Source organism: Enterococcus moraviensis ATCC BAA-383 (assembly GCF_000407445.1).
Classification (GTDB): Bacteria; Bacillota; Bacilli; order Lactobacillales; family Enterococcaceae; genus Enterococcus_L; species Enterococcus_L moraviensis.
This window is the reverse complement of the sequence record NZ_ASWB01000002.1, coordinates 57672-115342: the sequence shown is the minus strand read 5'-3', so window position 1 is coordinate 115342 and position 57671 is coordinate 57672. Positions and strand designations below refer to the sequence as shown.

58 protein-coding genes and 1 other annotated feature (2 of these 59 cut by a window edge) are annotated in these 57671 nt (G+C 35.1%); of the genes, 14 read left to right on the top strand and 44 right to left on the bottom strand.

The features are described from left to right. From I586_RS06520 to I586_RS06435, 18 genes are all read right to left on the bottom strand, one after another. A protein-coding gene (locus I586_RS06520) for an MgtC/SapB family protein (RefSeq protein WP_010765936.1) crosses the window boundary here: on the bottom strand, positions 1-392 show its 5' portion. The gene continues 313 nt to the left of window position 1, outside the view; the window shows 392 of its 705 coding nt (coding positions 1-392); its start codon is at positions 390-392; its stop codon lies off the left edge, out of view. 123 nt (positions 393-515) lie between these two features. After that, on the bottom strand, positions 516-1217 hold the full coding sequence (gene nagB, locus I586_RS06515; protein WP_010765937.1) for a glucosamine-6-phosphate deaminase: 702 nt from the start codon (positions 1215-1217) through the stop codon (positions 516-518). A 129-nt stretch (positions 1218-1346) separates the two neighbouring features. Next, positions 1347-2441 (bottom strand): LCP family glycopolymer transferase, encoded by a 1095-nt coding sequence (locus tag I586_RS06510; RefSeq protein WP_010765938.1) that lies wholly within the window; start codon positions 2439-2441, stop codon positions 1347-1349. 139 nt (positions 2442-2580) lie between these two features. After that, a complete protein-coding gene (locus I586_RS06505; protein ID WP_010765939.1) occupies positions 2581-3750 on the bottom strand; it encodes a nucleotide sugar dehydrogenase in 1170 nt (389 codons plus the stop codon). Between the two features lie 10 nt (positions 3751-3760). Further along, positions 3761-5173: an oligosaccharide flippase family protein gene (locus I586_RS06500; RefSeq protein WP_010765940.1), complete on the bottom strand. Its 1413-nt coding sequence runs from the start codon at positions 5171-5173 to the stop codon at positions 3761-3763. Between the two features lie 20 nt (positions 5174-5193). Continuing rightward, on the bottom strand, positions 5194-5748 hold the full coding sequence (locus I586_RS06495) for a serine acetyltransferase (protein ID WP_010765941.1): 555 nt from the start codon (positions 5746-5748) through the stop codon (positions 5194-5196). Further along, the gene (locus I586_RS06490) at positions 5749-6897 is read right to left on the bottom strand and encodes a polysaccharide pyruvyl transferase family protein (RefSeq protein ID WP_034701957.1); all 1149 of its coding nucleotides are present in this window, start codon (positions 6895-6897) and stop codon (positions 5749-5751) included. Between the two features lie 2 nt (positions 6898-6899). Beyond that, positions 6900-8198 (bottom strand): O-antigen ligase family protein, encoded by a 1299-nt coding sequence (locus I586_RS06485; RefSeq protein WP_010765943.1) that lies wholly within the window; start codon positions 8196-8198, stop codon positions 6900-6902. Beyond that, positions 8185-9270 (bottom strand): glycosyltransferase family 4 protein, encoded by a 1086-nt coding sequence (locus I586_RS06480; RefSeq protein ID WP_010765944.1) that lies wholly within the window; start codon positions 9268-9270, stop codon positions 8185-8187. The genes I586_RS06485 and I586_RS06480 overlap by 14 nt, the downstream gene beginning before the upstream one ends. Positions 9271-9309: 39 nt before the next feature. Then, positions 9310-9792: a PssE/Cps14G family polysaccharide biosynthesis glycosyltransferase gene (gene pssE / locus I586_RS06475; protein WP_010765945.1), complete on the bottom strand. Its 483-nt coding sequence runs from the start codon at positions 9790-9792 to the stop codon at positions 9310-9312. A gap of 9 nt (positions 9793-9801) precedes the next feature. After that, entirely contained in the window at positions 9802-10281 is a 480-nt protein-coding gene (pssD, locus tag I586_RS06470; protein ID WP_010765946.1) for a PssD/Cps14F family polysaccharide biosynthesis glycosyltransferase, read from the bottom strand. Further along, positions 10282-10980 carry a sugar transferase gene (locus tag I586_RS06465; protein ID WP_010765947.1) on the bottom strand — a complete coding sequence of 233 codons (699 nt, stop codon included), beginning with the start codon at positions 10978-10980 and terminating at the stop codon, positions 10282-10284. A 117-nt stretch (positions 10981-11097) separates the two neighbouring features. Beyond that, on the bottom strand, positions 11098-11862 hold the full coding sequence (locus I586_RS06460; RefSeq protein ID WP_034702196.1) for a tyrosine-protein phosphatase: 765 nt from the start codon (positions 11860-11862) through the stop codon (positions 11098-11100). Between the two features lie 24 nt (positions 11863-11886). Continuing rightward, a complete protein-coding gene (locus I586_RS06455) occupies positions 11887-12588 on the bottom strand; it encodes a CpsD/CapB family tyrosine-protein kinase (protein WP_010765949.1) in 702 nt (233 codons plus the stop codon). An 11-nt stretch (positions 12589-12599) separates the two neighbouring features. Further along, positions 12600-13433, bottom strand: a complete 834-nt coding sequence (locus I586_RS06450) for a YveK family protein (RefSeq protein WP_010765950.1) — start codon at positions 13431-13433, stop codon at positions 12600-12602. A gap of 161 nt (positions 13434-13594) precedes the next feature. Further along, a complete protein-coding gene (locus tag I586_RS06445; RefSeq protein WP_010765951.1) occupies positions 13595-14386 on the bottom strand; it encodes a hypothetical protein in 792 nt (263 codons plus the stop codon). A 61-nt stretch (positions 14387-14447) separates the two neighbouring features. Then, positions 14448-15419: a diaminopimelate epimerase gene (gene dapF / locus I586_RS06440; protein WP_010765952.1), complete on the bottom strand. Its 972-nt coding sequence runs from the start codon at positions 15417-15419 to the stop codon at positions 14448-14450. 130 nt (positions 15420-15549) lie between these two features. Continuing rightward, positions 15550-16158 carry a superoxide dismutase gene (locus tag I586_RS06435; protein WP_010765953.1) on the bottom strand — a complete coding sequence of 203 codons (609 nt, stop codon included), beginning with the start codon at positions 16156-16158 and terminating at the stop codon, positions 15550-15552. 168 nt (positions 16159-16326) lie between these two features. Between I586_RS06435 and I586_RS06430 the strand changes: the two genes are divergently transcribed. The 3 genes from I586_RS06430 (at position 16327) to I586_RS06420 (ending at position 19390) form a co-directional block, all read left to right on the top strand. Then, positions 16327-17139, top strand: coding sequence for a DUF1189 domain-containing protein (locus I586_RS06430; protein WP_010765954.1), 813 nt, complete (start codon positions 16327-16329; stop codon positions 17137-17139). A 96-nt stretch (positions 17140-17235) separates the two neighbouring features. Next, a complete protein-coding gene (ispG, locus tag I586_RS06425) occupies positions 17236-18327 on the top strand; it encodes a flavodoxin-dependent (E)-4-hydroxy-3-methylbut-2-enyl-diphosphate synthase (protein WP_010765955.1) in 1092 nt (363 codons plus the stop codon). Between the two features lie 100 nt (positions 18328-18427). Further along, positions 18428-19390, top strand: a complete 963-nt coding sequence (locus I586_RS06420; RefSeq protein ID WP_010765956.1) for a phosphoglycerate dehydrogenase — start codon at positions 18428-18430, stop codon at positions 19388-19390. Positions 19391-19441: 51 nt separating this feature from the next. Here the strand turns inward: I586_RS06420 and I586_RS06415 are convergent, their stop codons facing one another. Continuing rightward, positions 19442-20380 (bottom strand): glycosyltransferase family 2 protein, encoded by a 939-nt coding sequence (locus tag I586_RS06415; RefSeq protein ID WP_010765957.1) that lies wholly within the window; start codon positions 20378-20380, stop codon positions 19442-19444. Between the two features lie 400 nt (positions 20381-20780). Between I586_RS06415 and I586_RS06410 the strand changes: the two genes are divergently transcribed. After that, on the top strand, positions 20781-22268 hold the full coding sequence (locus I586_RS06410) for a helix-turn-helix domain-containing protein (protein WP_010765958.1): 1488 nt from the start codon (positions 20781-20783) through the stop codon (positions 22266-22268). A gap of 104 nt (positions 22269-22372) precedes the next feature. On the opposite strand, the gene I586_RS06405 is transcribed toward I586_RS06410, so the two are convergent. The 8 genes from I586_RS06405 to nox all read right to left on the bottom strand — a co-directional run bounded on the left by I586_RS06405 (position 22373) and on the right by nox (position 30020). Continuing rightward, complete coding sequence (locus I586_RS06405; RefSeq protein ID WP_010765959.1) at positions 22373-22684, bottom strand: HesB/YadR/YfhF family protein; 312 nt, start codon at positions 22682-22684, stop codon at positions 22373-22375. A gap of 185 nt (positions 22685-22869) precedes the next feature. Further along, positions 22870-23535, bottom strand: coding sequence for a potassium channel family protein (locus I586_RS06400; protein ID WP_010765960.1), 666 nt, complete (start codon positions 23533-23535; stop codon positions 22870-22872). A gap of 162 nt (positions 23536-23697) precedes the next feature. Beyond that, the gene (locus tag I586_RS06395; RefSeq protein ID WP_010765961.1) at positions 23698-24330 is read right to left on the bottom strand and encodes a response regulator; all 633 of its coding nucleotides are present in this window, start codon (positions 24328-24330) and stop codon (positions 23698-23700) included. After that, positions 24305-25408, bottom strand: coding sequence for a sensor histidine kinase (locus tag I586_RS06390; RefSeq protein ID WP_010765962.1), 1104 nt, complete (start codon positions 25406-25408; stop codon positions 24305-24307). Before I586_RS06390 ends, I586_RS06395 begins: the two co-directional genes overlap by 26 nt. Next, on the bottom strand, positions 25405-26136 hold the full coding sequence (liaF, locus tag I586_RS06385) for a cell wall-active antibiotics response protein LiaF (protein ID WP_010765963.1): 732 nt from the start codon (positions 26134-26136) through the stop codon (positions 25405-25407). Before liaF ends, I586_RS06390 begins: the two co-directional genes overlap by 4 nt. 198 nt (positions 26137-26334) lie before the next feature. Further along, on the bottom strand, positions 26335-26808 hold the full coding sequence (gene greA / locus I586_RS06380; RefSeq protein WP_010765964.1) for a transcription elongation factor GreA: 474 nt from the start codon (positions 26806-26808) through the stop codon (positions 26335-26337). A 260-nt stretch (positions 26809-27068) separates the two neighbouring features. Beyond that, positions 27069-28214: an endolytic transglycosylase MltG gene (mltG, locus tag I586_RS06375; RefSeq protein ID WP_425250065.1), complete on the bottom strand. Its 1146-nt coding sequence runs from the start codon at positions 28212-28214 to the stop codon at positions 27069-27071. Between the two features lie 468 nt (positions 28215-28682). Further along, complete coding sequence (gene nox / locus I586_RS06370; protein ID WP_010765966.1) at positions 28683-30020, bottom strand: H2O-forming NADH oxidase; 1338 nt, start codon at positions 30018-30020, stop codon at positions 28683-28685. 207 nt (positions 30021-30227) lie between these two features. On the opposite strand from nox, the gene I586_RS06365 reads away from it, so the two are divergent. Together I586_RS06365 and I586_RS06360 are read left to right on the top strand one after the other, a co-directional pair. Then, on the top strand, positions 30228-30593 hold the full coding sequence (locus I586_RS06365) for a hypothetical protein (RefSeq protein ID WP_034701951.1): 366 nt from the start codon (positions 30228-30230) through the stop codon (positions 30591-30593). Between the two features lie 54 nt (positions 30594-30647). Further along, positions 30648-31151: a cupin domain-containing protein gene (locus I586_RS06360; protein ID WP_010765968.1), complete on the top strand. Its 504-nt coding sequence runs from the start codon at positions 30648-30650 to the stop codon at positions 31149-31151. Between the two features lie 113 nt (positions 31152-31264). Here I586_RS06360 and I586_RS06355 read toward each other — a convergent pair whose 3' ends face one another. Then, positions 31265-31918 carry an HAD family hydrolase gene (locus tag I586_RS06355; protein WP_010765969.1) on the bottom strand — a complete coding sequence of 218 codons (654 nt, stop codon included), beginning with the start codon at positions 31916-31918 and terminating at the stop codon, positions 31265-31267. An 88-nt stretch (positions 31919-32006) separates the two neighbouring features. After that, the gene (locus tag I586_RS06350; protein ID WP_010765970.1) at positions 32007-32876 is read right to left on the bottom strand and encodes an SPFH domain-containing protein; all 870 of its coding nucleotides are present in this window, start codon (positions 32874-32876) and stop codon (positions 32007-32009) included. A 158-nt stretch (positions 32877-33034) separates the two neighbouring features. Here I586_RS06350 and I586_RS06345 point away from each other — a divergent pair, with 158 nt between their 5' ends. Together I586_RS06345 and I586_RS06340 are read left to right on the top strand one after the other, a co-directional pair. After that, positions 33035-34012 carry a ring-cleaving dioxygenase gene (locus tag I586_RS06345; protein ID WP_010765971.1) on the top strand — a complete coding sequence of 326 codons (978 nt, stop codon included), beginning with the start codon at positions 33035-33037 and terminating at the stop codon, positions 34010-34012. Positions 34013-34029: 17 nt separating this feature from the next. Continuing rightward, complete coding sequence (locus I586_RS06340; RefSeq protein ID WP_010765972.1) at positions 34030-34650, top strand: flavin reductase family protein; 621 nt, start codon at positions 34030-34032, stop codon at positions 34648-34650. A 218-nt stretch (positions 34651-34868) separates the two neighbouring features. Here I586_RS06340 and wecB read toward each other — a convergent pair whose 3' ends face one another. The 4 genes from wecB to I586_RS06320 form a co-directional block, all read right to left on the bottom strand. Beyond that, the gene (gene wecB, locus I586_RS06335) at positions 34869-36014 is read right to left on the bottom strand and encodes a non-hydrolyzing UDP-N-acetylglucosamine 2-epimerase (protein ID WP_010765973.1); all 1146 of its coding nucleotides are present in this window, start codon (positions 36012-36014) and stop codon (positions 34869-34871) included. 15 nt (positions 36015-36029) lie between these two features. Further along, a complete protein-coding gene (locus I586_RS06330) occupies positions 36030-36521 on the bottom strand; it encodes a gamma carbonic anhydrase family protein (protein ID WP_010765974.1) in 492 nt (163 codons plus the stop codon). 181 nt (positions 36522-36702) lie between these two features. Next, entirely contained in the window at positions 36703-38469 is a 1767-nt protein-coding gene (gene efrB / locus I586_RS06325; protein WP_010765975.1) for a multidrug efflux ABC transporter subunit EfrB, read from the bottom strand. Next, positions 38466-40196, bottom strand: coding sequence for an ABC transporter ATP-binding protein (locus I586_RS06320; RefSeq protein ID WP_010765976.1), 1731 nt, complete (start codon positions 40194-40196; stop codon positions 38466-38468). The genes efrB and I586_RS06320 overlap by 4 nt, the downstream gene beginning before the upstream one ends. Before the next feature lie 193 nt (positions 40197-40389). On the opposite strand from I586_RS06320, the gene I586_RS06315 reads away from it, so the two are divergent. The 3 genes from I586_RS06315 (at position 40390) to rnjA (ending at position 42948) form a co-directional block, all read left to right on the top strand. Continuing rightward, positions 40390-40761 carry a YbaN family protein gene (locus tag I586_RS06315; RefSeq protein WP_010765977.1) on the top strand — a complete coding sequence of 124 codons (372 nt, stop codon included), beginning with the start codon at positions 40390-40392 and terminating at the stop codon, positions 40759-40761. Between the two features lie 302 nt (positions 40762-41063). Then, the gene (locus tag I586_RS06310; RefSeq protein WP_010765978.1) at positions 41064-41276 is read left to right on the top strand and encodes a DNA-directed RNA polymerase subunit epsilon; all 213 of its coding nucleotides are present in this window, start codon (positions 41064-41066) and stop codon (positions 41274-41276) included. Position 41277: 1 nt separating this feature from the next. After that, positions 41278-42948 (top strand): ribonuclease J1, encoded by a 1671-nt coding sequence (gene rnjA, locus I586_RS06305; RefSeq protein ID WP_010765979.1) that lies wholly within the window; start codon positions 41278-41280, stop codon positions 42946-42948. Positions 42949-43006: 58 nt separating this feature from the next. On the opposite strand, the gene I586_RS06300 is transcribed toward rnjA, so the two are convergent. From I586_RS06300 to I586_RS06290, 3 genes are all read right to left on the bottom strand, one after another. After that, a complete protein-coding gene (locus I586_RS06300; RefSeq protein ID WP_010765980.1) occupies positions 43007-44227 on the bottom strand; it encodes a glycosyltransferase in 1221 nt (406 codons plus the stop codon). Continuing rightward, a complete protein-coding gene (locus I586_RS06295) occupies positions 44224-44661 on the bottom strand; it encodes a MerR family transcriptional regulator (RefSeq protein ID WP_010765981.1) in 438 nt (145 codons plus the stop codon). The genes I586_RS06300 and I586_RS06295 overlap by 4 nt, the downstream gene beginning before the upstream one ends. A gap of 117 nt (positions 44662-44778) precedes the next feature. After that, positions 44779-45228 carry a universal stress protein gene (locus I586_RS06290; RefSeq protein ID WP_010765982.1) on the bottom strand — a complete coding sequence of 150 codons (450 nt, stop codon included), beginning with the start codon at positions 45226-45228 and terminating at the stop codon, positions 44779-44781. Between the two features lie 177 nt (positions 45229-45405). On the opposite strand from I586_RS06290, the gene I586_RS17365 reads away from it, so the two are divergent. After that, complete coding sequence (locus I586_RS17365; protein ID WP_010765983.1) at positions 45406-45555, top strand: hypothetical protein; 150 nt, start codon at positions 45406-45408, stop codon at positions 45553-45555. A gap of 488 nt (positions 45556-46043) precedes the next feature. Here the strand turns inward: I586_RS17365 and I586_RS06280 are convergent, their stop codons facing one another. The 4 genes from I586_RS06280 to I586_RS06265 form a co-directional block, all read right to left on the bottom strand. After that, positions 46044-46244 (bottom strand): cold-shock protein, encoded by a 201-nt coding sequence (locus tag I586_RS06280; protein WP_010760372.1) that lies wholly within the window; start codon positions 46242-46244, stop codon positions 46044-46046. 149 nt (positions 46245-46393) lie between these two features. Then, a complete protein-coding gene (gene radC / locus I586_RS06275) occupies positions 46394-47062 on the bottom strand; it encodes a RadC family protein (RefSeq protein WP_034702193.1) in 669 nt (222 codons plus the stop codon). Between the two features lie 87 nt (positions 47063-47149). Further along, positions 47150-47809, bottom strand: coding sequence for an HAD family hydrolase (locus I586_RS06270; RefSeq protein WP_010765986.1), 660 nt, complete (start codon positions 47807-47809; stop codon positions 47150-47152). Positions 47810-47849: 40 nt separating this feature from the next. Beyond that, entirely contained in the window at positions 47850-49169 is a 1320-nt protein-coding gene (locus tag I586_RS06265; RefSeq protein WP_010765987.1) for a bifunctional folylpolyglutamate synthase/dihydrofolate synthase, read from the bottom strand. Positions 49170-49539: 370 nt separating this feature from the next. On the opposite strand from I586_RS06265, the gene I586_RS06260 reads away from it, so the two are divergent. Beyond that, entirely contained in the window at positions 49540-52107 is a 2568-nt protein-coding gene (locus tag I586_RS06260) for a YfhO family protein (protein WP_010765988.1), read from the top strand. 21 nt (positions 52108-52128) lie between these two features. After that, positions 52129-52722, top strand: coding sequence for a TVP38/TMEM64 family protein (locus I586_RS06255; protein ID WP_010765989.1), 594 nt, complete (start codon positions 52129-52131; stop codon positions 52720-52722). A gap of 55 nt (positions 52723-52777) precedes the next feature. On the opposite strand, the gene I586_RS06250 is transcribed toward I586_RS06255, so the two are convergent. From I586_RS06250 to thiI, 4 genes are all read right to left on the bottom strand, one after another. Further along, complete coding sequence (locus I586_RS06250; protein ID WP_010765990.1) at positions 52778-55423, bottom strand: valine--tRNA ligase; 2646 nt, start codon at positions 55421-55423, stop codon at positions 52778-52780. Between the two features lie 86 nt (positions 55424-55509). After that, positions 55510-55727, bottom strand: a binding site (T-box leader). Positions 55728-55771: 44 nt separating this feature from the next. Beyond that, positions 55772-56263, bottom strand: a complete 492-nt coding sequence (gene tpx, locus I586_RS06245; protein ID WP_010765991.1) for a thiol peroxidase — start codon at positions 56261-56263, stop codon at positions 55772-55774. Positions 56264-56379: 116 nt separating this feature from the next. After that, entirely contained in the window at positions 56380-57033 is a 654-nt protein-coding gene (locus tag I586_RS06240) for a redox-sensing transcriptional repressor Rex (protein WP_010765992.1), read from the bottom strand. A 155-nt stretch (positions 57034-57188) separates the two neighbouring features. Beyond that, positions 57189-57671: the final stretch of a tRNA uracil 4-sulfurtransferase ThiI gene (gene thiI / locus I586_RS06235; RefSeq protein ID WP_010765993.1), read on the bottom strand. Its footprint extends 723 nt past the window's final position; the window shows 483 of its 1206 coding nt (coding positions 724-1206); the start codon falls outside the window, past its right edge — the gene reads right to left on this strand; its stop codon occupies positions 57189-57191.

Below are 57671 nucleotides of genomic sequence, written 5' to 3'. Positions count from 1 at the left end.
ATTGCATAATAACCCATACCAATCGCAATTCCTAAGCCTGCTATCGCCCAAAGTGATGCTGCAGTTGTTAAACCTGTCACTGACTGTTTCGTTACAATGATCGTTCCTGCACCTAAAAAACCAATTCCACTAACGACTTGAGCAATTAATCGCGCTTGATCTGAGCGAATAACACCTGTCAATTCAGGATGATTGATTGCATCTTGTAATGCATTTGCCGCAATTTCAACTTGAATCAAGGCAATAATCGTAGCCCCCATGCAAACTAGAATATGGGTACGCATGCCTGCTGGACGATTTTTATATTGTCGCTCAAATCCAATCACTCCACCTATCAACATTGCTAAGCACAATCGTAGAATAATCTCAGGAACCGTTAAATTTATATCCATCTTACTCATTCCTCCTAGCACTCTTCTATTCCATTATAGCACAAGAAAATGATATTTTTTTTCGCAAAAAAAGTGTTTGAGCTATAACACTTTACGTTATAGCTCAAACACTTTTAATTATGATTATAATTTACTAGCTGCTGCTTCATCAATAATAACAACAACATCTGAATGATTTTGTAAAGCACTTGCTGGTAAATCAACAGAAACAGGTCCATCGATCATTCCTTTGATAGCATCTGCTTTTGCTTCGCCGTAAGCCATTAAAATCATTTTCTTGCCTTTCATGATTGAACCGATTCCCATAGAAACAGCTCTTGTTGGTACATCTTCTACTTTTTCAAAATTGCGTTTATTTGCATTGATTGTAGATTCTGTCAATTCAACCACATGCGTCAAACTATCTAAAGGAGTTCCAGGTTCATTAAAGCCAATATGCCCATTTTGACCAATACCAAGTATTTGAATATCGATTGGATTACTGTCAATAATGCTTTCATAGTGCTTGCACTCAGCTGCTAGGTCTTCCGCTTTTCCGTTTGGTACGTAAGTGTCCTTAAACGGCTTTTTGATAAATAATTGATCGTTCATGAAGTAACGGTAACTTTGATCGTCATCCCCACCCAAACCAACATATTCATCTAAATTTACAGAAGTCATCTCTGTAAAATCTAAATCGCTTGAAGTCATTTCTTTATATAGAGTTTCTGGTGTGCTTCCTGTAGCAAGACCTAAAACTTTTGCGCCATTGTTCATTCCTTCTTTAATCAGTTCAAAGGCTTTTTTTCCGCCTTCTTCAGCATTTGCTACTTTGATGATTTCCATTGAAAATTGCTCCCTTACGTTCGTATTTGGTATAGTCCAATTATAACACCCTATAAAAGAGATTTCTAGTCTAAAGTAGTGATAAAATAAAAAAACTTCTATTCTTTTAAAAGAATAGAAGCTTTGATTTTAATACTCACCTGAATATTGTCCATCGTCTACCGCATTTTGATCTGCATAGGCGTTGGGATCAACAATTGTTGTATCTTGATTTGGATCATAATTGTTGGTTGTGTCTGATAGGCTATTGCCTCCGACATAATTATTGTAGTTACTATTATCTTGTGCCTGCATATCTTTGTTTTCAGATAAACCTAATTGAGAACGTAAATTTGTTTGTACTTCATATAATTTTGATGGGTCTATAATTTGGTAATATATTCCATTGATTTCTTGACCTTCACCTTCTAGTTGTAAAGAATCAATATCTTTAAAAGCTGGCATATATTTTTTCTGGATATCGACCATATTGTCCCACGTCAAATCAGTTTTTACGTTATCTTTCACGGCATCTAAAATTTTTCTATATTTCGAAACACCATCTAAACTGATGACTTTATTTACAATTTTTTCCACAACTTCTCTTTGGCGACGTTGACGTCCAATATCGCCTTCCGGATCTTCTTCACGCATACGCGCATAAGCTAATCCAGTCTCACTATCAAGTTTGATATGACCTTTAGGAACCGTAATACCATCCAATGTAAACTCGAACGGATTATCAACTTCAATACCACCTACAGCATCAATTAAATCCTTCATACCTTTCATGTTGATCGATACATAATTGTCGATTGGAATATCTAATAGATTTTCAACCGTATCAATTGCCATCTTTGCACCGCCAAAAGCATATGCGTGATTCAACTTATCTTGTGTTCCATATCCGACGATATCCGTTAAGATATCTCGATCTAAACTAATCATGGTAGATTTTTTTTCTTTTGGATTGATAGTAACCACCATTGTTGTATCTGAGCGACCTTGTTCTGTACGCCCTAAATCACCAGTATCAATTCCCATCAATAGGACTGAAAAAGGTTCTTGGGCATCAATATTTACAGCTGTTTCTCTTCTTTTAGAAGTTCGATCGATTGACTCATATACACCTTTTACTGTACCTGATGCATCAGAATACATTTTAATCCCATATGCACAAAGCCCCGCAACTGAAATAAGAACTAATCCCAACGTGGTTAATATTACTTTTTTCCATAGGTTCATAAGACACTTCCTCATTTTTGCAAGAATAATTCATGAAATCTATTTTCTCACAATTTAAACCATGTCGCAACTTTTTTGAGAAATTGGCATGATAACTTAATGTAAATGTAAAAATTTTAGCGTTTACGCTAAAAAAATATTAATCTCTTCTAAATAAATCGCGCGTATAAACTTTTTCTTCACAGTCGATCAATTCATTCTCAAATCGATTTGAAACAATAATATCTGACATTTCCTTAAATACTTCCAGATCTTTGATTACTTTTGAGTTGTAAAAACTACTCTCTTCTAATGTTGGTTCATAGACTACGACCTCTATCCCTTTTGCCTTTAGTCGTTTCATGATCCCTTGAATCGAAGAATATCTAAAATTATCAGAATTTGCTTTCATCGTTAGCCTAAAAATACCTACAACTTTAGGCTCTTTTGCTAAAATTTGTTCAGCTATAAAATCTTTTCTAGTCGTATTTGCTTCGACGATTGCACTAATAATATTATTGGGTACTTGGTCATAATTTGCTCGTAATTGCTTGGTATCTTTAGGTAAACAATAGCCTCCATAACCAAAAGAAGGATTGTTATAGTGCGTGCCAATTCTTGGATCTAGCCCCACACCTTCAATGATTTGTTTGGCGTCTAAGCCACGTACTTCAGCATATGTGTCTAATTCATTAAAATAAGCAACTCTTAATGCTAAATACGTGTTCGAAAATAATTTGATAGCTTCCGCTTCAGCCGAATGCGTCAACAGCACTGCACTGTCTTTTTCGACAGTATTTGCTAAGAACATATCTCCAATTTCCTGTGCTCGTTCAGAATTTTCACCTATAATAATTCTTGACGGATACAGGTTGTCATACAATGCTTTGCCTTCACGCAAAAATTCAGGAGAAAATATGATGTTATCCGTATTGTATTTTAGCTTTAAAGAATCTGTGTAACCTACTGGAACTGTTGATTTGATGATAAAGCAGGCATCTGGTCTAATGGTCAAAGCCTTTTCTATTACAGCTTCAACAGTCGAAGTATTAAAGTAATTCTTTTTTTCATCATAATCAGTCGGTGTGGCAATAATAAGGTAATCACCAAAGCGAACTGCTTCTTCCAAATCTTTCGTGAAATGAATGTTTAATTTTTTTGATAGTAAAAAATCATCAATTTCTCTATCCTCTATAGGCGAAATTCCTTGGTTTAATTGATCGATTTTTTCAGTAATAATGTCATAGGCTACTACTTGTTCATTTTGCGATAGCAATAATGCGTTTGCTAGTCCAACATAACCCAAACCAAATACAGATATTTTTTTCATCGTTGACTCCTTATTTTTTTCTGATTTCACTAATTAAAGGATTAACTCTAAATATGATAGTAATAATGAAATACGAAATTATCCCAATAGAAACTTGGATCAATGTTGTTTTTGCAGAAGTTGGAAGAGTTTCAGTTAATCTATTTATTAAACCAAGCATGATTATTCCAGCTACAATATATTTTCCAATCCAAATATAATTAAATTGAAAACCTGTTTCTTTTTTTAAGGGAATAATTCGCATAGCACAAATCAAAAGCTGTCCAAAAATATTTCCGAGAATCGCTCCATAGATACCAATAAAAGGAATTAAGAGAATATCCAAAACTGCAGATAGAATTGCACCATAGAGGATTGATAAATTATAGGACTTCATATCTCCTTTAGGTATTAAATACTGTGTAGCAATCCCATTATAAAGTGACTGTAATACAACTGATATAGAAAGCAACGGTACCGTATTCACCATTGAATAAAACTCTGATCCATAGAACCAACCAATCATTTTACCGTTAATGGCAATAATCCCAAACATAATTGCTATCGTAAAGTATAATTGCAGATGAATCGTTCGTTCCAATATTTTTGTCATTTTTGCTGGCTCATTGCTATCTACCAACTTGCTCATATGAGGAATCATTACCGTATTCAAAGCACCTACAATACTTCCAGACATAAAAACCAATGTCAAAGAATTAGAATAAATCCCTACAAAAGTCATTGTAGTAAGCATTCCTAGAATCGTTTTAGTAATACTGGAAAATATAGTTGCCCCCACTTTAGCTATAAAAAATTCAAGTGCTGGTCGAAAATGCCCCCATGATTCACGAATACTAACTGCGTACCAAGAAACTTTTTTAGGTAAAAAAAGCCACAATCCAAGTTGAGAAAAAAAAGTGCTTAATGACTGGATAAGAATATATAAAAACAAGTCCGACCTATTTTTTACAAATAACAGAATACAAACAAAACTCACTACTTTTATAAAAACATTTAAGAGGGATATTTTTTTAAAATCTTCTATTCCAGCAAAAAACCATGATATGTCAAATAAAGCACCTAATACTACAAAAGACTGCGCTAAATACAAGTCTTTATTCGGCAAAAACAAAATCATTATTAAATATACAATAAATGTTCCTAACGAGAAGAAAGCATTGAATATTTGTAATTCAAAAAATTTCTTTGACAAGAGTTCTTTACTTTTTTTTACTATTGCAATTTCTCTTACTCCGTAATTTGCTAACCCTAATCCAGCTACCAATGTAAAATAACTAACGATAGAACTAACATAGTTCCATAATCCCAGCCCATCTGCTCCTAGCGCATGAGAAATAATTGGGATTGTGACTATGGGTAAAACAATTAGAGTCACTTGATACATAGCTTGGTATAAAAAATTCGTAGCGATTTTCTTATTCATGTACTCTCCTCAAGTATCTATTAAACTTTGTTTTGTATATAACCATCTGTAGCTTTAAGTGATTTTTTTATTATGCAAGGATTGCCAAATACAATAGAGTTATCAGGAATATCAACATTCACAAAGCTATTCGGCGCTATCAACACATTTTTTCCTACAGTTATTTTTCCGACTACTGCCACATTTTGTCCCATCCATACATTATCCCCAATAGTAGGGGCACCTTTAGTCGTTCCTCTCGGTGAATGTCCTACAACAAGACCTGGTGAGATAGTCACATTATTACCAATTGTTGCCTTCGGATGAATAGCTACTTGTCCCTCATGATACATCACAATTCCTCGACCAATTGTTGTTTCTAAGGGAATGTCCATCTGTATTTTTCTGCCGAGTAACTTTGCTTGGATTTTATATACTCTTTTTAAATAGTTATTCGATACCATTTGGTATTTTCTTAATAGGATAAAGTACTTTATTTGCCTTGGCATCGTTAAATATTTAAACAATCCAATCTTATATTGTCCAAAATATCTAAAAACATCGCAATATACTATCTCTTTTTTTCTTGATTCCATTTACTTTTCCTCGATTATGAGCTGCTCAGCAATTTCAAAGAAATCCTCTTGTTCAGCTATAATTTCTTTTATTTTTTTTGATAATGTTTCTTTTCTAGATTCATCGATCTCAAAAAATACTTTTAGCTTTTCTGTTATGTTATTTTCACTATTGTAATCTATTGAATAGTCTACAATGTCTAAATACTCGTAGGTTGCTTTTCCTTTTTCTTCATAAGAAATATTAAATGCTGGTACAGAATTCAATAAAGAAAGAATACACATATGTAGCCTTGTTCCAATAACAAAATCGAAGTCTCGTATAGCAAACTGCAACTCATTTAGATCATGGTAAGCATTATCTATCGAGATTGATTTACACTCTTTTAAATTAAGTGTTTCTATAATATTTTCTGCAACTTTTGAATCATCTACATAATCGTCCAACCCTTGACATGTCGATAGGAAAACTACCTCAAAGTCTTTTTCCAAACAAATAGTAATGATAGTTCCAATTAAATCATAGTATCTAGCCTTAGAACGGCCTTCTTTATCCCATGACCTTACTGAAATTGCTACTTTACGCTTCTTTTTATCGCTCTTATCTTGTAGATCTTTTTTACCTAATAAAAATGCAGCATCTTTCGTTAAAAAAACATTTTTTAAATCACCATATTCTAAAACTCTGTGATATGAAATCTCATCTCTAACAAAAATGAAGTCTAAGTTTTTAGCATACTTAATAAATATTTTTTGATCTGATCGACTGAGATTTCCGATTGATTGAGAATAAATCCCTACCTTTTTCTTCAATATTTTTTTACACAAATAAAGGATATACATTCTAAATTCAATACCATAGTAACTATGTATATATCCTCCAGGTGCTGAAATAATAGCATCCGCTTGTCTATATTCCTTTTTTAAAATAATTGGGAAAAAAAATATAATCTTATTTAGAAAGGGGAGTCCTTTCCAAATTAATCTATAGATTCGTCTATCTAAAAGACTTCTACTCCAACTATTTTCAGGATATTTTTCTTTTACCTTTGCAAAATTATTTGTATTGTATACAACCTGATTTTTATTTTCAAATTTCTTTCCGATACTAAAGATTAGAGCAGCATCTCCATTATTTAATGGTACGCAATTATCGATCAATATTTTCATTATCAATCACTTTCTTTTAATTTATTTGAGGTTGCTATTCCAATAATTATTCCTAAGACAATATTTTGAGGACTACTGTTAAATATGGCTTCACCAAAAGACTCTAAAATTGCTTGTCCAAAAATGAATAAGGCTAGTACAGCCATAAAATATGAATAATTTTTTTCAAACTTGTTTTGATTGAACTTTTGTATCAACTTCTTGGTGATGAGCAATAATATCCCTATATAAATTACAGTGCCCATAATACCAGTTTCACCTACTATTGCAGGCCAGTATGTGTCTGTCGCAAATTTGGGATCGCTTGGTGTCAAACCATAAATCGAACTCATCCCATATTTATAGTAATACTCACTATAGTTCACTCTTGCAAACCAACTTCCATATTTTGAAAAACCTACACCTAATGGAAAATAGTCTCTTGCAATTTGAATGCTAGTTGATAACAAAGCTGATCGAGCACTCGTTTCTACACTAACACCATATGAACCAAAATTAAAAATATACTTTTGCAAATTTTCTATAATCATATTTTGGAATACCACTAAAAATATGACAATTGGAAAAGCACCGATCACAATATTTCGCATTCGACTTTTTCTTGAAGATATAAATAGAATGTAGAAGGATATTAAGGCAATCATACTAAGAATCACTTTTACTCTTAACGATAACAACGCAATGAAAAAGTGAAATACAACAAATAATAGCGTCGACTTCTTAGCTTTTTGAGAATACTTAGATAGGTAAATACTTCCCACTAATAGGCTAAACCATCCAGCTATTCCAGGATGAACAAATAAGCCCATTGCTCCTCCAAAACCCAATATACGTGCATTGTCTATATAAACAAAAGGAAACAGTCGATGATAAAAATCAGGCATTACAAAATTAGCAATAACAAAAAGAGAATTTATAAATGCTAGTGCTAAAAGAACCGATAGAGCATAATCCACTGTCGATTTTTTTACCGTTATATTCATAAAAGAAATAACTAAAATAAGAAATTTCACTGATAGAAAAGTACCGTTCAATAAATTGGACATACTTCCAATACTATTAAACTTAAACGAAAGTAATCCTATAGTTATAAAAATAAGCGTCAATAATAATAAATAAACACTTGTCTTGTTTACAGATTTTTTCATGAAAATTGATACTAACGAATAGATAAAGAAAAATGTAATGATAAACTCATCCAAATATGATATTAATGGATTATCCCAATAAAATTGAATTGTCTTTTGAAACAGAATCGTTACTATCATTACAAAAATAATGAATCGTTTAAACGTTCGCATTAGAAACCTCCTGGTAAACAAGAGCTAATTGAGTAAATAACTTTTGTTCATCAAAATTTCTAACTATGGTATCTTTAGCGTTATCAGAATAAAGCTGCCATTTTTTTTGATCATTAAGTAGTTTTTCAATCGCTAAGGCCAATTCTTCAGCATTACCAGGTGTAATAAGCACACCATTTTTACCATCTGAAATCACAGATGCAATACTTCCTACATTTGTCGAAATCATTGGTAAGCCATAACTCATGCATTCTAATAAACTCATCGGTAGCCCTTCATTATAGGATGGCAGTACACCTATAGTCGAATCCAGTATTTCTTTTTTCAGTTCTTTTTTGTCCCCTATCCATCCTAAAAAGCTTACGTATTTTTCCAAACCTAACTCTTCAACTTTTTCTTTTAAGCTTATTGCTTCTTCTCCAGTACCTGCAATTTTTAACGTTATACAATTTGTTTTTAGATAATTACTTTTTTTCAAAAGGACCATAGCATCAATCAAATCATATATTCCCTTTCTTTTTAGTAATACCCCCGAAAAGAAAATCTTTTTTGATTCATTTTCCCATGATACAGTTTCTTCTGGAATTGAAACGGCATTGTGTATTACAGATATATTAATATCAGAATCAATACCTCTGAAAAAATTAGCCCACTCTTCACCTAAAACAATTACTTTTTTTTGTTTCAAAAGAAATTCCTTAACCTCTTCCTTTTTTCGATTTGTTAGACCATCATACCAAACCTTAAACTCAGAACCATGGATATGTAAAATAGTAGGTATCCTCTGTTTCCAAAAAATATTACATAAAATCCTTTTTCTGACGTAACTTCCTTTATACGACATATGTATATGTACCAGATCAATCTTTTGAGAGGAAATCATTTTTTTGATTCTAAAAATTGCATCACAAAAATGCAAGCTTTTCGAAAACAAGTTTTTATCTACATAGGTTGAAATAAACTGATAGTTTAGCTCATCAGAATTCTTTAGCCAACCATCAATTTGTTCTATCACTGTACTAATCCCACCTTTTGCAGAAAAATGAGAGCCTATCATTAAAACATTAATCATTCCCAACATAACTCCTTCTATAGACCTTAGCTAACATTTCTATTTGGTATCATTGATTATACTTATCAGCGCCTCAACAAATTTTTTATTATTTGAAATAAACTTTTTGAATTGAAAACTATTCGCTTCCGTTATTGCCTGTTCAAGTTCACTCATGTCGTTTACACCAAGAATATATTTTGACGTAGAAAAACTAGCAACTATCTGTTCCTGATGGTCGTCAACATGCTCTCCAAACTCCTTTTTCCTAGGAACAGCAATAACTTTTTTTTCCTTTTTTAAAGCCGTTATAATTGCACCTGTTCCACCATGTGTTATTACTAGTTCAGCTTTGTCCATTTTATTTTGGAAGGTTTCTCTGTCTACAAATCTTTCACTGTCAAAGAATTGAGGTTCATATTCACTAAAGCCAACTTGTGCAAAAATTTCTTGTGTAATAATTTGTTGACTTTTCAATTGATCTAATTCTTTTAGCAATCTATCAAATTGGAATTTTTGAGAGCCTAATGTTACAAATATCATTTTTACCTCCTAATATACAGGTCCATTAAAAATAGCATCTGGATAAAATTGTTTCATTTCTTCCCACTGAACGAAAAACACATCGGAAAATTTATAAATGAATTTTCCTGTAAGTGTTTGCGAATTGATTTTGGCAAAAGATTCAATAAAAATCAGTTTTTTCTTGAATGCTTTTCCTAAAATAAAAGTGGGAATAACTGCCAATGCCCCTGTGGAAATGATTATATCTGGTTTTTCCTTCATAAATATTTTCACGGACTGGAAAAAAATTCTAACGATATTTATAACAAACAATTTTTCACGTCGATTTATTTGTTTTATGTAATACGTATTTTGATCATTACCATTGTAATCAGTTTTTTCGGTAACGTAGTACACATCAAAGGTTTCTTCTAGTGCTTTTAACATTAATAATTGCTCATAATGTCCTCCAGAAGAGGCAATCAAACATATTTTTTTGTTTGCTGGATTTTTTTTCTTATGTTCCATTTAATATGCCCCTTTAGAAAAAAGCATAACTTTGACTGTTTGAAAAATAATTTTAAAATCATTGTAAAGAGACTGATTATGAATATACTCTAGATCGAAGTCAACCATATCATCAAAGTGGACGTCATTTCTGCCTCTGACTTGCCACAGACCTGTACAGCCTGGCTTAACGCTTAATCGTTTTAAATCACGTTTGCTATATTCAGCGACCTCTCTTTGTAGAGGTGGACGGGGTCCTACTAATGACATGTCTCCTTTTAAAACATTCAAAAGTTGAGGAAGTTCATCAATGCTCGTTTTTCGAATTTTTTTCCCAATTTTTGTCACTCTAGGATCATTTTTTATCTTAAACATAGCCCCTTCAATCTCGTTTAATTCAAGTAAATCATGGAACTGTTCTTCTGCATCGGTACACATAGAGCGAAATTTGTACATGGTAAATAAACGGCCTTGTTTTCCAACTCTTTTTTGTGAAAAGATTACAGGGCCGTTAGGATCTTCTTTATATATCAACCAAGCAACAATTAAAAATACTGGACTTAATAAGATTAAGCCAAGCAAACTACCAAAAATATCTACGATTCGTTTAAAAAATCTAAAAAACAATGATTGTTTTTCAAACTCAGTGTTAATTGTTAATTCAGAAAGCTCTTCTTTCTGCTGTGCCCGTCTACCAACTTCTACAAGCTTTTCCTCCAATTTCCCCACTCCTTTACGCTGATAATGCGCATGAATAACACGACAATGTTATTTACCTCCAACAAAAATCATCTAAAAATATGTACTTATAACGAAATACTTAAATTATTTTTGCTTTTAAAATAAACCAAACTTTTTCTTTTTCACTTCTTTAAAAATAGGTTTTTGCACATCATCCCCGTTGAGAATATCTCTAGACATTTGTTGCATCGCTTCAACATACTCTCCACCCATGTCCTTAGCAATAGCATCATAAGCCTTTTTCATAAAAAAACCACGTTTATTAATATTATGAGCATCTGATGCCATCATATAAACTAAATTGTGAGAGACCATCAGTTTCGCAGTTCTCTCTATTTCTTTACCAAAGACTCCGATATAACTTGGAGCCGTTAATTGAGTTAAAACGCCCATCTCTAAAAATGGTATTAATCTATTGGGATCTTGGATAAACTTGCTATTTCTCTCTGGATGAACAATTATTGGGATATGACCTGCTTTTAATAGTTCAAAAAACAGATGTTCTGTATATGCTGGAATATCATTTGTAGGAAACTCAATCAAGATATATCTATTATCTAGATCCGCAAATAGAATATTATCTGATTGAATTTGCTCCAATAATTCGCCAGTAATCCGTACTTCTTGTCCTTCAAATAAAGTAAGAGGAATACTTCGCTGATCTAACTCTTTTTGTAAAGCTGCCACATGAGTAATTACTTGCTCGGCAGGATTATCATATTTGCCATTATTATGATGAGGTGTACAAAGAATATGCGTGATCCCTTGCTTAACCGCCATTCTGGCCATATCGAGTGAATCATCGATTGTTTTTGCTCCATCATCGATACCAGGCAATATATGGCAATGTAAATCAATCATTGGCATTTTCCTTCCTTGCTACTATTATGATCCGTAATAGTAGCCTTGATCTGCTACATTTTTGGAACCGTTATAAACGACCCCTAAAATATTCGCATCCACTAATTCTAATAGATTTTTGGCTTTTAATAAGGAATCCCTTTTAGAAACATTTTCACGAACAACCAAGATAGTCCCATCTGATTTAGAGGACACAATTTGAGCATCCGTCACAGCCACAACTGGCGGCATATCAAAGATAACCAAATCATATTGTTCTTTTAATTCCACCATTAATTCTTTCATTCTTCTAGAATCTAACAATTCCGAAGGGTTAGGTGGTTTAGGACCACTTGTCATTAAAAATAAATTGTCCACACCAGATGATTGTACAACTTGATGAAGCATTGTTTCACGGCTTCCCAACAAAGTACTTAATCCACGGATGTTATCCAACGAAAATGTTTTTGCTACTGTTGGCTTACGCATATCAGCATCTACAAGTAGGACACGCTTTCCTGAATTGGCAAATACGATGGCTAGATTCGCAGACGTAGTAGACTTACCTTCACTAGGTCCTGACGATGTAATCACTAGCGTTTTTAAATCTCTATCTACCATAGCATATTGGATATTTGTACGAATCGTTCGATATTGCTCTGAAATTGGTGAAGATTTATCGGCTAAAGTAATCAAACTTACAGCTTTTGTTTTTTGTTTTTTTTGTGGCCGCATTTTATTTGTCATTCCATACTCCTTTAAACTCGCGGACGGCTTCTACGTGCTGGTGCAGAAGTATCGGGGCTATTGTTTTCTTTTGGTGCTGATCTAGGTATCTCTCTTTTTGAATTGCGTGGATCAACTGGATGCAAAATGGGATTCGCAGACGTGCGTATAACCTTTGCATTTAATTCTTTTGCTGTCATATTAGGTACAACACCTAATATTGAAAAACCTAGTTCGTCTTCTACAAAACTATCATCTTTGATTGTTTTATCGAATAATTCTAAAATAAAGGATAGCGCTATTCCAAATAGAACACCTAGAGCCAATCCAATCATTAAGTTCATTTTATCATTTGGTGAAACAGGACTCATATTCGCAGTTGCAGAGGATATGATTGTGATTTTATCTACATTCAGCATATCTTTCGCTTGTTCTTGGAAAACTAAGGCTGTTTGATTCGCAATGTTTTGGGCCACAATTGGATCCGTCACTTTTGACACAATCGAAAACATCTGTGAGTTTTGCGATTGATTTACCGAAACACTTTCTTTCAACACTTCGATTGATAAGTCATTTTCATATTCAGCTTTCATTCTTTGTTGTACTTCAGTCATTACAGTATCACTTTTGATTAGATCCTTATACGTATTGATCATCTGTAAGTTTCCGTTGATATCATTAACATTTGTTGTATCATTTTGCGGTAAGCGAACGATTAATTGTACTTGGGAACTGTATTTAGGGGTAATAACAAAGTACGTTAAGATTCCGGCAACTCCCAGCCCTAAAAACATACTAATAATGATCAACCCAACTCGTTTCTTTAATACTCCGATTAATTCCTGTAAACTGATTGTCTCTTCCATTTTTTCCTCCAATTAACTACATACAAATAATTATAAATTCTAGATGAAGTAAGTACAAGGTTATTTGCAAAAAATGCGTTCTCAATTATTTCAATAAATCTTAAAATAATTGATAGTTTACATTTTGGCATCTTTAAAAACCCTTTTCCCTCTAATCTGATCTATTCACTTATTGTATCGTTATTCGCTTCTGTTTCCAAAAGCTTATCAATTATATCCAATTTACTGGACAACTCTTTTTTCAATATTTCACTTTTAACTTGATCTACTTGATTGAAAACAAGAATAAAATTATCAAGAGTAGCCGTTTCAGTTAAAACATCATCCTTGAGCATTTCAGCAATTGATTGTTTGATTTCATGATATTGTTTTACTTGAGCAGCCATTTCATCTAGGTAAGCAGTAATTGAATTGCTCCATTGACTTTCAGTTTTGTTCATTTTATTGCGTATCTGCAAAATTCCTTCTGCTGTAGCTTTTTCATTCACACTAACTGAAGAACTTCCCGTTTCCCAGTCAGTAGGTGCTTGTTCAAGTAGCGCCGCCACTTCTTCTTGGGTATTTTTTTTATTTTTTATTGTCTCTATTTCACCTAATAAATTGTTCTTTCCTTGCGATATTTCAGCTGTATCTGTCTTGAAATCAGTCTTCTTCAGTCCAAAATCTGCTGCTTCTGTTTTCAATGCAGTTGCATCTCTTTCAATGTCTTTCAACTTCTCATCATCAAACGGTTCAATCAAAAACTCGTCTTGATTCTTTTGATATAGTTGACCAATTGCCTTGTTTAATTGATTAATCTTTACGGCTTCGTTTTCCACCGTTGATTTTGCATATTCTACTTTTCGTTTTTGTTCTTGCTTAGTATTTGATTGCATTCCCAAGAAACAAATACTAATTGAACTAAGAATAACCAGTACACAAATAAGTTTACCAACCCAACCACTTTTTCCCACTACTACACTCCTTTAAACGATTACTATCCTTTACTACCCATCATTTTCCTTTTTTATCTATCTATTTTATTGACTCTAAGAATGTTAGATAATCTCCTTGTTCAGCTGTTTCATCTATCATCCCTTGTTCAAAGTTACCTTCTATAAAATCAGTCAACGTACCCGCAATCAAATGGGTAATCGTTGCATTTCCAATCAATTCCATCCAATAACCATCAGAATCATCTTCGTGGACCACAGTTTTTACCATACCACCAGTATTTCTAACGGTGATTGTTTCGCTAAATTCACCATTATTCAGCAAGACATACATTAAACTACTTGCACACATCGCAGTTCCACATGCACTGGTAAAGCCTACGCCACGTTCAAAGGTTCGTACAAATAATTCGTTTTTCCCTATTATTTCGACAAAACTGACATTGACCCCATCCGGAAAAATAGGATTGTCCCCATTTACATAGGTTGCTATTCGTTCAAATTCATCTCCCATCAGGGTTTGATGATCTACAAATGTAATCAAATGAGGGTTTGGAACAGCTACCGCTGAAAATTTCAATTTACTAGACAATTCTGGAATCACTTCATCGATTATCGTATTATTTTTAGTTTGCATCGGAATCGTCTCTGCTTCAAAACGAACAGGTGAAATCTCAACTTGATACGTTGCTATATTATCAGCCAGCTCTGATGCTTTTCGGACTTTCAAATCAGCAAACATTGTTTCGACTGTAAAATATTCTTGCTCATATTTTTCAGACAAATATCTAGCAACTGTCCGCAACCCATTTCCGCACATGCTTGCTTCACTTCCATCACTGTTGATCACACGCATTTTGGCTAACGATTCTCCCACGGCAGGTTCCACAAGTAATAACCCATCGGCTCCACCTAGTAATCCTTTGTCTCTATTACATAAAGAAAGGCGTAAATCATCTATTTCTTTATCTGTAAAGGGGCGTCCCAATTGTGTTTCATCTATTAAAAAGAAATCATTTTCTGAACCATGAACTTTTTGCATAGTCAATTTCATCCTAAAAACTCCTTTACTCTTCACTTTCAGTATTTTGTATTTCTAACTATAAGTATGCCACAAAAAAAAAGAGGAAAACAGTGTATTTACTGTTTTCCTTAAAAATATTATAGATATTCTATTTTTATAGTTATTTCGCAGCTGCGAAACGTTTGTTAACTTCATCCCAGTTTACAAGGTTCCAAAATGCGTCGATATAATCAGGACGTACATTCTTGTAGTTTAGGTAATAAGCATGTTCCCAAACATCTAAACCTAAAACAGGTGTTTTACCATCCATTAAAGGAGAATCTTGGTTAGGAGTTGACGTAACTTCTAATTGGCCATTATTTAAAACTAACCATGCCCAACCTGAACCAAAACGTCCAGTTGCAGCTGTTTTAAATTCTTCTTTTAATTTATCGAAACTACCAAATGTAGCATCAATTGCTTCTTTAATTTCGCCAGTAGGTGCACCGCCAGCATTAGGAGCCATGATTTCCCAGAAGAATGAGTGATTGGCATGTCCGCCACCGTTATTACGTACAGCTGTACGAATGTCTTCTGGAATACTGTCCATATCAGCGATTAACTCTTCAACTGATTTAGTCCCAAGTTCTGGATGTTTGTCGATTGCTGCATTTAAGTTCGTCACGTAAGTGTTATGGTGTTTGTCGTGGTGTAAATGCATTGTTTCCACATCGATATGTGGTTCTAATGCATCGTAAGCGTATGGTAAATCTGGTAAAGTGTAAGTCATAAAAAATCCCTCCATTATTTAAGTATAAAGTTTCATACATTTATAGCATAACAGATTTTATAGTAAGCTTCAAAGTAATTGCTTACAAAAATATAGCAAAACTTGTTTTTCCCCGTAAACTCCTTTAGAATGACGGGTGTACTCAATTTTTAAGTCAGGAGAGAATTTATGAACTCATTTACGCTTTTTAAACAGTCATTATTTAAATTTACTGATCTCCATCAGGCGAAAAAAATGCCTTTTTGGAAAGTCATTTTATACGTTGTTTTTCTAAGTGCTATACTTGCTTTACCGATCACAAAACAAGTATTTTCGATTATGCAGGATATCAAAAACGATGGCCAAAAAATTGCTTCAAAACTTCCTGAATTTAAAATCGACGATGGAAAACTTCAAGCCGTAAAAGATGCAGAAGGCTTTATTTATCAAACAAATTCGATCATTTTCACTTTTGATCCAGATGGAAAACGATCTTTAAGTGATGTCACAGCTGATTCGGTTGGTAATGCCGTAGGATTAGGTTTTTTACAAGATGAATTTGTTGTGGCTTTACCTAACTCTGGTGCAGCTGATTCACTATTGGGAGCAAACCAATTTGAAATCCCTTATTCTAAAGGTACGTTAGATGGCTTAAATAGTAATGATTTGAAAAATGCTTTAGATGAAGCAAGTGTTCCTTTTTGGATCAAATTAGTCATTTTTATTTTCATTCTATATCCAACTTTCATCAATTTGATCATTAACTTATTGCTGATCACGATTGGGGCAAATCTTTATAGTAAGATTCGCTTGTATAAATTGCGCTTTTTGGATTGTTTAAAAATTTCCACCTACTGCGCTACACTTCCAGTGATTTTCAGTAGTATGCTCCACTTTTGGAACCCTTCATTTGATGATAGCTTTTTGATTGTTTTCTCTTCTCTGCTGATATTCTTCTTCGCACTGAGGAAAGAAAAAAGGCAAGAACCACCTTTAGCATAATATAGAAAGAGTCAGTTTCATGATTATGTATTAAGATAAACGATGCATTGTACGTAATTTAAAAATAATAGCACTGCAATAAGGAGAGAATACATTATGGGAGAACTAACTCATCGGAGAAATACACGTCAGGTTAAAGTTGGTGATTTAACTATTGGTGGAAGTGATGAATTATTTATTCAAAGTATGTGTACAACAAAGACACATGATGTTGAAGATACTGTAGCTCAGATCAAGCGCTTAGAAGAGGCTGGTTGCCAAATTGTTCGTGTGGCGGTTCCAGATGAACAAGCAGCCGATGCATTAGGTGCTATCAAAAAGCAAATTTCGATTCCTCTTGTTGCTGATATTCATTTTGACTATCGTTTAGCTTTGAAGGCTATTGAGCAAGGTGTGGATAAAATTCGAATCAACCCGGGAAATATTGGCCGTAAAGACCGTGTTGAAAAAGTGGTCGATGCCTGTAAAAACAAAGGAATTCCTATCAGAATCGGTGTGAATGCCGGTTCATTAGAAAAAAAATTCTTACAACAATATGGATATCCAACGGCTGAAGCTATGGTTGCAAGTGCAGTTGAACATATTAACATACTGGAAGAATTAGAATTTTACGATATTATCGTTTCTTTAAAAGCAAGTGATGTTAATTTAGCTATCGAGGCGTATACTTTGGCCTCACAAACCTTCGATTATCCGCTCCATTTAGGAATAACTGAAGCTGGAACTCAATTTTCTGGCGGAATAAAATCTGCAGCTGGTCTTGGTGCTTTACTTTCTCGCGGTATCGGTAACACATGCCGTGTCTCGCTATCTGCTGACCCTGTAGAAGAAATAAAAGTGGCAAAGGAAATTTTGAAGTCTTTTGGTTTAGCAAGTAATGCAGCTACATTGATTTCTTGTCCCACTTGCGGACGAATCGAGATTGATCTGATTCCAATTGCAAATGAAATCGAAGAATATATCGAAACAATCAAAGCACCAATCAAAGTGGCTGTTTTAGGTTGTGCAGTTAACGGACCTGGCGAAGCTCGTGAAGCAGATATCGGAATTGCAGGTGGAAATGGCAAAGGAATGCTATTTAAAAAAGGAAAAATCATTCGGACAGTTCCGGAAGAAATCATGGTTGATGCGTTAAAAAAAGAAGTTGATCTTCTTGCAGCTGCTTATGCTCGAGGCGAGAAAATATAAATGATTCCCTATACTAAAAGAGATTGAATTTGTGAATAGTTCAATCTTTTTTTGTTTGGAGTGCTTTTTTGTTACAATGGATGAGCGAGGGGGAATCAAGATGGGACAACCAATTATCTATCTTTATGAGCAATTGAAAGAGGATCAAATTGAAACGATCAGACAAAGTGCTCCTGATTATATTATTATTGATGCAAAAAGAGAATCACTACAAGTAGTTGAAGATGATATTGAAATCATGTTGGGATGGGATAAAGAAATCGGAACACGCTTATTGAACTCAGAAACAAGTCGTCTAAAATGGGTTCAATCCATTTCTGCTGGTGTAGACACGTATGATTTAGAACGTTTTTCTGAAAAAGATATTTTGCTGTCAAATGCGAGTGGGATTCATAGCATTTCAATATCCGAACATGTTTTAGGTGTCTTATTGGCCGAATTTCGTGGAATCCGAACGAGTATCAATAATCAAGCAAACACAGAATGGACAAGAGATAACATTTCGTATCAACAACTTTCATTAAAGAAAATGTTGATTGTTGGAACCGGACAAATCGGCCAACAACTTGCTCATTTCGCACAAGGTTTGGGAATGCAAACATATGGCGTCAATACTTCCGGTCATGTAACAAATGGTTTTATTGAATGTTATTCTCATAAAAATATGAGTCGTATCGTGAATGAAATGGACATCGTTGTGAATATTTTACCTTTAACTGACGAGACATTCCAAATGTACAATGAGCGAATGTTTCTTGCAATGAAACCTGGAACTGTTTTCGTAAATGTAGGCCGTGGTCCTTCTGTTAATACAGATGATCTGATTCAGGCATTAAATACTGGCCAGCTAAGTTTTGCCGCTTTAGATGTCTTTGAAGAAGAGCCCTTAGCTGAAAATAGTCCCTTGTGGGGAATGAAAAACGTATTGATCACACCCCACATCTCAGGTTTAACACCAGGTTTTAAAACCAAATTACTAACTATTTTTATGCAAAACCTTAGACAATATTGTAAAGATGGTACTTTAGCAAAAAATGAAATTGCTTTAAACAAAGGGTACTAATCTAAATAAAAAGCGAATGACTCGAACTTGCTACTATTCGAGTCATTCGTTTTATTTTTGTTGATCTTTTTCCGTTTCTTTTACAAGGTAGATTGGACGTTTTTTCGTTTCCATGAAGATTTTACCAATATATTTACCAATTATACCTAGACAAAGTAACTGCAATCCGCCCACAAATAAAATAATACAAACCATTGACGGCCAACCGCTAGTCGGATCCCCTTTAATGATCGTTCTAAAAAAGATGATAAACATTGCAACAACGGAGCCCATACATGAAAAAGCGCCAACATATGAAGCAAGATTTAGTGGTGCTTCTGAAAAATTGACGATCCCATCAATAGAGTAACTAAGTAAGCTCCAAAAAGACCATGATGTAGACCCTGCTACACGTTCTCGATTTTCATATGAAAGATATTCAGTATTAAAACCAACCCAACTAAAAATTCCTTTTGAAAAGCGATTATACTCTGTTAACTCTAAAATGGCATCTACCATTTGGCGAGTCATCAAACGAAAATCTCTAGCACCGTCCACCATCTCTGTTTCACCAATTTTATTCACTAGCTTATAAAACATTCTAGCAAAAAAGCTACGAATAGGAGGCTCGCCTTCACGATCACCTCGTCTTGTTCCAACACAATCTAATTCCTTATTGGTTTCTAGCATTTGAATCATTTTAGGTAATAGTTCCGGAGGGTCTTGTAAATCCACATCCATTACTGTTACTAAATTCCCCTTCGCTTCTTTAAGTCCAGCATATAATCCAGCTTCTTTACCAAAATTTCTAGAAAAAGAAAGATAGCGGACTTTCTCAGGATGTTCACTGTATAGTTTTCTTAACGCATTTAGCGTCTGATCTTTTGAGCCATCATTAATAAATATGTATTCAATATCCTGCTTAATTTGTGAACTAACTTTCTCTACTTCCTCAAAAAACAATGGAATTGATTCTTCTTCATTGTAACAAGGAACAATAATCGATAACATGAAATTTCCTCCAAAAAGTATTCTTTTTTGATTATAGCACATATCCGCAACCAATAATAAAAATTCTTTTTCAGTTTCCTCTATTTTTTCTTGAACATGATTTCTCTTTTCCCATCATGTTTAAAAACAAATTTATAAGATATAAATAACACATATTAAAAAAATTCATAAAGTTAATCCGCACTTATTGATATCGTTTACAAAAACAATCGTCATTTAAATTAACTTTAAAATAATTATTATTTTTTTATTTATGTTTAAATTCTAATTGAAATCTCCAAAGAAAATAGTTACTATATATATAGTAAATGATTTTTTATCTAATTATTATTTTTTTTGTGAAACATATCACTTCTAATACCATAAAAAATCATAATTAATTACAAAAGGGAGACTACATATGCTAGAAGACATTTTATTAGATGATGTTGCTCAACGTAAAATAAGTGTTTTTAATCAATTGTTGACTACAGCCAACGGTACATATAGCGTTCATTATTTTGAACAATTTACTGATTTTTCTTACGCCCGTCTGAACTCACTATTTGCTGAAATCCATGAAGATCTAATGGAAAAACAAGGACTTGAGTTGTTGAACGACCAAGGAAAAGTACATATCGATTTATCAAAGTTACGTGACATTCCATATGCTCAATTCTTATTTCGTAAAAGTTTGCCCTACAAATTTCTGCTTGCAACGATCCTAGAGAGAAATTACACTATCGAAAACTTTTGTAGAGATAACTTTATCAGCCGTGCTTCTATCATTCGTCGACTCCAACCATTGATCAATTATTTAAAAGAATTTGATATTCAACTAAATTGTTCACAACTTCAGATGACTGGAAAAGAAAATTTGATTCGGATTGTTTATTTAAACTTTTTTTGGATCGCATCTTATGGAGAAGACCTTTTTCTAGCATTGGATGAATCTAAACGAGGCTTTGACTTATTTGACCCAGAATACCATCAATGGATGACCTATATTGAACCTCGGGAATGGTATTTACTAACAACCATTTCCCAGCTAAGAATCAAAAAGAAACACTTCATTATTGAACCACCATTTAAAAAATTAATCTTTCCTAAAACAAATTTATCCTTTATAGAAAAACTCGAAAAAGCGAGGGTTCCCCAAACAATCATTGAAAGAGAAACGACTTTTCTTTCATTTATGATGTTTTACTGGAGCATTTATTTCCATGCAAATGATCCTAGAATTCATTACGTGACAGAATATATGGAAAGTGAGCAACAGCCTCTTGGTAAGATTATTGACCAATTTGAAGCGTTTTACTTACCACTATTTGCAAAAAAGAAGCTTTCAAACGATGAAAAAACCTTATTAAATACCAATATTTTTACTACGTGTCTAAACCACTTTGTTTTGAAGGATTCTCTACCTCTAGCTATTAATTTTATGGAGGGGTGTGTAAAAGAACAAAACCCTTTATATGGTCCACTTTCTAAAAAAGTTAAAACATTTTTAAATGAGCTTGTTTTGGATACTGAATACGCTTGGATAAAAAATTGTTTAGATGACTTGGTCTATATTTGTTCTTTCTTACTGCTTCCATTTTATGAACGGAGTAATCCAAAATACCAACTGAATGTGGGAATCATTTTATCGCCCAATGCCATTTTTTTACAATCTCTTTTTGATTTTTTAGAGCAGATTTCCTTTGTTTCTGTCTCCTTTGTTTCTTCGACTTCAAAAGAAGAATATGACTTTTACATAGCTGCCTCAAAACTTCTATTGCCAGATAAAATCAAACAGGAGGGGAACTTCCAAATAATCCCTTTATCTCCTGCGCTCGATTATCAAGTTGGTCTGATCGATACTTTACATAAAATATATACAACAAAATCTTCTTCTTTGACTGGATGATTTCTTTATTATATTACTGTATATGCTAACCAACGTAAAAGGGAACGAAAAAACTGTAACAGTTTTTTCGTTCCCTTTTTATAAAACAATCAGGCTTAATTGACTTATTGTTTCAAATCTTCTTTATTCTCGATAAATTTATATTTAGGTTCGTCTTTTTCATCATCATAATCTACTGATAGATCATATCCTTTAAAGAACCAATCATCTGTTTCTTCGATGAAGTAAGTGACCCCATCAATCACTTCTTTTACTAACGGTTGATCGGGCGCTTCGACAGACATGGCTATAGAAAAGCCTTCATGTACATCTGTTTTCCCATAAATTTTACCATAAAAACGAATTCCACTATCTGAAGTAACGCCTACTTCATCCTTGAACCATTGCTGTGCACGCGGCGTAATTGTTAATTTCATCTGTCATTTCCTCCTAAGTATAAAAAGCTGAATCGGCTCAACTATCTTTGATAAAAAAGAATTCTCTCACGCGTTAAACAACAAACAAATTTTATCTTTTTTCTAAATAGCTATCCCGTAAAGCTAGATATCACTCTTTTCATTTTATCACAGAGTCTGATTTACAGAGACTAAAGTGCTTGACCTTACTCATTCATTTTTTCATCTAGTAAATCCACATCATCCGTCTCACCAACAACCAGTAAATTATCATTTTCTCTGACCATCTCTTCTGCAGCAGGCGAGGCTATTACTTCTGATTTCGAACGGCGTATCGCAACAACAGTTAACCCAAAACGCTGACGGAAATTTAAGTCTCCTAACGTTTTCCCATAAAATTTAGGATTTGATACACGAACTTCTGCTAGAGAAACTTCATTCGATAACTCAATGTAATCTAATATATTTCTTGAAACCAACTTGTGTGCCACTCTGATCCCCATGTCTCGTTCTGGATGAACAACCAAATCTGCACCGATTTTGTCTAATACTCTTGCATGATATTCATTTACAGCTTTAGCTAAGACGTTTGGCACACCCATTTCTTTGACCATAAGGGTAACTAATATACTGGCTTGAATATCTTCACCTATAGCCACGACAACATGATCAAAGTTACGAATCCCTAATGAACGCAAGGTAGCCTCATCTTGTGCATTTGCCACGACTGCATGCGTTGCAATATTCATGTACTCATTAACCCGATCCTCATTACTATCGATTGCTAAAACTTCTTGACCTGACTCGATTAATGTTTGACAGATACTTCCGCCAAATCTTCCTAAACCAATAATTGCAAAATTTTGCTTCATGTTTCCTTCTCCTAGTATCAAATTTAATTTAAGTATAACAAACAGAACATTAATTGAACAGAAACAGAGATTGTCTTTTATGCCCATTATCCACATATAATGTATAAAAAAGTGGATAAGACAAACAAATTTTGTTTATCTTATCCACAACCATCGTTTTTTTTATTTTGCTAATCCATGTTGAAATGCATAGATAGCCGCCTGTGTACGGTCTTCTACATCTAATTTCGCTAAGATATTCGAGACATGGGTTTTAACCGTTTTTAACGTAATAAACAATTCATCTGCAATTTCTTGATTACTGCGTCCTTTGGCGATCAACATTAAGATTTCATGTTCACGATTCGTTAAATCTTCGTGCAAGACAGGTTCTTGTTTCTTCGTTAAGCGCTCCATCATTTTTGTTGTTACTTCAGGTTCTAAAACACGTTCTCCTCTTGAAATCGCACGAATCGCATCCGCAATTTCATGAGCGGTTGACGTCTTTAGTAAATACCCTGCCGCACCTGCTTCAATAGCTGGATAAACTTTTTCGTCGTCAATAAAGCTGGTAACAATAATGATCCGCGCTTGCGGCCAATCTTTTAAAATGGCTTTGGTTGATTCGATTCCATCCATAACATCCATGACTAAATCCATTAAGATCACATCTGGTCGCAACTCTAGCGCCTTTTCATATCCTATTTGGCCATTTTCAGCTTCTCCAACTACTTCAATATCTTCTTGAATCGATAAATATGAGGATACTCCCAGTCGTACCATTTCATGGTCATCCACTAACATTACTTTGATCACTTGTTATTTCCTCCTTTATTACAGGCACTTTGATTTCAACACTCGTTCCTTGTCCCTTAAAGCTAATGATCTTGATGATCCCGCCCATTCCAGCGACACGTTCTCGTATATTTTTCAAACCATAACTACCGGCTTTATTATCCTGCTCATTCATATCAAATCCTACACCATCGTCAACTAAACGTAATAAAACATTTTTATCGACTTGATGGAGATAGACTTCAAGTTCTTTTGCTTTAGCATGTCGAAGCGTATTTGATAATAGTTCTTGAACGATTCTAAATAAATGATCCTCAATACTATTGTTCAAATGAACATCTTCAACATCCCAAGTTAGTTCAATTTTTATTTTTGTTTGTAACTCTTTTAATAATTGCTCGATCCCTTTGCGTAAGCTTTTCCCCTCTAAGCTTACTGGACGTAAATGCAACAACAAAGCCCGCATCTCAGATTGAGAAGCGTTAATAATATCCGTCACTGTCACAAGTTGTTTACGAAACATCTCTGGTGTATCACTACGTTGTGCTTGCTCATTCAAAGCAGATAACATCATCATCGCAGCAAATAATTGTTGACTGACAGAATCATGAAGTTCTCTCGCAAGCCGATGTCGTTCAGCTTCTAAAATTTCTTCTTTGGTTTCCCCATCCATAATTTGTGGACGACTATTCAATAATTGCAATTCTTTCGACATTTCTAATAATTTCGTTCTGACTTTCAAAATATCTAGGTCGACTTCCTCAATATATTGATCGTTACTAGCATGTGGTACAGGTTTAACAATAGCTGGGCTTTCATAACTACCTCTAGCCAGTAACCTAAGTTTTTCTTCAATTCTACCATATTGAGACTTTTGCACAATAGATACAAGTAAAAATGTTGATAACCCTACCAAAAGAGAAATCAAAAGCATATGGAAAATCAAAGGAATGTAAAACACTTTCCTTTGAAGTAATTCCAGCATCCAATTCTTTTGCTTGATTGAATAAAAATATGAAAATAACGTAAGTAAAACAACGATAAATGTGCTACATGCAGCATAGATAGAAAGCATCTGTCGAGAAATTTTTCCCATCATACGCGCATCACCTCAAGGTCTCCGACTAACGTATTTGTGATGATTTTTAAACGGCGATTATTGGTATCAAAGTCATTACTATACACTTTTAATGATTCATTTTTCAGATGGTATTTTTCTTCTTCAAAGTTAACATTTCCATAGAACGTCGAATGTTCTAATGTTACAGCTACACCTAATGGGACTAATATTCTGGTTCGACCAAATCCCTTTCGAATAATAATGATACTGTCATCTTTAGGCAATAACGTGTTACCTAAATCAACAATCGTATCGCCTGATAAGACATCAATATTGATGTCATCCCACTCATACACATTATTACCGATACGTTCATTCGCAAACCAAGGACGTTTAAAACGACGGCCACTTTTTGGCTCAACATTGGTTGTTTCAACCATGATCATTTGTTTCTTTCTCCATGGTGCTCGTTGGGTGATATCAACACCAGCGATTTCTACACCCTTTAACCCAATAAATAGAACGCCAAAGACTAACATCAACCAAAATGCTGGACTATTCATTACACCAATCAAAATTAAAATGATACCTAGTACTAATTGAAAGTTATTAAAGCTAGTGCGATGAACCTTTTTAAGTGCATAAATAGTGCTTAAGATACCCAGTACTAATACAACTGCTAAGCCTGGGTTATGTATAATTTGCCATAGGGCTAGTATAAAAAGCAATGATTCTACTACGATAAAAAAACGCCATGGGTTATTCATGATAATCCCCCTTCCTATGAAATTAGTATACCTTGATTTCCATATTAATGTTAGTTGCTAAAGCCCCATTTTACCATAGGACTTTAGCCCTAACTTTCTGAAACTAAACCACAAGTTTACCGTGACTTATTCAGGTTTAAAGGGCCAGTCAAAACTGATAACAGCTCTGGCCCGCCCTTTGTTCTATTGATTGTTTTATTAGCCAACTTTTGTGATTCTAACTTGCATATCGCCACCTGGCGTTGCAATTGCAACTTGATCGTTCAATTTTTTACCAATCAAAGCTTGTGCAATTGGTGAGTCATTTGAAATTTTACCAGAAAATGGATCTGCCTCTGCACTACCTACAATAGTGTATTCTTCTTCATCACCATCTGGTAATTCAATAAATGATACTGTTTTTCCGATTGAAACTTCATCAGAATCAACACCGTTATTATCAATGATTTGTGCAAAACGAATCATATTTTCTAATGTCGTGATTTTCCCTTCAACAAAGGCTTGTTCATCTTTCGCTGACTCATACTCAGAGTTTTCTGATAAATCTCCGAAGCTTCTTGCAATCTTTATACGCTCAACGATTTCTTTTCGTTTAACTGTTTTTAGTTCTTCTAATTCTTGTTCTAATTTTTCTTTACCTTCAAGTGTCATAGGAAATACTTTTTCTACCATGTTAATTTCTCCTTCTTAACTTACTACAATGTTTTATTTTATTTTCGTTGAAAAATTCCGCTTTCAATCCACAAAAGAGTACCACTCTTTAAGCAAATTGTAAATAATATTCACTTAATTTTTATAAATCTACTAGAATTTCTTTCTGATTGGGCGTTCTTTCAACCTTTCTTTCTTGCTCCACTTTGCAAAGGCGGAGTAAAGCGAAACGAGCCGCCTAATTAAAGGTTGGCTCGTAATATAATACGCAAACTAAAAAGCTATTCACTTTTTTCAGTTTCTGTTTTATTGACATATTTTTCAACAAATTCTTGATGTTGCTCATATGTTTCAGCAAAATAAACATTTCCTGTCGAAATATCTGCAACAAAGTAAAGATAATTATTAGGTGTTGGATTTAAAACTGCGTTGATTGATTGTTCACTTGGACTATCAAATGGGCCTGGTCCATAACCTGTATTTTTATAAAGATTATAAGGTGAATCCACTTCTAAATCTTTGTAGGTTACTAATTCTTTATGTTCTCCTAGAGCGTAAAGAATTGAAATATCTGATTGTAATGGCATATTAGCTGCAATTCGGTTAAAGAACACTTGCGCAATTTTCTTGCGATCCTCTTCTTTTACGCCTTCTTTTTCAACTAATGATGCTAAGGTCAATACTTGCTGGATCGTCATACCTTTTGCATGGACCATTGGAATGAATGGCTCAATGACACTATTACTCTTTGCTATCATTTGATCAACAAAGTCTTCTAATTTTGCATCTTTGTAATAATCATACGTAGCTGGGAATAAGTAGCCTTCTAATCGGTAGCGTACAGCTTGCGCTTCTGCAGCACTTCCTAATAATTCTGGATACTTCTCTTTCATCGTGTCGAAGAACGCTTGATTGTTCATCAATGCGACAAATTGATCTTTCTTGAAATCTGTATTTTTTTCGATTGCATCTCCGATTTTATCAATATCAAAACCTTCTGGAATTGTTACTTTTCCATCTGCGAGTTGAGTCGGCTCAGCCGTTCCACCTTCTCGTAACAATGATCCAATTTCATCTAATGTCATATCTGGTGACATTTGATAATAACCTGCCTGAAAATCGGTCAAGTTTTTAAATTTAGCATAATAATTGAAGACCATTCCACTTTTGATAACTTTGCTGTCTTCTAAAATATTTGCAATCCGCTTATTAGATGAGTCTTCCGGGATGTGTACTTGCACTAATTTGGTATTTTTTTTATCAAGTGGTTGTAATCCCGCATCGACATACTTATAAAATGTAAAACCAAAAATGGCAATGACCAAAATCAGTACTGATGCAACGATTAATACGATTCGACTCACGATACGGTCTTCTTTTTTTCTAGTACGTTTATTATCATTCTCTACTTTAGGCTTCTGAATCATTTCAGAATGTTGTTCTTGCTGCTCATCTAATGGCTCTGAACGTCTTGTGTGATGCTCTGCACTACGAGATCCTACTGGTTCTGTGTCCTCTATCTTTAGTGGCTCTTCTTGATTATTGGACTGAGAACGGTATGTTCTATCATAATCTGCTTCGTTATGCTGTGATAAGTTCTGAGCATTGTATTCAGAAGAAGCTGAATCATCATTTCCAATCTCTTCTCCTCGCAAAGAACGCAAGACTTGATCTTTAAACGAAGACTGGGAATGATCTTGATTATTTTGGTTATCTTCTGCCAAAACAAATCCTCCTTACTTTCTATGTATCTTCTTTAACTTTTACCATTATACATGAAAGCTTTTTAAATTTAAACTTTTTTAGAGAAAAGTCACTAACTTGTAAGATTTGTTTTATAATTAAAAAATGGAAAAGACTGAGAAACAAAGCCCTCAGTCTGTTATTTTCTATAATTATTCAGCGCTAAGTGCAGCCATTGTAATATAGTTATACGGCTGATTAAAATGTGGTAAAAAGAAAATATCTAGTAATTTTAGTTTATCAATAGTCACTTTTTCTTCAATTGCCAAAGAGAACATATGGATTCCCATCGAAATATCTTCATACGAAGCCATCTGTGCTCCAACGATACGGCGAGAATCTGCTTCATACACAATTCTGATTTTTACTTTGTTATTATCTTTCATGAAACCAGGTTTTTGTAAATCTTCAAATTCCGTGTATTTTATATTCAATCCAATTTTTTCAGATTCTTGAACCGTTAATCCTGTAGAAACCATGTGATAGCCAAAAATTGAAATTCCATTTGAACCTTGAACACCGATCGACTCTAAAGAAGTGCCACCAATATTATGAGCTGCAACAATTCCTGAACGAACTGCATTGGTTGCTAACGCTATATACGTTGTTTGCTGTACAGCATTTGAGAAAATTGTTGCACAATCGCCAACTGCATAAACACTAGGATCACTTGTTTGTTGATGAAGATCTACTAAATAAGCACCATTTGCGAATAGTTCTAAATGATCTTTTCCTAACCCATTATTTGGTCTAAAACCAATTGCATTGATAACCAAATCAACAGCATATTCTCCTTGGTCCGTTACAATCGATTCTACTTTTTCGTTTCCTTTGTATTCTTTTGCCAGCTCGCCATAATGTAACTCAATACCATTATCCGCTAAGACCTTGTCCATATCATCTGTAAACCATTTGTCATAGTAATTAGGTAAACATCTCTGAGCTGCGTCGAATAATAGTACATTTTTACCACGACGTTTCGCCGCTTCAGCAATTTCAACACCAATATAGCCCGCACCGATGACCGCAACTGTTTTAACTTCTTCTCTCGCCATAGCCGCATCAACTGTTTGTCCATCTTGGAATAATTTCAGAAACTCCACATTTTTCAAATCTCTTCCTGGAATTTCTGGATTAATCGGAGCTGAGCCTGTAGCTAAAATCAGTTTGTCATAACTTTCAGTAACTGCTTCTCCATTGTGCTTTTTACAATATACGATTTTTTCGTTAAAATCAATTCGTTCTACCGTTGTTTCCATGTATATCTTAGCACCTTTTGCTTCAAAAGCTTCTTTATTCGTATAAAATAAATTCTCATACGATTCGATTTGGCGTCCTACCCATAGCGCTGTCCCGCAACCAAGGTAGCTAAGATTTGTATTTCGGTCGATCATAACAACTTCTTGATCAGGATACGTATCCAATAATGTGTTTGCAGCGGCAATTCCTGCGTGATTTGCACCGACAATAACTGTTTTTGTTTTGCTCATAAGACTCTCCTTCATGTGATTTATTGAACTTAATTATAACGTAAGAAAAGGCTTTCTTTTCTCAATTTATAAGTATTTCGTTAAAATATTTGAGAATTCCTCATCGTTCTCACTAAAATCTCCTCGTTTTTAAGCGTTTAGCCATTTATAGATTTATTTCCAATATAATAACAGTTAAAATAAACTTAATGAAAGGGGTATATCCAATTGCTGAACATGAAAAAGGTTATTTTAGGTATTTTAATAGGCTCCATGGTTTTATTTTTAAATGCATGTAGTTCAACATCAGTCAACGAAAAAACGGAACCACCTCTGTCCAACGTGTCAGAAGAAACAAATGAGCCTTCCCAAAAGGAATTGAAGGAAATTTTAGAAAACACGATCCCTAGTCTAGACGATCATTTTGAAACAAATGAGGCGGGTTTAGAAGCCTTTGTTAGACAGGTTGAGGAATTCCCACCTTTAGTTGATCTGTCCATGATTGACGTAATCAGAGAAAGAGGGATGTACTATTTTTCTGAAGACCAAATGAATCGTTTGAATAGCGCTTTAGATGAAACAACAGCTATGTAATCTCGTGATAGAAACGTACACTTAAACAATTATTTTATTTTTGGAGGGGTAGTTATGGAAAAAAATCAACATTATTGGATCGAACAGCTTGCGTTAGAACCACATCCTGAAGGGGGCTATTTCAAACAAGTTTTATGTTCTGAGCAATCGCTAGACATATCTGCTAAGAAAAGACGTCCTTACTACACAAGTATTTATTTTCTATTAACCAAAGGGAGTCCTTCTCACTTTCATCGTTTGTCTTCTGATGAAGTATGGTATTTTCATGCTGGTTCAGCTTTAACTATTCATTTGTTGCATCAAAATGGGCAGTATGAAACGATCCAATTGGGGACTAATATCGAAAAAGGCGAAGTGCTACAAGCCGTGGTACCCCAAAATGTGATTTTCGGCTCTAGTGTTGAAGGGGATGGCGAATTTTCTTTAGTTAGTTGCATGGTTTCTCCTGGGTTTGACTACCAAGATTTTGAATTGTTTACTAAAAAGCAGTTAACTTTACACTATCCAGATCAAACAAAGATCATTGAACAATTAGCTTATGAGCAGCTACCTGAATGACATGCTAAAAAAGGTTGGGGCAAAAGTGTTTAACTCCAAGAAATAAAAAGTCATCAAATACTAAGAGCCTGAAACATGACTAAAAAAGTTATGTTTCAGGCTCTTTTTTTTATTTATCTTTTTACAATAATGTCTTCGATATTTTTCGGAGTTCGAGCAATAAAATCGGCTCCTGCTTGCTCTAATTCTGTTTGATCTCCAAACCCATACAAGACTCCGATACTCGCTAACTTATTTTCTTTTGCCCCGATTATATCATGGCTACGATCACCTATCATTACGGTTTCATGCAAATCAGTAATGTTAGCCGACTTTAGTGCATAATGAATGACGTCCCCTTTTTTTGAACGAACACCATCTAAACTAGCGCCGTAGATTCCAGTAAAGTAATGATCCAGTTTAAAATGTGTTAAGATTTGTTTAGCGTATATTTCTGGTTTAGATGTTGCGATATATAAAGCACACTCCGCTTGTTTCAAGCTAGTCAGTAATGCTGGAATGCCTTCATATATATGATTTTCATACATTCCTTTAGCTTGGTAATATTCGCGGTAATAGCTCACAGCTTGTTCTGTTTCCGTCTCTCCTAATTGATACAACTGTTTAAATGTATCATTCAATGGCGGTCCAATGAATGAATATAATTCAGATTGCGCTGGTACGTTTAAATTCATTTTTTCTAAAGCATAGATCACAGAATGAATGATTCCTTCACCAGAATCTGTGATCGTTCCATCTAAGTCAAATAATACCATGTTATATTGCATAGGATGCTCTCTTTCTTTTTCAATTTCTAGATTTGTTTAAAACTTGAGACCAAAACCTAAACGTAAGCTTCAAGCTCTCCTCTTCATACTAGCGTTCGTGAACTTCTCCAGTATTGATTACGGGCTGCGTTCCTTTGTCTGTAATAATCGATACTAGAAGATTGTTTATCAATTGTACTTTTCGATCGTCAGTAAAATTTATTTCTTGTCCATCTTCTATTTGTTCTAACGCCATTTGTGTCATAGAAACCGCACCTTCAACAATAATTTGTCTTGCAGAAAGAATGGCTTTCGCTTGTTGTCGTTGTAGCATTGCACTAGCAATTTCTGTCGCATAAGCTAAGTGATTCAAGCGCGTTTCAATCACTTCAACACCTGCAACGGATAAACGATCTTGTAATTCTTTTGCCATTTCTTCTGAAACTTCTGTTGTATTTCCACGTAACGTTAAATCATCATCATTGAATGTATCATAAGGGTATTGTGTTGCAATATGACGTATTGCTGTTTCGCTTTGAATTTCGATAAAATCTTGGTAGCGATCAACATCGAACAGCGCTTTTGCTGTGTCGACTACTTTGAACACGACAACAGCAGAAATCTCAACTGGATTTCCATCAGAATCATTTACTTTCAATAATGAGCTATTAAAGTTCCGTACTTTTAATGACACATTGATTTTTTGAGTTAAAGGAGTTGTCACAAATAGACCATTATCCTTGATCGTTCCTAAATATTGTCCAAAAAAGAGGATTGCTTTTGCTTGATTTGGACTAACAATTGTTAAAGAACTTAAAAATAAAGCCGAAATCACCCATAGTACCAAGCCAATCGTAAACAGTCCGAAGCTTTCGTTTGTCACACCAAAATAAAGGCAATAGCCTCCAATCCCAATCAAAATAACCAACACAACTAACGCCACATAGCCGTTAACATGAAACGTCTTTTTTTCTTCCATGAAATTCTCCTTCTTTCCCAGTTATTATCACTATAGTACTCCTCTTTATCTTTTCCATCAATAGTTAGGAAAAGATAAAAGAGTTGCTTAATTATTAGTTTAGATGTAAACTTACTTTTAGTAAGTAAACAAACATTAAATTTAGGAGGTTTTATATTATGGATTCAAACATTCATGGAATTCACCATGTTACAGCAATGACATCAAGTGCAGAAAAAATCTACCGCTTTTTTACAGATACTTTAGGGTTACGTTTGATCAAAAAAACAGTCAATCAAGATGATATCCAAACCTATCATTTATTTTTCGCTGATGACCTAGGTTCTGCCGGAACGGATATGACCTTTTTCGATTTCCCTGGTTTACCACAAGGCAGTAAAGGAACAAATTCTATTTCTCGTACCTCTTTCCGCGTTAAACATGATGATTCTTTAGTTTATTGGACTGATCGGTTTAATGAACATCAAATCAACCACGGAGAAATCAAAGAACGTTTTGGCAAAAAGTATCTTGAATTTGAAGATTTTGACAAGCAACAATATCAATTGATTTCTGATGAACATAATCATGGAGTAGCTGCTGGGGAACCGTGGAAAAACGCTAACGTCCCTGCTGAGCATGCTTTAATTGGCTTAGGTCCAGTTTTTGTGACTGTAGCAAATTTTGAACATATGCAACGCGTATTAGTGGAAGTATTGAACTTTAAACTCGTTGATGCACAAGGGAGTTTCCATTTATTTGAAGTTGGTGACGGAGGAAATGGCGCAAGCATTATTGTCGAGCATCGTGAGGACTTGCCGGATGCACAAGAAGGTTTTGGAAATGTTCACCATTTGGCTTTACGTGTAACGGACCAAGAGGCTTTACGTTTTTGGATCGATAAAATCAATCGGCTTCAATTTCCTAATTCAGGTTTTGTTGAACGTTTTTATTTCAAATCTGATTATTTTAGAGCGGCACCACATATTTTATTTGAATTAGCAACTGATGGTCCTGGTTTCTTAGAAGACGAAACCTATGAAGCGGCAGGTGAAAAGTTGTCCTTGCCACCATTTTTAGAAGGAAAAAGAAAAGAAATCGAAGCGTTTGTTCGTCCGTTTGATACTTCTGATGCAAATAAATCAAGATCACACTAAAGAAATGGAGACATCCTATGTTGCATTATCCAGCTAAATCTCTATCCGCTAAACAATCCTATAAATTTTTATCTGGCAGCATTATACCTCGCCCAATTGCGTGGGTAACAACATTGAACCTAGAACTTAGCGTTGTCAATGCTGCACCGTTCAGTTTTTTTAATGCCGCAGCTTCTGATATTCCATTGGTCACATTATCGATTCTTAGACGTAATGGGCAAATAAAAGATACGGCTAAAAATATTATTGAGACGAAAGAACTGGTTATCCACTTAGTGAATGATGACGTAATTGAATCGATGAACCAAACAGCCGCCTCTTTAACATCGGATCAAAGTGAAATCAGGATCAATGAAATAGAAACAATTGCGAGTAAGTCTGTTGTAGTACCTGGCATTAAAAAAGCACCTATTCGAATGGAAGCACAGCTCCATCAATATGTTCCAATCAAGAATCATGAAGGACAGATCATAACAGACTTGTTTGTTGTTGAAATAACAGACTTCTATTTTGACCAAGATATTTTTGATGAAGAAAATGAGTACATTTTACCAGAAGTATTCAATCCAATTGCTCGATTAGCTGGTAATACCTACGCTCATATAGAGGGGCTTTTTGATTTGAAAAGACCCCAATAAAAGAGGCTGGGACTGAAGTGTTTAACTCCGATCTTCGAAGCATCGAGGACCATTTGTTCCTACCGTCTATTCGAATACTAGGTGTCTGGGATATAACTCGCAGAGTTATATCCCAGACACCTTTATTCTTCCATTTACCTTTAAAAATACACTCTCTTCATTTCTTTTCTTATAGACCAAGACGAATAGTTACGTAATTTTTTTGAAGATACACTGATTTATTGCTGAAAAGATGACGGTAAATCTGTTGTTTGTTGAAACTCATAAGCAATCGACTCAACGATTCGTTGGCTCGCTTTTCCATCCCCATATGGATTTTGAGCATGGGCCATTTTCTTATATGCTGTTTCATCTGATAAAAGTTCCTTCATTGATGTATAAACTGTTTTTTCATCCGTTCCGACTAATTTTAAAGTTCCAGCCTTAATTCCTTCTGGTCGTTCAGTCGTATCTCTCAATACTAAAACAGGCACACCTAACGATGGCGCTTCTTCTTGGACTCCACCAGAATCAGTTAAAATCAAATAACTTCTCGCTGCAAAATTTTGAAAATCTTCTACATCCAACGGTTCAATTAAATGAACTCGGTCAATATCTGCTAAGTATTCTTTAGCAACTTGACGTACTTTGGGATTTTTATGCATGGGGAAGATCACTTCGATATCTTCTGTTTCTTCAACCATTTGGCGCACTGCTTTGAAAACGTCCTCCATCGGTTTACCTAAATTTTCTCTTCGATGCATTGTTAATAATACTAAACGGTGTCCTTCAGTGATATTGTCCAAAACCTTATTTTTATATTCTTTATCGATCGTATAGTTCATTGCATCGATTGCAGTATTTCCGGTTACATAAATATGGTCTTCCTCTCGATGTTCTTTCAGCAAATTCTCTTTGCTCTCCAATGTTGGGGCAAAATAAATATCTGCTAACCCATCAACAAGTTGGCGATTTAATTCTTCTGGAAACGGCGAGTATTTTTCCCATGTTCGTAAGCCCGCTTCAACATGTCCAATTGGAATTTGTTGATAAAAGGCCGCTAAAGCTGCTGCAAAAGATGTTGTCGTATCCCCATGAACCAACACGATGTCCGGCTTTTCATTTTCCAATACTTCAGTCAGCTTTGTCAGAACTGCACTTGTGATATCTGCTAATGTTTGACCAGCTTTCATGATATCCAAATCATGATTCGGTATTATCTGGAAATCTACAAGAACTTGGTCTAACATTTGTCGATGTTGAGCAGAAACGGTCACAATGGAATCAAATTTTTCTGGATACTTGGCTAATTCTTTGATTAATGGAGCCATTTTAATTGCCTCGGGTCTAGTGCCAAAAACCGTCATCACTTTGATTTTTTTCATACTCTACTCTTCCTCTCAAGTTAACCGCGGATACATTTCCGCTGCAAATTTTTTAGATAATTCAATATAATGTTGTGCATTTTCTCTATTTTTAAGAAGTTCTTGTCGTGTTAAGGGACGAATGACTTTAGCTGGTCGCCCAAATGCTAAAACATTCTCTGGAATTTCTGTTCCTTCCGTCACTAAAGAACCTGCTCCGATCAGACTGTTCTTTCCAATCTTTGCGTGATTTAAAATTGTTGACCCCATGCCGATTAAAGCACCATTTTCCACTGTACACCCATGCAGCATGCACTGATGACCGATCGTAACATTTTCGCCAATCAAGACAGGTGCATCCTTATCGACATGAATGATTGTGCCATCTTGTACATTACTACCCGCATTGATCGTAATCGAGTTATTGTCGCCTCTTAATACAGTCTGAAACCAAATGCTCGTATCTTTTGCTAATATAACATCTCCGTATACATCGGCACTTGCTGCAATATAATACTCTTTAGTCACATTATCCACCCCATTTTATATACTAAGTATACCAAATTATACTAAATTAAACCGTCAAAAAAAACCAGAATAAAAAGACAAAAAAGTGATTGAGATAAGACATGAAACGTCTTATCTCAATCACTTAAAATACAAGTAAGCAATGAATCAATAGTATTTAGCACTATGACATCCTACTTTATTAATCATAGTCTCCATCTTCAGCAAATTGGCTATTATATAATTTTTCATAAAAACCGCCTTGCTCTAATAATTCATTATGTGTTCCTTTTTCAATGATTTCCCCTTGATTCATTACAAGGATCAAATCAGCTTCACGGATTGTCGACAAACGGTGAGCAATCACAAAGCTGGTGCGCCCTTCCATCACTCGTTCCATTGCTTTTTGAATCAATGCTTCTAAACGAGTATCAACAGAACTTGTCGCTTCATCTAAAATCAAGATTCTTGGATCCGAAATTACGGCTCTAGCAATCGTCAACAATTGTTTTTGGCCTAAAGAAACGTTGTCTCCTTCAGAATTGATTTCCATTTCATATCCATCTGGCATCGTACGAATAAAATGATCGACATTCGCTGTTTTAGCAGCATCGACAACTTCATAATCTGTGGCGTCCAATTTACCAAAACGAATATTATCAGCAATCGTGCCTTCATACAACCAAGCGTCTTGCAACACCATACCGAAAACAGAACGAACATCACTACGATCCATTTTCTTTGTGTCGATCCCATCGATTTTGATCGCCCCTTCATTAACATCGTAAAAACGCATTAATAAATTGATCAAAGTTGTTTTCCCAGCACCAGTTGGACCCACGATCGCAACTGTTTGGCCTGCTTTTACTTCAAAGTTTAAGTTTCTGATCAATGGTTTTGCAGGATCATAACTAAAGCTAACATTATCAAATTGAACAGAGCCTTGGACATTTTCTGGTAACGGAATATTCTGTGCGTTCAATTCTTCTTCTGGTTCATCAAGAATTTCAAACACACGTGTTGTTGCAGCAGATGCACTTTGCAATGCAGCTGAAAGTTGTGTGATATTCCCCATTGGTTGACTAATTTGCCAAATGTATTGAATAAAAGCTTGTAATTGACCAACCACAATAGCGCCTGTAATTACATAGTAACTACCTAAAACAGCCATTCCAATATATGTTCCATAAGCCGTCATTTGTACAAGCGGCAACATCAATCCTGAAATGAATGTTGCTTTAAATCCAAAACTATTTAGGTTGTGATTGACTTTTTTAAAGCCTTGTAATGTTTCTGACTCACGGCCATACAGTTTCAAAACACTAAAACCAGTCATATTTTCTTGGACATATCCATTTAAATTTCCAAGTGCATTTTGCATCCCTTGGAAATATTTTTGTGAAATCCCAACAATTGTTTTTGAAATAAATAATGATAAAGGAATCATTATAATTGAAATCAACGCCATAAGCCAGTTGATATAAAACATCATAACTACAGCCATTACGATACCTAAGATAGCTGAGACGATATTGATAAAGCTTTGTTGCATTGCATTACTCACAGCGTCAACATCATTCGTTACACGAGATAAAATATTTCCTTGTTGATTCTTATCAAAATAAGAAACAGGTAAACGATTGATTTTTTCATCGATATCTCGACGCAAATCTCGCATTGAATGTTGAACAACAGCTGCCATTAAATAGCCTGACAAAAATTGTGCTGCACAATAACCTAATCCAACAATCAAAATCCAAATTAGGCATTGAATAATGTATGAATAGTTCAAGCCTGTCCCTTCAGCAACATTTTTGCTGATTTCAGTGATCGGCAATCCAGAAACATACGGCATTGCCGCATTAAAAGCAACGGTCAAAACAGTAAAAATAATCACTAAAATAAAAGTGCCTTTGTAAGGATTGATGTATCTACCTAAACGTCTAATAGAAGAGAGTGCGTTTTTCATGCTAATTCCTCCTCAGACAATTGAGAAGCAGCAATATCATAATAGATAGGGCAATTCTCAAGTAATTCACGATGGGTACCGATGCCAACGACATCCCCTTCATTTAAAACTACGATCTTATCTGCATGCATGATCGTTCCTACACGTTGTGCGACGATCAGCACAGTAGATTCTGTTGTTTCCTTTTTCAAACGGGCTCTTAAATTAGCATCTGTTTGATAATCTAATGCTGAAAAACTATCGTCAAAGATATAGACCTCAGGACGACGAATCACTGCTCTAGCAATAGCCAAACGTTGTTTTTGGCCACCTGAGAAGTTTGTTCCACCTTCTGAAAGAAGTTCATCGTACCCATCAGGTTTTTGTGAGATGAACTCTGTCGCCTGTGCAATATCTGCAGCCAATTCCATTTCCTCGACTGTTGCATCTTCTTTACCGTAGCGCATATTTTCTGCGATTGTTCCTGTAAATAGCAATGCCTTTTGCGGGATATAACCGATTTTGTTGCGTAAAGCACTTAATTTATAGTCACGCACATCTACACCATCAAGCAATACTTCGCCTTCTGAGACATCGTAAAAGCGTGGGATCAATTGAATCAAGGTTGATTTTCCACTTCCGGTACTACCGATAAATGCCACTGTTTCACCTGGTGATGCTGTAAAACTAACATTACGAATCACTGGACTTTCTGAATGCCCAGGATAAGCGAACGTTACATTTTTAAATTCTAAATAGCCTTTTGTTTTTGTTTCTGTAATACCCGCTTCATTTTCACGGATCACAGGTTCCATATCAAACGCTTCTTGAATACGACGAGCTGAAACTGCCGCACGAGGATACATCATAAAGACACTTGCAAATAACATAAATGAGAACAATGCATGGAAAATATATTCAATAAAAGCAATTAAATCCCCAACTAATAAACTACCTTGATCGATCTGAAGAGCGCCATTCCAAATAATCAATACCATGACGATATTAAATAGGAAGAAAAAACCTGGTTGTGCTGCTGCCATCAAACGGAAAAGGCTTTTTGAACTCTTAGTGTAGTCTTCATTGACTTTATTAAAACGACTTTCTTCAAACTTTTCATTTACAAACGCACGAATTACGCGTAAACCAGAAAGATTTTCACGTAAAATCCCATTGATTCCGTCTAAGTTTTTTTGTTGCTTATTCGATAACGGCTCAGATACTTTCGCGATTAAGACGACCGCTGCCAATAGAAACGGTAAAGCGCCTAAAACAAACCAACCTAAGGACGGGCTTGTACGCATAACCATATATAAACTGACAAAAAACATCATAGGCGTCATGAAACCAATACGTAAAATATTCCCCATAAACAACATGATTTGATACGCATCATTGGTTGTTCTTGTAATCAAAGAGGATACACCGATCGTTTCATATTCACGATGGGAAAAAGTCTGTACTTTTTCAAATAAATCATCTCGAATATCACGAACAATGTTTGTTGTCATACGTGCGCCAAAATAACCTAACATGATATTCATCGCCACACCGACAACTGTGATTCCAATCATCAAGAGCCCTTGTTGTTTTACATAGTCATAATCATTGTTCTTGATCCCAACATCGATCATTCGTGCCAAAATCGTTGGTAATCCTAGTTCTATCAATATAAATCCAAATACACAAATGAAATCTAAAAACAATAATTTTTTGTATCTCATTGTGTAACGCCACATCAATTTCAATCAATCATCTCCTATTCCAATTTTTGACCCAGTGCTTCCACTATAGCATAAAACCAACAGCAAGGTAAATGATATTTATACGAAAACCGAGCACTTTTTCATTGAATAATAAACTAGACCATTTTTACTATGGTATAATGATATTTACTTTATTTTTTCTACTAAACTCTTATGAAAGTGATGGATCGAAGCAATGAAAAAAATACTCTATATGTCTTTAGGTTGTCTCACCTTTGGTCTAGGAACATTAGGCATTTTCCTTCCTATTTTACCTACAGCGATTTTTTATCTTTTGACAGCATTTTTTTGGATGCGAAGCTCTGACTATTTGTATACACGATTTATAAAATCGACTTACTATCAAAAATACATTCAAGAAACGATTGTTGAAAAAAGAATTACACTACTTGGACGTGTAAAGCTATTTACAAGTTTATTTTTGATTTTTGCGATTCCTTGTATTATTGTTCGTAACCCATTGATGACGACCACCTTGACTATTGTATATATAGCCCATCTAATTGGATTGAATCTTTATTTCAATAGAAAGAAGGACATTCTTTAACACTACCTACTGAATAATATTTCTTTAAAGTGATAAGTCTGTTTCTATACTTATTCGCCGTTTTATGATAAAATACGTTTAATTGTTGTACACACAACACAACGGACGGTTGAAAGAAAGTACAGTTTCCATAAAACAAGGAGCATGAAGCAAAGTCGAGGCTTCATTTCATCATTAACGAAGGTTTTTGGTGACATTTGTTTTTAAGGTGGACAACCACCTCATTTTGTTGTGTTCAAAATTATAGTAAAAAATATAAAAATAAATAATTAACTGCTCAGGCAGATAAAGGAGAAAATACAATGATCTATAAAGTTTATTATCAAGAAACAAAAATAAGAAACCCAAAAAGAGAAGATACAAAATCTATTTATGTTGAGGCTGAAAACGATGTTATCGTTCGCCAACAAGTTGAAGAAAATACCCCATACAATATTGAATTCATTCAAGCACTTGATGAAAATCACTTAGCTTACGAACAAGAGCATGCGGACTTCTCTTTAACGGAGTTTTAATATGAAAGTAAATATAAAAAACAATGAAACCGGCGTTTTTGCGATAGGCGGTTTGGGCGAGATCGGAAAGAACACGTATGGGGTTCAATTCCAAGATGAGATTATTATCATCGATGCTGGTATTAAATTTCCAGAAGATGATCTTCTTGGGATCGACTATGTTATTCCAGATTATAGTTATATCGTTCAAAACCTGCACAAAATCAAAGCGCTAGTTATCACTCATGGACATGAGGATCATATCGGTGGTGTACCGTACCTGCTACGTCAGGCAAATATCCCAATCTATGCTGGTCCGTTAGCATTAGCTTTGATCACTAATAAATTGGATGAACATGGTTTACTTCGTGATGCTGAATTACATGAAATCAACGAAGATACTGTGATTCGTTTCCGTAAAACATCTGTAAGCTTTTTTAGAACAACTCATAGTATTCCAGATGCATTAGGTGTTGTTGTGAAGACACCGTCTGGTAATATCGTTGCAACAGGCGATTTCAAGTTTGACTTTACACCAGTTGGTGAACCAGCAAACTTACATCGTATGGCAAAATTAGGTGAAGAAGGCGTTTTGTGTCTATTATCAGATAGTACCAATGCTGAAATCCCAACGTTTACTAAATCAGAGAAGACAATCGGATCTTCTATTTTGAAGATTTTTGAAAAAATCGATGGTAGAATCATCTTTGCAAGTTTTGCCTCAAATATTTTCCGTCTACAACAAGCTGCTGATGCCGCGGTTGCAACGGGACGTAAAATTGCAGTGTTTGGTCGTAGTATGGAAAATGCGATCGTCAATGGGGAACAACTAGGTTATATCAATGTACCTAAAGGAACCTTCGTTGATGCCTCTGAGCTTAACCAACTACCGGCTAATGAGACCATGATCTTATGTACCGGTTCTCAAGGTGAACCGATGGCAGCACTAAGTCGGATTGCTAATGGAACACACCGTCAAATATCCGTACAACCTGGCGATACAGTGATCTTTTCAAGTTCACCGATTCCAGGAAATACAACAAGTGTTAATCGTTTGATCAATTTGCTTTCAGAAGCAGGCGCTGAAGTTATTCATGGTAAAATCAACAATATCCATACTTCAGGTCACGGTGGTCAAGAAGAGCAAAAATTAATGTTGAGCTTAATGAAACCTAAATATTTCGTCCCTGTTCATGGTGAATTTAGAATGTTGAAAATCCATGCATCGTTAGCACAAGATGTCGGCGTTCCTGCTGAAAATTGTTTTATTATGGAGAATGGTGATGTATTGGCTTTAACAGCTGATGACGCTCGTATTGCAGGACATTTCAATGCGAATGACGTGTATGTAGATGGTAATGGTGTCGGTGATATCGGCAATGTCGTTTTACGTGACCGTCGAATTCTTTCAGAAGAGGGCTTAGTTTTAGCTGTAGCAACAGTTGATATTAAAAATAAAGAAATTCTAGCTGGTCCAGATATTTTATCTCGTGGATTCGTTTATATGAGAGAGTCAGGCGAAATGATCCACGAAGGACAGCGTTTATTATTTAACGCAATCCGCGAAGCATTGCGGGATGACAATTGTACAGAAGCAAAATTGTGTGATGCAATCACAGCTGCTCTACAACCGTTCTTGTTTGAAAAAACAGAACGTCACCCAATGATTTTACCAATGATCATGACTTCATGAGTTTTACTTATTATAAAAGCCAGAACAGGGATAAAAAACATTCCTGTTCTGGCTTTTTTTATTTAGTCACAGTCGTTAAAAATTGCATAAGTTCTTGGGCTGCTATCTTACTCCCCTTAAGTGGTTTTAATTCTTGCTGTAACTTTTTAGCTTGCTGCTCATAGACTGAATGATTCAAAAGTGCTTGAAGATTCTGCTTAAACAAATACTGATCCTTTAATTTACTTTTTTTTATTTGGATTGCATTTCCATACTTAGTGCAACAGCTGATATTATACTCTTGTTCTTTCTGTAAACCAATGCCGATAAATGGTTTCCCAGCGAGGCATGCGGTCTGAACCGTTCCTTCTCCACCATGAAGAACACAAGCTGTTACTTTATTTTGCACCTCCATTGCAGGTAACCAGTCATAAAGATGTACATTTACAGGAAGTTGCTCTATTTGTTTTTCTGTTAAGTAACTTCTCATTGGGCTGATCACCTCAACATCTAATCCATCAAAATTACGTAATAACTCAAAAATGAGTTGACGATTAGCCGAACTTCCCATACTACAATAAATAAGAGGTTTTGTACTTGTTTCTAGCAACTGTTGTAACTGAGTTGGTATCTCTTCATTTAAATTTGCAAAAATAGGCCCAACATAAATACTGTCACTTGGTAAATCAGGATTATTAGTTAATAATTCAGGTGTGGTGATACAATTTAAATCAGCGGACATAGCGTCGATCGTATAGTTAAATCGATCTTTTACATCATACTCTTCTATCAGCTTTTTAATATTTTTTGGAAGCCATTTTAAATTTAAAATAAAAGATTGTGCTAGTTTTTTTAAATAGGGATTTGAATCTTTCATGAATAGTGGTCCTTCTACATGAGCCCGACTATAGGCATAGGGCTTAACATAAATCAATGGAACCTTTTTGACACGGGCACTGATCAATAAGCTGATCGTAGAACCAATAATTATCCCGTCTGGATTAAGCTTGTTAATCAATTTTAATTCATTTTCGATCCTCATTTTCAACGTATCATAGGTAAAAGGAATTTTGAACGATTTCATTTGATCAAAGTTCATGATGTTAACGATATCTGTCTCTGTTAAATGAGGTGCTAAATAGTTAAATTCAAACCCTGCTTCTTCAATAAAATCAGCAAATTTTCGACTATAGCCCATAAAAACACAATTAGCTTCGGACTGGCATTCTTTGGCTACTTCGATCATTCTAGTTGTTTCAGCTAAATTAAACGTTTCTGGTGCGAATAATAATGTTTTCATTGAATTGTTGCCTCAGGTGTTGAAATCATATGATAGATTTGCTCAACATAAGAATCGATTGCACGTTCTTCCTCATCGTTAAAATCCTTTATTTCTGGGATTTTTTCGAATAATGATACCATTTGCTGATAATAGTCGATTTTATCTTGGAATAGCTTTTTCTTAGCCTTTATCAATTTTTCTGTTTTTTCTCTGCAGTCAGTCGTGGTCTCATCTGAGATTAAGCCTAATAGTGTTTGCATTTCTTCAAGGTTAAATTCACCATATTTCATTACCAAAATGTATTTGATCATTAATAAATCGTTCTTTTGATATACTCGATAACCGTTGTCTTCTCTGCTCGGTTTTAGTAAGTCAATCTTATCGTAATATCGCAAGGTTGATTTTGGGACTCCAAGTATTTTAGCAGCTTCTTTTACTGTTTTTCCTGTCATTTGATTCCTCCGATTACTTTTTTTGTACTATAACATGAAACCTGACTTTAATGTCAATAGTAAAAAAGCAACTGACAGACTCAACGCCTGCAGTTGCTTTTTTCTCTTATTTAAACTCTAAACTGTTTTATTCACCACTAAAACATTGGCTTTCGTATGATTGACAACATAAGACGTCGTTGATCCGACCATTAATCGCTCAAAACCATTTAGCCCAGTTCGACCAATTACAATTAGGTCGATCACTTCTTTTGACTCGGTAAAATCAGCAATCAAGTTTTTCGGATAGCCATACATAACATAGGTAAATACTTGGGTTACTCCTGCTTCCAAAGCTTTTGTCTCGCGTTTTTTCATTTCTTCTTCTTCTCTTGTACGAAGATCTTCCATCAATGTTCCCATCGACATCGTTAGTTCGCCAAAATAGTTCCCCATTTCTTCGATCACAGATAAAATGTGTAATGTTGCACCATTTCGTTTAGCAATTTTTATCGCCTCTTGAAAAGCCTTTTCAGACTGATCAGAACCATCTACAGCAACTAAAATATTCTTATACGATTCTCCCATGATAAAAAACCTCCTTCTTTGTACTATTATTATACTACAAGAAAAGGCTTTCAACAAAAATACTGCTATGAAAAAAACTTTCTTCTTTACACATCAAACAAGCCATGTTATAGTAATCATGGAATTTCGTTATCAGATATCGTTGCCTTTCATAAGAATCAAGAGAGGAGAATTATTATGACATTTGGTAATAAAGTATTAAAATACCGTGTAGCACTTGATACAAAGAAAAATTTGTTTATGGCCATTGATGCAAATGACCAAACAAATGTAGCTTATGGTATCACGATTACACAAGCAGTAAAAGAATTGAAAAAATCTATTTAAGGAGTTATCAACCTAAATGAGCGATTCAAGTTCTAATACGATTTAAAGGCATCCAGTGAATGGTAAATCACGGATGCCTTTTTTGTTTGCTTCATTTTTTTATGTGAATCCTCACTGTGGGTAATAGAGATAAATCATTATTAAACTGATTACTAGCAGCACAAAGCCAAAAGCACCTAGTGGTATTACCATACCGTTCCACGCTTTTTTATTAGTAAAGGCTCGCCAACGATAGAGAATACTTGCTAGTCCTAGAAACGCCAAGGATACAAAAAAGATTATTAAAGAAATATTTAGCATGTTTACCACCTCTTATAAGTAGTCTACAACTTCTATAAAAAAAAGATAGTAACAAAAATGTAAGAATACGCAAATCAAAAATGACACCAATTTTAACCTATTCAGACATACGCTCACCTTAACGAAAACAAGTTCTTCTCATAAAAAAAACATCTAGCATAAATGCTAGATGTTTTGGAATGGATGAATTAGTTTTTTACAACGTTAACTGCTTGAGGTCCACGATCTGAATCTTCAACGTCGAAGCTTACTGATTGTCCTTCTTCGATTGTTTTGAAGCCTTCACCTTGGATAGCTGAGAAATGTACGAATACATCGCTACCGTCTTCGCGAGAGATAAATCCAAATCCTTTTTCTGCGTTAAACCATTTTACTGTTCCTTGTTCCATTCTTTTGTTCCTCCTCGTGCTTAAGCACTAAATATTGTAACATTGCCCGTGTACGATAGAGGGTTTTAAAAATTAAAACTTCTATATTGTCCCAAACAAGATTACACTAACATTGTACATGCGAACCCTTATTTTTGCAAGAAATCTAATTAGTCTGCTGAAAAAAAATTTTCTTCTCTCATGCTGGTGTAAACTTGTTCTCCGATAATAATATGGTCTAATACTTCAATTCCCATCATCTTTCCACATTCTTGCATTCTTTGCGTAAAATGAATATCACTTTTTGACGGAGTAGGATTACCACTGGGGTGATTATGGGCTAAAATCAAACGTGCCGCAGAATATTTCACTGCACTGCGAAAAATCTCTCTTGGGTGCGCCACAGATTGATTTAGTGATCCTTTAAAAACAGTCTCTTGCTTGATTACTTCGTTTTTAGTATTTAAATATAAGCAAACTAAATGTTCTTGTTGAAAATCTTGCAATTCATAGATTAAATTTTGAGCAATTTGATAACTGGATGAAACCTTACCAAACTTTAACTGCGTGCTTTGTTGGATTCGATAACCAAATTCAATCGCTGCTCTAACTTCAATTGCTTTGATTCGTCCAATTCCTTTGATTTCCATCATTTCGTTCAGCGTAGCATTTTTCAATTCATATAAATGATTGAAATAATTTAAAAATTTTGATGCTACCTCCATTACATTCGTATCCTTCGAACCAGTTCTTAATAGAATGGCTAGTAACTCTTGATTCGACAGCGCCTTCTCTCCTACAACTTCCAAGCGTTCACGCGGTAAACAATCTTCCGGCATTTCTCTAATAAATAATTTTTCTTCTTTGATCAAAAAAATCACTCCTTTGTATGCTTCTAGTAAAAGATACGCAAAGGAGTGAAGATTCTATTTTTTTAAATATGCTGGAACTTGAGTTAAGCTTTCAAATATTTCCAGTGTTTTTTCTTTAATTTCATCTGTTGGTGCTAATAAGTCTGGAACCATGATCACAGGGATTCCAGCAGCCTCCGCCGCTGTTACACCATGAAAAGAGTCCTCAAATATCAAGGTATTAGCTGCTTTTGTCCCAAGATGAGCGAGTGCTTTTTGGAATATTTCTGGGTCTGGTTTTGCTCGGCTCACATCATTTGCTGATATGATTCCAGAAAAACGTTCCTTTATCCCAGCACCATCTAATAATAATTCGATTGCTGGCCGAACATTACTTGAAGCCACAATTCTCGGGATTTCTTGTTGATCAAGAAAATCGAGTAATTCCAACACGCCTTCTTTTAACGGGACTTTACCTGATTCAAACACTTGGTAAGTATCGTCATACGAACGTTGAATGAACTCATCTACTTTTTCCTTGCCGAAATCCTGATAAATTCGATGATAATTCTCTTGTACCTCTTCATCAGATACACCTAAAAACTGCAAGTAAACTTCTTTACTATATGGAAAGTTCATCGCATCTGCTATTTTTTGAGTTGACTCATAATAAATCAGTTCCGTATCAAATAATAAACCATCCATATCAAAAATGACACCATCGATTTTTTTCATTTTATCCTCCACTTAATATACTTAATCTTTTTTCGCAAAACTATTCTGCACTGTCAGATCCTATGTTCAATAATAATTCCCGGACTTGGGAAACAAAATAAAGGGAACCTGTAACTAACATCAAATCATCTGCCGACATTTTCTCCAAGATTTCACCCAAACCAAACTGCCACAGTGAAACGATCTCTGTTTTATCATCCTCAAAATGTTCCATTTTTGTTAATTCGATTGCTCGAGGATAATCAAATGTCGTCAAATAAAGATGTGCATTGGGTACTTTTCTTAATATAGCAATCATTTGATCAATATTTTTTGACGACAACGCTGAAAATAAAATATGAATATCTCGATTTGGAAATTCTTTTTTAAGATTCTCAGCTAGTCGATGCATCGCATGATCATTATGTGCACCATCCAAAATAATCAATGGTTCGTCACTGATTTTTTCCATTCGAGCTGGCCATTGTGCCTGCATCAAGCCTTGATAAACATCTCTATCTGTAAAATTGATTTTTTGCAGCATACAATAGAGATAAAATAATTGAATCGCCACTGCAGCATTTTCTACTTGATGACGTCCTAATAATGGAACTTTCACTTTTGGTAATTTGCCTGCTGCTCCGTAAAAATCAAAGATTTCTCCCCAATTTTTATCTGGTCGTTGATATTCCGCTTTGTAGTCTTTATCATAGCGATAGACTTTACTGTGCTTTTTAGACGCTACTTCATCGATCACGACAAAGGCATTTTCTTCAATATTACCAGTCACAACTGGAACTGATTCTTTAATGATCCCAGCCTTTTGAAAGGCGATTTTTTCAATAGTGTCTCCTAGAATCTCAGTATGGTCTTTTCCAATCGTAGTAATAGCCGTTAGCATTGGCTTCACTACATTCGTACTGTCTAATAGTCCGCCAAGTCCTACTTCAACAATCGCGATATCGACTTTTTCATCCAAGAAATAATCAAGCGCCATAACAGTCAACGTCTCAAATTCAGTGATCCCTTCGCTTGTGGGTTGCTGATCCATTTCTTTGACCAACTCTTGATATTTTTTTACATACTGAATGATATGATTGTCCGAAATTCCTTGTCCATTGATTGCGATTCGTTCATTAAAGTGCTCGATGTAAGGAGAAGTAAAGGTTCCTACTTTTAACCCTAATTCTTCTAACATACAACGTAAATACGTTACGGTTGAGCCTTTTCCGTTGGTACCAGCAATGTGGATCGTGGGTACTTTTTCTTCTGGATTCCCGACTCGTCTTAATAATTCTTCCACCCTATCTAGGCCGGGTCTGGAACCAAATGGCAGTCTGCTATGAATCCAATCAATCGCTTCTTCTATCGTTAGTGACATCTTATCAACTCCTCACGTTCTATTATATCGAAAGCTGAACTGCTTTTCACTAATTAACGACTTTAATTCTGTAAATGATCAATTTACATACATAATCAGGTCATTTTATAAAAAAGAGTAAACAAAGGCTTTATTCCATTTAAATAGAAATAGATGTGCTAAAATAAACAAGACTATATGTATGAACTGAAGATAGAATCTTTTGCATCAACTCTTGACCCTATGATAAACTAGAGTCTTCGTAAACCATTCATACCATAATTGTAAAAAAGTAGTATTGTTGCAGGTAGTTCGCTTGATTTATCAAGATTGATTGGACCTTTATCCTAAAACAGTTACACATCATTAGAATAAAGGAGCCGTATAACCTATGTTAAAATCTAAAAAAAATGTATTGATCTGTGGGAGTTTTCTCCTTCCTTTTCTATTATTGCTTATACTTTGGTCTATTTTAGGATTAGCACCATTTGGCAATAATAATCTATTAGTTAGTGATTTAGGCACACAATATATGCCATTTTTAAGTTCATTTAAGCAATTTTTTCAAGGAGAGACCAATTCTCTTTATTCCTTTTCAGACACACTTGGTAGCACCATTTTGCCCTTGAGCGCGTATTATTTATTAAGTCCTTTCAATTGTTTGGTCTTGTTTTTTTCTTATGAACAATTACCGATCGTGATTTTGTTGATCATTACACTGAAAATCTCGTTTATGGGAAGCACCATGTTTTATTATCTTCAAAAAACATATCAACAGGCGACTATTTCTACGCTACTTTTTTCAACTTCTTATAGTTTGTGTGGTTTTGTAACAGTTTATTGTTTGAATTTTATGTGGTTGGATGCTTTGATTTTATTTCCGTTACTTGTTTTAGGGATTCAGGAGTTATGGTCTCATAAAAAGTATCTACTCTACTCCATTACACTATTTTTGAGTATTGTTACTAATTATTATATGGGGTATATGCTTTGTATTTTTGCTGTCTGCTATAGCTTATATTGGTACTATCAAAAAATAGAATCTCCTAAAAAGAAAACGATTTGGCAACTCATCAAGGATGGACGTTTATTTTTTGTGACTTCTTTTCTTACTGGAATCAGTACTAGTTTTATTTTGATTCCTGCTATCGAGGGAATGCTTGAAACTAAAAAAACGAATTTTGATTGGCAAACATTTTTACCTACACCAAATTTTGGTCTTAATTTCTTTTCACAGTTTGGTCTGGGCAGTGTAAATTTCGAATGGCGCTTGGAACATTTACCAACGGTTTTTTCTGGTATTTTGATGGTTTTACTTTTTATTGCTTATTTTCAACTAGCCACTATTTCTAAAAAAGAAAAATTTGGGGCCGCCTTTTTGATTGGCTTTATTTTCTTGAGTTTTTGGCTAGAATTAGTGAATACAGTTTGGCATATGTTTCAAAGTCCAGCGGGGTTCCCTTATCGAAATACCTTCATCTTTAGTTTCTTGATCATCAAATTTGCGTATGAAGCCTTTCTTAAATTAAAAGAAGGAGCCACACTTCGTCTGCTTGTTCCCACGATTTTTTCTGTGTTATTGGCGATTGGTTATGTATCATTGAAATTTTCAGAGGAAAAAATATTTCTTTTATCCGATCATTATTTTATTATTAGTCTATTTAGTATTTGGCTAACATTTGCTTTCGTTGTGTTGATTCAAAAAACGAATGGCGCAAAAAAAAGGAGCTTATATGCCTTCTTATTTTTAGTTGTTTGCTCTGAGTTGGTTTTTAATTTTTGGATTAGCTTTAAGGATATTCCATTTGGTAACCAAGAAAAATTTGCCCAAACATTTCAGATTCAAGAGAAAATCATTTCTGATTTAGAGGATACAAATTCGACTCTATTCCGGATAAAACAAACGATCGACTCAGATGCAGCTGGCTATAATGAGAAGAACAATGGCTATAATAACCCTATTTTATATGGCTATGCAGGTGTTTCTAGTTATACGTCTACTTTAGATGCGAAAACGCAAGATACACTCCAAGCTTTGGGATTATATCAAAAAAATGACCGTAGAATTGCGTATGTCGATGATTCAAGAGTCATCAACTTGTTGTTGAATGTGAATTATCTACTAACACCTGAAGTTAAAGCTCATCAGGAAAACATTTCTAATGATCCTACAACCAATATTTATAAAAATGATGAAGCGATCGGTATGGGCTTTTTGGTACCGCAAAATTTTGAGACGTTCAAATTAGAGAAAGATCAACCTTTAAAAAATCAAGAAATGATTTTACAACAGATTCAGCAAAACAAAGACGACTATTTTAGAGAAACACAAAAAATTTCATGGACAAAACAAGAGAATAATCACTACACGCTTACCACAAGAACAACTGCAAATGGTGAACTTTATCTCTACGCACCTGAAATCAATTGGAAAAAAATCACTTCATTTACAGTAAATGGCGAAAAAATCCAGCCCGCAGTTTATATTGCAACTAATCAACTATTCAATCTTGGTCATTTTAAAAAAGATGCTATCGTTACCCTAGAGCTCGAGTCAAAAAAGGAGCTTGATGATAACATAATCGAACTAAAAACCTTACAACAGGAACAGTTTGATTCCTTAATTACGAAGCAAAAAGCGCAAGCAATTCAGTTGAAAGAAGAAGTTTCTGGGATATTAACTGGCGAAATCACCGTAACCGATCCTGAGAAAACCTTGCTTTACTTAGCGATTCCATATGAGAAGAATTGGAAAATTATGGTGGATGGTAAGGAAGTTAAAGCAAAATCTGTCTTAGGGAATTTTACTGGCATTGACTTAACATCTGGCAAGCATCAACTCACCATGCATTATCAACAACGAAACTTTATCGTGGGCGTTTTTATTAGCATTTCTGTCCTTTTGAGCGTATTATTTTATCAACTATCAAAACGGTTTAAGCATCGAAAATCCAAGTAACGTTGAAAGGAAACTGCAGCCATGGGGAGCAAAATTCTGAAACGAATCATCTATGTACTGCCTATTATAGGCGTTATCTGTTTTACTGGTCTGGTAATTTATGGTTATTCTAAAGGGATTTTCCATTCAGTTCAATCCTTGCAAGACTTTATCAAGCAATTTGGTGAGTATGCAGTGTTTATTTTTCTCTTTTTACAAGTAGTTCAAGTAATCGTCCCCATTCTTCCGGGAGGGATTTCAACTGTTGTTGGTATGTTGATGTTTGGTAATCTTCAAGGTTTACTTTATAGCTACGTTGGCTTGATCATTGGTGAGATCATCGTATATTGGCTAGCTCGTTATTACGGTAAGTCCTTTGCACGACTGATTTTAACAAAGAAACGTTACTTGAAATTCGAAAAAATGTTAGATCGTCCTGAAAGAGGTATTAAGAAATTAATGATCATCACGTTGCTTGTTCCTTTTGCGCCAGATGATTTAGTTTGTTTAGTCGCAGGACTTGCAGACTTTCCTTTTAAGGAGTATCTGAAAATTTTACTCGTCTTTAAACTTTGGTCAGTGGCAACTTATGGATACGCGATTTTGTTCTTGTTTAATCACTTCTTGATTCGTTAAAAATGTTAAAAGAAAAAGAACAGAAATGCCTACTTTTGGCATTTCCGTTCTTTTTCTATTTCACTGTACGAAGCTGCGCAATTCGTTCTTTCACAACGACTTGTTTTTCCAAATAATCTTTTTCTTTGGCTTTTTCAGCTTCTACAACGTCATCTGGCGCATTAGAAACAAAGCGTTCATTTGCTAATTTTCCTTGTACACGTTTGACTTCTTGTGTCCATTTATCTAATTCTTTTTCTAAACGGGTAATTTCTTCTTCTACATTGATCAAACCTGCTAATGGTAAGTATAGCTCTGCCCCAGTTAGAACTGCTGACATCGCTAATTCTGGTGCAATGATATCACTTGCAATCGTCAACTCTTCTGGATTACAGAAACGCTCAATGTAATTGGTATTTTCAATCAAGAATTTATCTACCGCTTCATCACTTGTTTTGATCAATAATGTGATTGGTTTAGACAGTGGTGTATTCACTTCAGCACGAATATTACGTACTGCGCGAATCACTTCTTTTAATACTTCCATACCACGAGCGGCTGTTTCGTCTGAAAGTTCTTTCTGAACAACTGGATAATCAGCAATCACAAGGGATTCACCTTGATGCGGAATATTTTCCCAGATTTCTTCGGTCACAAATGGCATGATTGGGTGCAATAGACGTAAAATTTGGTCTAGTGTATAAACTAAAATGCTACGTGTTGTTTGTTTTGCCCCTTCATTTTCGCCGTACAGAATTTCTTTACTCATTTCAATATACCAGTCACAGAAATCATCCCAGATAAAGTTATATAACTGACGACCCGCTTCACCAAATTCAAAACGATCGAATAAATCTGTTACACGCGCAATCGTTTCGTTTAGGCGTGTTAAAATCCAACGATCTGCTACTGTTTTCTCACCGCTAAAGTCAATATCCTCATAAGACATCCCTTCAACATTCATGATCACAAAACGGCTGGCATTCCAGATTTTATTGATAAAGTTCCAAGAAGCATCCATTTTTTCATAACTGAAACGCATATCTTGACCAGGTGTAGAACCGTTCGACATAAACCAACGCAATGCATCTGCCCCGTATTTATCGATTACTTCCATCGGATCGATTCCGTTCCCTAGAGATTTACTCATTTTACGTCCATCTTCTGCTCTGATCAGACCATGCATCAAGACATTTTTAAATGGTGCCTGTCCAGTAAATTCTAAACTTTGGAACATCATGCGGCTAACCCAGAAGAAAATAATATCGTAGCCTGTTACCAAAGTACTTGTTGGGAAATAACGCTTAAAGTCCTCTGCTTCCTCATCTGGCCAGCCCATTGTTGAAAATGGCCATAAGGCTGAACTGAACCACGTATCTAATACATCTGAATCTTGGGTCCAATTTTCAGGATCACTTGGCGCTTCCATGCCAACGTACATTTCACCTGTTTCTTTATGATACCAAGCAGGAATTTGGTGTCCCCACCATAATTGGCGTGAGATAACCCAATCATGGACGTTTTCCATCCAACGTAAGAAGGTTTGATTGAAACGTGGTGGATAAAATTCTACAGCGTCCTCTGTGTCTTGGTTTTTGATGGCTTTTTCAGCAAGTGGCGCCATTTTAACAAACCATTGTGTGGATAAACGAGGTTCAACAACAACACCTGTACGCTCTGAATGACCAACACTGTGATTCATGGTTTCAATTTTAATCAAACGACCCATTTCTTTTAGATCAGAAACGATCAATTTACGTGCTGCAAAACGGTCCATCCCAGCATATTTACCTGCTAAATCATTCATAGAACCGTCTTCATTCATGACATTTACACGAGGTAAATCATGACGATTACCTACTTCAAAGTCGTTAGGATCGTGAGCTGGCGTGATTTTTACGACGCCTGTTCCAAATTCCATATCTACATATTCATCGGCAATGATCGGAATTTCTTTATCTACTAAAGGTAATGTGACAGTTTTACCAATCAATGCTTGGTAACGCTCATCTTCTGGATGAACTGCGATTGCTGTATCGCCTAACATTGTTTCAGGACGAGTCGTTGCGATTTCCACAACCCCTGTTCCGTCAGTTAGTGGATAACTCATATGATAAAAGGCACCCTCGATATCTTTGTGGATAACTTCGATATCTGATAAGGCTGTTTTTGCTTTTGGGTCCCAGTTAATGATGTATTCACCACGATAGATCAAGTCTTTTTCATATAAAGAAACGAACACTTTGCGGACTGCTTGAGATAATCCATCATCCAAGGTAAAACGTTCACGACTATAATCTAGAGAAAGTCCCATTTTTGCCCATTGTTCACGAATGTGAGAAGCATATTCTTCTTTCCAATCCCAAACTTGTTCAACAAATTTTTCACGACCTAAGTCATAACGAGAAATGTCTTGTTCTGCTAACTTTTCTTCCACTTTTGCTTGTGTTGCAATACCAGCGTGATCCATCCCTGGCAACCATAATGTGTCGAAGCCTTGCATTCTTTTTTGACGAATGATCATATCTTGTAACGTTGTATCCCACGCATGACCTAAATGTAGTTTTCCTGTAACATTTGGCGGTGGAATTACGATTGAATAAGGTTTTGCTTCTTTATTGCCATTTGGCTTGAATAAATCTTGATCTAGCCATTTTTGATAACGGCCTTGTTCAACTTCTGTGGGTTGGTATTTTGTCGGTAGATTTTTTTCTTCTGACATACACGTTCCTTCTTTCTGATTTTAATTTAAATTAGTGGAGACGTTTTTCATGATAGACATGCAAAAAGCCCTAAAATACTTTCGTATTTTAGGGCGTAAACTCTGTACGCGGTACCACCTAAATTGTGTTTGGATTCTCCAAACACCGCTCATTGTGAGGTAACGATCACTACTCGAATCATTCTACTAAATTCAAATCATTGACTCCCAAGCTACCTTCTTACTGGTTATGTGAAAATCTTCCACCAAACGATCTTCTCTCTATAACGATGCCAGTAATACTCCTCTTGATCATGGTCTTTGGTTCATTTTACCATTGAAGTTGAGGATAAGTCAATTTGAAAAAAATTAGCGTGCCGCTTTTGCTTTTTCCAAAGCAGTAGCATAATCTGGTTCTTCCGCAATCTCTGCAGAAATTGCTTCATAAACAAGTTTTCCCTCTTTATCGATTACAAAAATCCCACGAGCTAAACGGCCCATTTCAGGGATAAATAATCCATATGCATCGCCAAAAGTTCCTTCTGTATCATGCAAAATTTCCATATCAACGCCTTCAGCTGCACACCAATTCGCTTGTTCCTCTTTCGTGTTATTAGAGATCGTAATGAATTTTATATCCTCTATTTGTGCCGCTTCTTGATTGAAACGTTTTGTTTGTAATGAACAAATCCTAGTGTCAATGTCCGGTACAACACTGATCAAGACTGGAGTTCCTATGAAATCTGATAGATTCACTGTTTTATCTGCCAAATTTTTTAATGAAAACCCTGGAGCTTGGCTCCCCACTTCAGGTTGCGTACCGATAATTTCTACTTCTTCGCCTTTTTTTGTTACTTTCATTCTTCCTTTTCCTCCCCTAATTAAAAACTTTACTGATTTATGAAACACAATACGTTAAATTGTTCTATCTTTATTCAGTATAGAGGAAGACAGTTCCGATGACAAAGTTCTTGCTTTTATACTTTTGTTTTTGAAAATGTTTCATCAAAATAAATCAATGTTTGCAGCTCCGTTGTCAAATCAATATATTGAACATTCACATCGTGGGGCACCGTCACACGGTCAGGGGCGAAATTCAAAATAGCTGTGATTCCTGCCTCGACAATCTTATCTATTGCTTCTTGTGCGTACTGACTAGGCACGGTTGATATAGCCACACTCACACCTGTACGTTTAACTTCTTCAGCTAATTTTTCCATCGGCTGGATAATAATATCATCGATCGACAATCCTACAAGGGATTCTTCTGTATCAAATGCACATACAATGTTCAAATTTTCATTTCTTCTAAAATTATTTTTAACTAACGCTTTGCCTAAATTACCGCAACCAATCAACGCGATACGTTTTTCTTCTTGCGTGTTTAAGATATGGCTAAAGACTTCGATCAAATAAGGGACATCATAGCCATAACCACTACGGCCCAACTCACCTAGATGGGAAAAATCACGTCGGATCGTTGCCGAGGGTACTTGGATCACATCGCTAAATTCCTTTGACTTGATCCGTGTGACACCAGAATCTCCTAACATTTTTAAATAGCGTAAATACATTGGCAGTCGCTTAGCCGTAGCTTTAGGCATTGTTTTTTCTTTATGTAGTTCTTTCATTTCTCAGCCTCCTTGTTACTTTTTTCACATATGTATAGTTTAGCATGCTTGAAGAGTCCGAGCAACTTGTTTGTGAAAAAAATAGCAGATATTAGAAAAACCTAATGAAAAAAAGAACAGATTCGATAGCGTTATCAAGTCTGTCCTTTCACCTTTTATAATAAATCAGAAAATTCTTCGTTTTGTTCGCTTACTTCCGTTATTTCACTAACTTTGAGTCCTGCCATTGAGCGAGCCATTAATCCTTCAATATCTAAACGCGCTTCGTAAGCTTGAGCTTTATCTAATTTAGGTCTCGTTTTCGGTTGAGGTGGCGCAAAAATGGTACAACAATCTTCAAACGGTTGGATTGCTAATTCAAAAGTATCGATTTTTTCAGCGATTTCAATGATTTCTCCTTTATCCATTGAAACCACGGGTCGAATAATTGGCGTTGTCGTGACTTCATTGATCGCGACCATGCTTTGTAAGGTTTGTGATGCCACTTGTCCCAATGACTCACCATTAATGATGACTAAACCTTTCCTAGCAACACGTATGGCATCTGTTAAACGTAACATCATTCGACGCGTTACAGTCATTAAGTACCCTTCTGGTACAACACGTTTGATTTCTTCTTGGATTTCAGTAAATGGAAC

Excerpts from the sequence above, each read along its gene's own strand:
- greA (WP_010765964.1), bottom strand. The coding sequence starts at position 26,808 with ATGGTAGAAAAAGTATTTCCTATGACACTTGAAGGTAAAGAAAAATTA.
- I586_RS06270 (WP_010765986.1), bottom strand. The coding sequence starts at position 47,809 with ATGAAAAAAATCGATGGTGTCATTTTTGATATGGATGGTTTATTATTT.
- I586_RS06260 (WP_010765988.1), top strand. The coding sequence starts at position 49,540 with ATGTTAAAATCTAAAAAAAATGTATTGATCTGTGGGAGTTTTCTCCTT.
- I586_RS06345 (WP_010765971.1), top strand. The coding sequence starts at position 33,035 with ATGGATTCAAACATTCATGGAATTCACCATGTTACAGCAATGACATCA.
- I586_RS06300 (WP_010765980.1), bottom strand. The coding sequence starts at position 44,227 with ATGAAAACATTATTATTCGCACCAGAAACGTTTAATTTAGCTGAAACA.
- I586_RS06450 (WP_010765950.1), bottom strand. The coding sequence starts at position 13,433 with ATGGAAGAGACAATCAGTTTACAGGAATTAATCGGAGTATTAAAGAAA.
- I586_RS06485 (WP_010765943.1), bottom strand. The coding sequence starts at position 8,198 with ATGCGAACGTTTAAACGATTCATTATTTTTGTAATGATAGTAACGATT.
- I586_RS06340 (WP_010765972.1), top strand. The coding sequence starts at position 34,030 with ATGTTGCATTATCCAGCTAAATCTCTATCCGCTAAACAATCCTATAAA.
- I586_RS17365 (WP_010765983.1), top strand. The coding sequence starts at position 45,406 with ATGACATTTGGTAATAAAGTATTAAAATACCGTGTAGCACTTGATACA.
- I586_RS06495 (WP_010765941.1), bottom strand. The coding sequence starts at position 5,748 with ATGGAATCAAGAAAAAAAGAGATAGTATATTGCGATGTTTTTAGATAT.
- radC (WP_034702193.1), bottom strand. The coding sequence starts at position 47,062 with ATGCCGGAAGATTGTTTACCGCGTGAACGCTTGGAAGTTGTAGGAGAG.
- I586_RS06390 (WP_010765962.1), bottom strand. The coding sequence starts at position 25,408 with ATGATGGGAAAAATTTCTCGACAGATGCTTTCTATCTATGCTGCATGT.
- I586_RS06410 (WP_010765958.1), top strand. The coding sequence starts at position 20,781 with ATGCTAGAAGACATTTTATTAGATGATGTTGCTCAACGTAAAATAAGT.
- rnjA (WP_010765979.1), top strand. The coding sequence starts at position 41,278 with ATGAAAGTAAATATAAAAAACAATGAAACCGGCGTTTTTGCGATAGGC.
- I586_RS06420 (WP_010765956.1), top strand. The coding sequence starts at position 18,428 with ATGGGACAACCAATTATCTATCTTTATGAGCAATTGAAAGAGGATCAA.
- I586_RS06460 (WP_034702196.1), bottom strand. The coding sequence starts at position 11,862 with ATGATTGATTTACATTGCCATATATTGCCTGGTATCGATGATGGAGCA.
- I586_RS06430 (WP_010765954.1), top strand. The coding sequence starts at position 16,327 with ATGAACTCATTTACGCTTTTTAAACAGTCATTATTTAAATTTACTGAT.
- efrB (WP_010765975.1), bottom strand. The coding sequence starts at position 38,469 with ATGAAAAACGCACTCTCTTCTATTAGACGTTTAGGTAGATACATCAAT.
- I586_RS06290 (WP_010765982.1), bottom strand. The coding sequence starts at position 45,228 with ATGGGAGAATCGTATAAGAATATTTTAGTTGCTGTAGATGGTTCTGAT.
- I586_RS06355 (WP_010765969.1), bottom strand. The coding sequence starts at position 31,918 with ATGCAATATAACATGGTATTATTTGACTTAGATGGAACGATCACAGAT.
- dapF (WP_010765952.1), bottom strand. The coding sequence starts at position 15,419 with ATGAAATTGACTATGCAAAAAGTTCATGGTTCAGAAAATGATTTCTTT.
- I586_RS06405 (WP_010765959.1), bottom strand. The coding sequence starts at position 22,684 with ATGAAATTAACAATTACGCCGCGTGCACAGCAATGGTTCAAGGATGAA.
- I586_RS06505 (WP_010765939.1), bottom strand. The coding sequence starts at position 3,750 with ATGAAAAAAATATCTGTATTTGGTTTGGGTTATGTTGGACTAGCAAAC.
- I586_RS06480 (WP_010765944.1), bottom strand. The coding sequence starts at position 9,270 with ATGATTAATGTTTTAATGATAGGCTCTCATTTTTCTGCAAAAGGTGGG.
- I586_RS06315 (WP_010765977.1), top strand. The coding sequence starts at position 40,390 with ATGAAAAAAATACTCTATATGTCTTTAGGTTGTCTCACCTTTGGTCTA.
- I586_RS06415 (WP_010765957.1), bottom strand. The coding sequence starts at position 20,380 with ATGTTATCGATTATTGTTCCTTGTTACAATGAAGAAGAATCAATTCCA.
- I586_RS06250 (WP_010765990.1), bottom strand. The coding sequence starts at position 55,423 with ATGTCAGAAGAAAAAAATCTACCGACAAAATACCAACCCACAGAAGTT.
- I586_RS06350 (WP_010765970.1), bottom strand. The coding sequence starts at position 32,876 with ATGGAAGAAAAAAAGACGTTTCATGTTAACGGCTATGTGGCGTTAGTT.
- nagB (WP_010765937.1), bottom strand. The coding sequence starts at position 1,217 with ATGGAAATCATCAAAGTAGCAAATGCTGAAGAAGGCGGAAAAAAAGCC.
- mltG (WP_425250065.1), bottom strand. The coding sequence starts at position 28,214 with ATGATTCAGAAGCCTAAAGTAGAGAATGATAATAAACGTACTAGAAAA.
- I586_RS06310 (WP_010765978.1), top strand. The coding sequence starts at position 41,064 with ATGATCTATAAAGTTTATTATCAAGAAACAAAAATAAGAAACCCAAAA.
- ispG (WP_010765955.1), top strand. The coding sequence starts at position 17,236 with ATGGGAGAACTAACTCATCGGAGAAATACACGTCAGGTTAAAGTTGGT.
- pssD (WP_010765946.1), bottom strand. The coding sequence starts at position 10,281 with ATGGAACATAAGAAAAAAAATCCAGCAAACAAAAAAATATGTTTGATT.
- I586_RS06455 (WP_010765949.1), bottom strand. The coding sequence starts at position 12,588 with ATGACAAATAAAATGCGGCCACAAAAAAAACAAAAAACAAAAGCTGTA.
- tpx (WP_010765991.1), bottom strand. The coding sequence starts at position 56,263 with ATGAAAGTAACAAAAAAAGGCGAAGAAGTAGAAATTATCGGTACGCAA.
- I586_RS06255 (WP_010765989.1), top strand. The coding sequence starts at position 52,129 with ATGGGGAGCAAAATTCTGAAACGAATCATCTATGTACTGCCTATTATA.
- liaF (WP_010765963.1), bottom strand. The coding sequence starts at position 26,136 with ATGAATAACCCATGGCGTTTTTTTATCGTAGTAGAATCATTGCTTTTT.
- I586_RS06280 (WP_010760372.1), bottom strand. The coding sequence starts at position 46,244 with ATGGAACAAGGAACAGTAAAATGGTTTAACGCAGAAAAAGGATTTGGA.
- I586_RS06435 (WP_010765953.1), bottom strand. The coding sequence starts at position 16,158 with ATGACTTACACTTTACCAGATTTACCATACGCTTACGATGCATTAGAA.
- I586_RS06400 (WP_010765960.1), bottom strand. The coding sequence starts at position 23,535 with ATGAAGCAAAATTTTGCAATTATTGGTTTAGGAAGATTTGGCGGAAGT.
- I586_RS06360 (WP_010765968.1), top strand. The coding sequence starts at position 30,648 with ATGGAAAAAAATCAACATTATTGGATCGAACAGCTTGCGTTAGAACCA.
- I586_RS06500 (WP_010765940.1), bottom strand. The coding sequence starts at position 5,173 with ATGAATAAGAAAATCGCTACGAATTTTTTATACCAAGCTATGTATCAA.
- I586_RS06510 (WP_010765938.1), bottom strand. The coding sequence starts at position 2,441 with ATGAACCTATGGAAAAAAGTAATATTAACCACGTTGGGATTAGTTCTT.
- I586_RS06490 (WP_034701957.1), bottom strand. The coding sequence starts at position 6,897 with ATGAAAATATTGATCGATAATTGCGTACCATTAAATAATGGAGATGCT.
- I586_RS06240 (WP_010765992.1), bottom strand. The coding sequence starts at position 57,033 with ATGAAAGAACTACATAAAGAAAAAACAATGCCTAAAGCTACGGCTAAG.
- nox (WP_010765966.1), bottom strand. The coding sequence starts at position 30,020 with ATGAGCAAAACAAAAACAGTTATTGTCGGTGCAAATCACGCAGGAATT.
- wecB (WP_010765973.1), bottom strand. The coding sequence starts at position 36,014 with ATGAAAAAAATCAAAGTGATGACGGTTTTTGGCACTAGACCCGAGGCA.
- I586_RS06265 (WP_010765987.1), bottom strand. The coding sequence starts at position 49,169 with ATGTCACTAACGATAGAAGAAGCGATTGATTGGATTCATAGCAGACTG.
- I586_RS06295 (WP_010765981.1), bottom strand. The coding sequence starts at position 44,661 with ATGACAGGAAAAACAGTAAAAGAAGCTGCTAAAATACTTGGAGTCCCA.
- pssE (WP_010765945.1), bottom strand. The coding sequence starts at position 9,792 with ATGATATTTGTAACATTAGGCTCTCAAAAATTCCAATTTGATAGATTG.